The organism is Anaerococcus sp. Marseille-P3915, from assembly GCF_900258475.1.
Classification (GTDB): Bacteria; Bacillota; Clostridia; order Tissierellales; family Peptoniphilaceae; genus Anaerococcus; species Anaerococcus kampingae.
Window position 1 is genome coordinate 1 of sequence record NZ_LT984887.1, and the last position, 57,671, is coordinate 57,671.

A 57,671-nucleotide genomic window follows, 5' to 3' on the forward strand; every position below is an offset into this window, starting at 1 on the left:
AAAATAAGTTAGAAACTTATCAAGAACACCTAGAAATAATGGGAGATTACAGAAACTCCTACTCAAAAACAGACCATGACGCAACCTTCATGAGAATGAAAGAAGACCACATGAGAAATGGTCAACTTAAGCCAGCATACAATATCCAATTAGCAAGTGCCTCAGGTTTCATAATAGGAGAAAATGTATCACACCATCCAAATGACATGTACACCCTAAAACCATTCTTATCAAAACTCCAAACAACCTATCCAAATGAACTAGACAAAATAGTAGCAGATGCAGGATACGAAAGCGAAGAAAACTATGTATATCTAGCTGAGCATAATCTAACATCCTACATAAAACCATCAAACTACGAAAAATCAAAAACACGAAAATATAAAAAAGAACAAGAATTCAGGGAAAGCCTAGTCTATGATGAAACTCAAGATAAGTACATATCAAAAGAAGGCAAAGAATTCATAAGATGTAATGATAAATACAGAAAAAGAAAAAGTGGATATATAACAACCACAAAAGTCTATAGGTGTTTCGACCGGAACAAAGATGGTCAAAAAACTAAAGGCATTTACATAGCAGAAACGTTCCAAAAATATAGGAAAGAATCATTAGAAAACATAATATCAGACCAAGGAATAGAAGAAAGATTAAATAGATCAATCCAAGCTGAAGGAGCATTTTCCAAAATAAAGTCAGGACTAAACTACAACAGATTCCACCATAGAGGAAAAGAAAATATAATAAGTGAAATATGCCTCTTATCAATAGCACTAAACTTAAATAAACTGGCAACCAAAATAGAAAATAAGAACTTAGAAATCATAAAATACAAAGCTGCTTAAGAAAAAAATATTAATTTCATAAGCTTTATTAAGTGAGCCTATTTTTAAGGAAAATGTGGAAAAATTTATTCTCACCTTAAAAATCTCTATATAATTAAATTACTTAATACAAATATCCGAGAAAAAAAGTGATGTTGCAGAATAGATTTAACTATTCTGCAACATCACCTTTATGTGCTTATTTATTCTCGTAAATTTTTAAAAGTTCTTGCAAGAGCTTAATTTTTTCGGCATTTTTCTTGCCTTCATCTGTATCTTTTCTGAGCATTCTTGGATTCATGATCTCAACTTCCTTTATATTAGGAGTGTAGGATGAAACCTTGTCGGTAATTGATTCGTAGGTCTTATGCTCAGCAAGGGCCACGTGGTGGGAGTTAAAGACTAGGGTATAGCCAGCTATGCCCGTTTTGGCCTGGTAAGGTTTTGAAATGCCGCCATCTATGACATAAAGTTTACCGCCTGCCTTGATTGGACTTTCTCCAGCTTCGGTAATTACTGGAACGTGGCCATTTATTATCCTTCTTCTAGTCCCTGTAACTCCAAATTCATCCAGAATCATATCCACGATTTCTTCTTTTTCGTAAAGGTCGTAGTAAGGGTTGTAGTGCTCTTTCCTAAGGGCCTTGTCATCTACAAAGACATTTTCAAAATATGAATATTGGCTCTTGCCAAAAATTGGAGAATACCTGCCGCTTATTAAATACCACATCATATCCTTGGCAAAGAGGTCATTGGTAAAGTAGGCATCCCTGGCAAGTCTATCGAATTTATCCATGAGGTTTTTGCCCTTGTAGGTCACACCTTTTATTTCTACTTCTTGGAATTCTCCATCTTTTGTAAGTGGGATGCAGCCGTGGAAGAGTAAAGAGCCGTTTTCCACCTGGTACATTGCACCATTTTGGTAGAGGAATTTGACGTGGGCATTTAGCTTGTCATTTTTGATAAAATCTTGTTTTAGGACGTGGATTACATTTTTTTCTTCTTTAGTCAATTTGGATGGATTCTTTGGGTCAATAGTTGGGAAATTTTTATCCTTAAGAGCAGCACCCTTGTAGGTAAAATTATCGAAGTTGATGAATTTGATGACATTTCTATTGTCCATATTCATATCAGGATTTCTCTCTATTAGGGCATAGTCAAGTTTGTACCTAATTATCGAAATTGCCTTGTGCATCCTAGAAGCAGCTTCTAGGGTGATATTGTCATAAATATTATCGTCATAGATTCTTGGCTTAAAATATAGGCATGGGTCATCGCCATAAGTTTCCATTGCAAATTCAAAAAGGACTCTGAGGTTGATTCCATAGCCATCTTCTAGCATATCAAAGTTGTTATATTTGATGGCATCTGCAACGCAAGCTGCAATTAGGGCGGTATTTCCTGCGCAAGCTCCCATCCAGGCTATGTCGTGGTTGCCCCATTGGAAGTCCACATTTGGGAAGGTTAGAAGTTCATCCATGATTATATGTGGGGATGGACCCCTGTCATAGATATCGCCTACAATGTGGAGCTTATCTACAGATACTCTCTGGATTAGGGCGCAGAGGACTTTTATAAAGTCATAGGCTGTTTGGTAGGAGACGATATTTGATACTAAGGATTCATAGTAGGCGCGCTTGTTGTACTCGGAGTCGTTGGTGTAGAGGAGCTCGTCTAAGATTAGATTATATTTTTGAGGAAACTTGCTCTTTACATAATCTTTTGGATATTTGGTTGAGACGAATTTTAGGAGATTTATTAGCCTGTGAATGGTTATGGTGAGATAGTCAGCAGTAATCTTTTCTTCAGTCCTTAGTTCTTTTAGGACTAGGTCTGGGTCATAGATAAGCTTGGCTAGGTCATCTTGGTCATGTTTTTCTAAAGTGTCTCCGAAGAGCTTTTGAATCTTATCCCTAATGTTACCAGAGGCAGACCTTAGTAAATGCAAAAAGGCATCGCTTTCCCCGTGTATATCAGAGAAAAAATATTCAGTGCCCTTAGGTAGGTATTGCTGGCTGGTTAGTAAAATTAGCTCATCTTTGATGGCGCTTTTGTTAGGGTAGAGGGTTTTGATTAGTTCGTGGTAGGTCTTATCCATATTTTATCCTTTCTTGTAAATTAAAAGAGCAAAGGCCCGAAAATCGGGCTATTACTCCTTTGTTTCCTCTCTTACAAATGTTGATTTGTCATAGATTCTTTCATCTTCTGCCTTTTGAAAATCTTCCGCCAAATCTGGGTCATAGGTTATATCATCATTATCACTTACTATGACTTTGTTTGTTTTTAAATCTTCATGGGATTTTTTCTTTAGGTCATCAAGATTTGTCTCTGTGATTATAAGATCATCAGATTTATTCTTACTTTCCTTATGATTATTAGGGCTTGCTTCTTCTTCTTTTTTCAAATCAGCTAGGGTAAGTGGTTTTTCTTCTGATGACTTTTCGTAGGTTTTGTCAGTATCGCTGCTTGCTTCATCTAGGGTGATTTTATTTTCATCTTTTTTGTCAGAATCTTCACTTTCATTATCGGTGTTTTTATCAATAAGCTGACTGGTTTTAATTTTAGTCTTGCCATCAAGCTTCACTTCTTCGTTTTTAAGAAGTTTTACATCATCTGATTTTAACAAGTTTTCAGAATTATCAGTATTATTTTGGTTTATTTCGATGTATTCTGTCTTAGTTTGTTTGGATCCTTCTACTTGATAAATACCCCTTACTTTTCCTATTAATCCGATAAGTGAATTTAATAATAAAAGTCCATTTAGGCCTATGAGTATAAATAGAAGTTTCTCTCTAAAACTCATAAGCAAGAATCCGTCAATTGCCAAAAATATAAGGGCAAAGAAAATATTTGATGGGTGGCTTTTTCCATTTTCACCTGCTTTAAAGATATTTCTTGCGACAATTGTATTTATAATAAAGGCAATTAATACAAGAATAAGGCTAAGAGGCTTAAGGATTGACCTAGCTATATTTGTAATCCCTATTAGGTCAAAGGCAGCTAAGTAGAGGTTGTTATCGACAAATACGATAAAACCAATAGCAAAAAACAACAGGATGCTTATTATAGACCTAAAAAGGCCTGTTATTATTGAAAAAAATTTAATTAAGTCTTTCATATCTCCTCCATTACTTATATTATATCATAAATTTCTGATTGTTTATATATTTTATAAATGTATAATAGAAGAAAGATAAAAAAATCCTATTAGATAATTGACAAATATACATTATCTGATATCATAATTAGATAGTTTTATAAAATAGTTCCAAGAGAATATATAGAATATAAGGAGAAATCTCAATAAAAGACTTGAAGGTTGATTGTTTTGAAGTATAATATACAATTGCTAGAAATCTATTTATGGAGATTTTTTTTATCTTATAGACAAGTAGAATTTGTCATTTGAAGTTTGCAAACAGTAAGGAGTAACAATGGCCCAATATCACAAGAAGTTATATGGGAAAACCGAGAGAATGTCCTTCTCAAAGTTTCCTGAAGTCTTAGATTTACCAAATTTATTAAAAGTTCAAAAAGACTCATATGATTGGTTTATTAAAGAAGGTCTTGGAGAAATCCTAGAAGACATCTCACCAATTGAGGATTATAATGGCAAGCTCAGCCTTGAATTTACAGGATATGAGTTTGAAAAAGAACCAAAATATACCCTAAAAGAAGCTAAGTATAAAGACCTAACCTATGCCAGAGACCTAAAGGTTATGGCTATCTTATTTAATAAAGAAACTGGTGAAATCAAAAGACAAGAAGTTTTCATGGGTGATTTCCCAATGATGACTGACTCTGCAACATTTGTTATAAATGGTGCTGAAAGAGTTATAGTAAGCCAGCTTGTAAGAAGTCCAGGTGTATATTATGCAGAAGAGACTGACAAGAGCGGGGATAAGCAATATTCATCTACAGTTATACCAAACCGTGGTGCATGGATAGAATTTGATACTGACGCCAGCCATACTGTAAATGTCAGATTAGATAGAACAAGAAAATTACCAGCTACAACCCTTGTTCGTGCCCTTTTATTTGAGACAGATGAGGAAATTATTGAGGCTCTAGGTGATACTAAACACTTAAGAAATACCCTAGAGAAGGAAAATTCTGAAACTAGCGAAGAAGCTTTGATAGAAATCTATAGAAAGCTAAAACCAGGTGATCCTGCTTCCCTAGAATCATCCACAACCCTAATTAATAACCTCCTCTTTGATGATAGAAGATACGACCTTGCAAGAGTTGGTAGATATAAATACAACCTAAAACTTGCCATAGCTAACAGAATCGAAGGCGAAAAAGCTGCAAGAGATGTAGTTAATAACGAAACAGGCGAAATCTTTGTCAAAGAAGGCGAAGTAATTGATAGGGAAACTGCCCTAGCTATCGAAAATTCTGGAATAGTTACAGTTGATATAAATAAAATCAACTCAGATGGCAAGGAACAGACCCTAAGAATAGTTGGAAATAACTTTGTTGATGTTCACTCATTTGAAGAGCTAGAAGGCCTAGATATTGATTATGATGAACTAAGCGAAAAAGTTTATTATCCAGTAATGAGAGAAATAATCGATGAAGCTAGTGATGATGAAGAGCTTGTAAAACTCATCCAAAGAAGAAAGAAAGAACTTTCTCCTAAAAACATTACAAAAGCTGATATACTTGCAATAGTAAACTACCAATTCAACCTCTTTGAAGGTGTCGGCGAAACAGATGACATAGACCATCTTGGTAACCGTCGTGTAAGAGGTGTTGGAGAATTATTACAAAACCAATTTAGGGTTGGTCTTGCTCGTATGGAAAGAGTAGTTCGTGAAAGAATGACAACCCAAGACCCAGATATAGCAACACCACAAGGTTTAATCAATATCAAGCCTGTGACAGCTGTTATAAAGGAATTCTTCGGTTCATCCCAATTATCACAGTTCATGGACCAAACCAACCCAATGAGTGAGTTAACCCACAAGAGAAGACTATCAGCCCTAGGACCAGGCGGTCTATCAAGAGATAGGGCAGGAGTTGAAGTAAGAGACGTTCACGATTCCCACTACGGTAGAATCTGTCCGATAGAAACTCCAGAAGGACCAAACATCGGTCTAATCACATCTCTTACAACTTATGCTAGAGTAAATAAATATGGCTTCATAGAAACACCTTATAGAAAGGTAGAAGCTGGTGGCCATGTAACAGATGATATTGTATATCTAACAGGAGATATAGAAGATAATTTCATCATTGCTCAAGCCAACGAACCATTAGATGAAAACAATGTATTTATCAATGACAGAGTATCAGGCCGTGGTTATAAGGGTGAAAATGATATTTATCCAAGAGATGCCATTCAATACATGGACGTATCACCTCAACAGATAGTATCAGTCGGAGCATCCCTAATACCATTCCTTGAAAACGACGACTCTACCCGTGCCCTCATGGGTGCCAACATGCAACGTCAGGCAGTACCACTTATCAAGTCTCAAGCTCCAATAGTAGCTACAGGAATTGAGCATAGGGCTGCAAAGGACTCAGGTGTATGTGTAGTATCCAAAGAAGCAGGAAAAGTTGTCTATGTATCAGGTGATAAGATCAAAATTAAGTCAGACTCAGATGGTGAAGTAATCACCTATGACCTACTTAAATTTGAAAGAGCCAACCAAGGAACTACTATCAACCAAAGACCAATTGTAGAGCTTGGCGAAGAAGTAAAAGCTGACCAAGTAATCGCAGATGGTCCATCAACAGAACAAGGAGAGCTAGCCCTAGGTAAAAATATCCTTATAGCCTTTACAACATGGGAAGGTTACAACTTCGAGGATGCTATGCTCCTTAACGAAGAGCTAGTAATCAACGATGTCCTAACCTCAGTCCACATAGAAGAACACGAATGTGAAGCTAGAGAAACCAAGCTAGGCGCAGAAGAAATCACAAAAGATATACCAAATGTCGGCGATGATATGAAAAAAGACCTTGATGAAAATGGTGTGATAAGAATCGGAGCTGAAGTAACAAGTGGTGATATCCTTGTAGGTAAGGTATCTCCAAAGGGAGAAACTGAACTATCTCCAGAAGAAAGGCTACTTCGTGCTATCTTTGGTGAAAAGGCAAGAGAAGTTAGAGATACATCCCTAAAAGTACCACATGGTGAAAAGGGAATCGTAGTTGATGTCAAAGAATACAACAAAAAAGACGGAGATGAATTATCTCCAGGTGTAAATAAAGTTATAAGAGTCTATGTAGCTACCAAGAGAAAAATTATGGTAGGAGATAAGATGTGCGGTCGTCACGGTAACAAGGGTGTCGTTTCAAGAATTCTTCCAAGAGAAGACATGCCATTCTTACCAGATGGAACCCCAATTCAAATCTGCCTAAACCCATTAGGTATACCAAGCCGTATGAACCTTGGTCAGGTACTAGAAGTGCACATGGGTCTTGCAGCAAGAACCCTAGGATGGAAGATAGCAACTCCAGTATTTGATGGTGCTATGGATACAGAAATAGAAGAAGTCCTAGAAGAAGCAAAGAAAATTGCCCCATATGTAAATAAGACAGGCAAGATTAGACTACGTGATGGTAGGACAGGTTTAGAATTTGAAAACCCTGTAACAGTAGGAGTCATGTACATGCTCAAACTCCACCACATGGTAGAAGAAAAAATCCACGCCAGGTCAATCGGACCATACTCCCTAGTAACCCAACAACCACTAGGTGGTAAGGCACAATTTGGTGGCCAAAGATTTGGAGAGATGGAGGTTTGGGCCCTAGAAGCATATGGTGCAAGCCATACCCTCCAAGAGATCTTGACAGTCAAATCAGATGATGTAACTGGAAGAGTTAAGACCTACGAATCAATAGTAAAGGGTGAAAATATCCCAGAACCAGGCACACCAGAATCATTTAAGGTACTTGTAAAAGAATTACAATCACTTGCCCTAGACGTAGAGCTCTTAGATGATAAGGGTGAAGTCGTAGAACTTAAGGAAAACATAGACGAACAAGATAGATTTTCTCAAGTAGAAAAGATAGATGCATCAAAGATAAGAAACCAAAGCAAACTTTTATCCAATACCTCTGCAAAAGCTGAAGAAGTAAAGGCTGCAGAAGTAGAGGGTGAAGAGGCTTAAGTCATAGTTAGGAAGTTTGAATTGAGCGAATTAAAAGAATTTATCGGCATGAGGATGAAAGTCGCATCGCCAGAAAAAATAAGAAGTTGGTCTCATGGTGAAGTTAAAAAACCAGAAACAATAAACTATAGGACCCTAAAGCCTGAAAAAGATGGCCTTTTCTGCGAAAAAATATTTGGACCAACCAAGGACTATGAATGTTCTTGTGGTAAATACAAACGCATGAGATATAAGGGCGTAGTGTGCGAAAAATGTGGAGTAGAAGTCACAAAATCAAAAGTAAGACGTGAAAGAATGGGACACATAGAGCTAGCAGCTCCAGTAAGTCACATTTGGTTCTTCAAGGGGATCCCATCTAAAATGGGACTTCTCCTTGATATGAGCCCAAGAGTATTAGAGAAGATCCTCTACTTTGCATCCTATGTAGTAATCAACCCAGGTTCAACAGACCTAGCAGAAAAACAAGAAATCTCAGAAACAGAATACCAAGACATACTTGAACAATATCCAGACGATACAGAATTTAAGGCAGCAATGGGTGCAGAAGCAGTAAAAGAACTCCTTCAAAACATCGATCTTGAAAGAGAATACGAACTTCTTCTAAAAGAGCTTGATGAATCATCAAACCAAAAAAAGGTAAGAGTATCAAGAAGACTAGAAGTAGTAGATGCCTTCTTAACAAGTGGCAACAAACCAGAATGGATGATCTTAGATGTCCTTCCAGTAATGCCACCAGAATTAAGACCAATGGTCCAACTAGAAGGTGGAAGATTTGCAACATCTGACCTAAACGACCTATACAGAAGAGTAATTAACAGAAATAACAGACTAAAAAGACTCCTTGATATAGGTGCTCCAGAAATAATCGTCAGAAACGAAAAGAGAATGCTCCAAGAAGCAGTCGATGCCCTAATAGATAACGGTCGTAGGGGAAGAGCTGTAACAGGAGCCTCAAATAGAAACATGAAGTCCCTATCAGACCTTCTTAAGGGTAAATCTGGTAGATTTAGACAAAACCTTCTAGGTAAGAGGGTAGACTATTCAGGACGTTCAGTAATCGTAGTAGGTCCAGACCTTAAGTTCAACCAATGTGGTCTTCCACAAGAGATGGCCCTTGAGTTATTCAAGCCATTTATCATGAACAAGGTAGTAGAAAAAGACCTAGCCCACAACCTAAAGACAGCCAAGAAAATGGTAGAGAAAAAGGACCCAAGAGTGTATGAAGTCCTAGAAGAGGTTATAAAAGACCATCCAGTACTTCTAAACCGTGCTCCGACCCTCCATAGACTTGGTATCCAAGCTTTTGAACCAACTCTAGTAGAAGGAAAGGCAATCAAGCTTCATCCATTAGCATGTAACGCCTTCAACGCCGACTTCGATGGTGACCAGATGGCTATCCACCTTCCATTATCAAACGAAGCCCAAATTGAAGCAAGACTACTAATGATGTCAACAAACAACATCCTAGGCCTTAAAGATGGTAAGCCAATCACAACTCCATCTCAGGATATGGTATTAGGTGCTTATTACCTAACAACCATCAAAGAAGGAGCTAAGGGTGAGGGAATGGTATTTGAATCTACAAATGAAATGTACAAGGCTCTAGTAAATGGACTTGTAGAATACCAAAGTAAAATTGGCGTAAGAATCAAAAAAGATGAAATGGATCCAGGTAAGATTGTAACTTCATCAGTAGGTAGATTTATCTACAACGAAGGTATTCCACAAGATTTAGGCTATGTAAACAGAAAAGAAGATCCATATTCACTAGAAATAGACACAGTTGCAGATTCTGGAACCCTAAAAGATATAATCGATAGGTGCTTTAGAAAACATGGCAACATCAAAACAGCCGAAGTCCTTGACTACATCAAGCACACAGGCTACAAATACTCAACCTTATCAGGCCTAACAGTATCAATGGACGATGTAAAAATCCCAGCTGAAAAATGGCCACTAATAGATGAAGCTGATAAGGCAGTTGATAAGTACGACAAGCTTTACAGACGTGGTCTTATAACTGACCAAGAAAGATATGAAAAGGTAATTGAAATATGGCAAGATACAACCAACAAGGTTACAGATGCCCTACTTTCAGACCTAAGAGATGACAACAACATCAAAATCTTTGCTGATTCTGGTGCCCGTGGTTCAACCAATCAGATCAGACAGCTAGGCGGTATGCGTGGACTTATGAGTCAGGCCGATGGTAAAATCATCGAAATTCCTATCAAGGCTAACTTTAGGGAAGGTCTATCAGTACAAGAGTACTTTATTTCAACCCACGGTTCTCGTAAGGGTCTAACAGATACAGCCCTAAGAACAGCCGACTCAGGTTACCTAACCCGTAGGATGGTAGACATTTCTCAAGATGTCATAGTAACAGAAGATGACTGCCATTCAGATGGCTTTGTAGTAGCTCACGAATTTAAAGATGGCAACGAATTAATAGAAGATCTAAGAACAAGAATCGTAGGCCGTACATCTTTTGAAGATATAAAAGATGAATCAGGCGAGATAATTGTTCATAAAGATGAAGTAATAGATGAAGACTTGGCTGACAAAATCGTAGGAGCTGGCATCAAAGAAGTAAAACTTCGTTCAGTCCTAGAATGTAAGTCAAAACAAGGTGTATGTGCTAAATGCTACGGTAGAAACCTAGCAACAGGCAAGCACGTAAACATCGGTGAAGCTGTAGGAATTATAGCAGCCCAATCAATCGGTGAACCAGGTACCCAGTTAACCATGCGTACCTTCCACTCCGGTGGTATAGCAGGCGTTGGAATCACCCAAGGTCTTCCAAGGGTTGAGGAGCTTTTTGAAGCTCGTAAACCAAAGGGACTTGCCTTTATAGCAGCAAACTCAGGCCAGGTTCGTCTAATCCAAAACGAAAAGAAAACTGACGTAGAAATAGTTGGTGAAGATGGCCAAGCTAGAGAATACAAGATACCATTTGGTTCAAGAATCCTAGTAAGAGACGGAGATTATGTAGAAATAGGTGCCCAACTAACAGAAGGTTCCCTAGACCCACACGATGTCCTAGATGTACTAGGCAAGGTCGGAGTTCAAGACTACATCACCAAGGAAGTCCAAAAAGTATATAGGCAACAAGGTGTTGAAATCGACGACAGACACATCGAAGTAATAGCTCGTCAGATGCTAAAGAAAGTAAAAATCGTAGACTCAGGAGATACAGAATTCCTACCAGAAAGCTTGCAAGATAGACGTGAAGTAGATCTAGTAAACAAGGAAATGGAAGAAGCAGGCAAAAGACCAGCAATCTATGACCAAGAGCTTCTTGGTATAACCAAGGCATCTCTTGCCACAGACAGCTGGCTATCAGCAGCATCCTTCCAAGAAACAACCAGAGTTCTAACAGATGCTTCAATTAAGGGCAAGGTAGACGACCTAAGAGGTCTAAAAGAAAACATCATAATAGGTAAGCTAATACCAGCAGGTACAGGCCTAAAATACTACAATGATGTAGAAATCGACTACGAAACCAAAGAGCTAGAAGATGAACAAATCAGAGCAAACGTGGAATCAGTAGAACGAGCCATAGCCGAAGAAGAAATCGAAGAAGTATAAAAATAAGAGCGTTTAGCCAAAAGCTAGCGCTCTTTTTCCTTACAAAGATTGTAATTCTCATATTTTTTATTTTTGCTATAATCATAATATAGAAAAAATAAAGGAGAAAATATGAAAACAAATATTAAAAAACTATCTTCAATATTGTTAGTAGGTGGCCTTGCTCTTGGCCTTGCAGCTTGTGGAAAGGCAGATGCGGATGATTATTCTACAGGAATGATCAACCAGAAAGAAATCCAAGAAGAATTTACAAAAACTAAGGAAAGCCTAACTTGGCCAGAAGGTTATGTAGTCCCAGAAGAAATCGACTATAAGGATGATGATCTATATCAAAAAGGTTTTGGCTCTACAAGAGCAAGCATGTATTGGGAAGCAGCCTGGGAGAAGGAATGGCTAAATACTTATAAGACTGATCCAGCAAGAGCCCAAAAGGCACTAGATGAGCTTGAAAAAGCCAAGACCATGACCTATATGTCAGAAGCCAGATGTGATGATGCTACAAGAAAGTATTTTAATGATATCTTAGAAAAAGCCAAAAATGGAGACCCATCAGGCTTTGAAGAAAATATCAAACTCAATGCCCCAGAATAAAAATAAAGCTGATGGAAGAGGTAAATATCCTCCCATCAGCTTTTATTTTTATCTTAAATATTCATTAGCTTTCTTAAGTCCTTCAATTATTTCAAGACTTTGTGGGCAGATGCCTTCGCATTTGCCGCATTCTATGCACTCTTCAGGGCTTACTCCATCTTTTAGATATTCTATATAGGCCTTTTGAGATTTTTCTTTTTCATCATAAAGGTGGGCGTTATTCCAGAGGGCAAAGACCTTTGGTATATTGATATCAACTGTACAAGGCAAGCAATATTCGCAAGCTGTGCAGGCGATTTGCTCTCTTGACTTATAGATCGCTCTGGCCTTCCTGTAAAAATCCCTATCATCATCATCTAGACTTCCTGGCTCTATAGCATCTGCGATAGCAAGATTTTCCCTAACTTGGTCTATGTCATTCATACCAGAAAGTACAGTCATGACATTATCTAGATCTAGGACAAACTTAAGGGCCATTTGGGCTGGTGAAAGGTCTGAACCCCTCATGAGGTCTTTTACTTCACGAGGTGGATTTGCAAGTCTTCCGCCCTTTACAGGCTCCATTATCACAAGGGGAATGCCCATTTCCTTGGCAAGTGTATAGCCCTTCATACCTGCTTGAAGGTTGATATCCAGATAATTTAATTGGATTTGGCAGAAATCCCATGGATAGGATTTGATAATTTCTTCAAAAACTGGATATTCATCGTGGAAGGAAAAGCCAATGTTTTTTACAAGTCCTTTTTCCTTTATAACTTTTATAAAGTCAAAAAGTCCATTTTCTACAGCTTGGTCAAATTTTTTCTTATCCAATGAATGGATTAGGTAAAAATCAAAATAATCTATGCGAAGATTTGCCAGCTGTTCCTTAAAAATCCTTTCATAATCTTCATAAGAATTTACCAGCCAAACTGGCATCTTGGTTGCAATTGTGACCTTATCCCTAAGGTCATTTTCTTCTATGAATTCTCCAATAAATTTCTCGCTCATCTGATTATGGTAAGGGTAGGCTGTGTCTATGTATGTAAGTCCCTTATCTATAGCCTCTTTTATAATCTCACTTGAGTATTCTTTGTCAATCTTACCATTATCATCATCAAGGGTCTTAAATCTCATGCAGCCAAAGCCAAGTCTTGAGACTTTCTTCCCCTTATAGTCAAAATATTTCATAAATTCCTCCTTAACTACATTTCTACCCAAATTTAAAATTGTTAATAAGTAAAATTTCTGTATAGTAAATACGAGGTGAATTATGGAAAAATTATATAAAAAGTTATATTTATTTGTTATCTTAGGAATTTTTGTAGGTCTTTTGATTGGGATTTTCAAAAAAGCAATAGGCTTAGTTGCAAGTTTCATGGAAGAATTCCTAAGCAAGACTTCTGGCAATTTAACAAATTCCTTCTTATTTATTTTATTTTTAATTCTTATAGGACTTATTACTTTTTATATCCTAAAAAAGGATAAAGATACCAAGGGATCTGGCATTCCAGTGATAATGGGTATGATGGATGGGGAATTTGAAGTTAATTCTAAAAAAACCATCATTAATAAATTTATAGCATCCTTTCTAACTATTGGTTCAGGTCTAACAGTAGGCAGGGAAGGCCCATCAGTTCAGCTTGGTGGCCTGGCTGGAGATATTGTGGCAGGCTTTGACCAAACTTTTGAGAGGAAATATTTTATAGGATCTGCGGCAGCAGCAGGTTTTGCAGTAGCCTTTAATGCTCCCGTAGCAGCAATAATCTTTGGGGTAGAAGAAGTCTTTAGAAAGCACGATATAAAGACCTTCCTTACATCAGCTACAACTACAATAGCAGCGACAATCACATCTGGCCTTATTTTTGGAGACTTCCCAAGCTTAAAAGACATACCAGTTTTTGATAATATAAGTCAGGAAAGACTTTGGATAATCCTTATCCTGGGAATAGTCACAGGTCTTTCAGGAGTCTTATTTAATAAGCTGGTAATAGGGGCAAAATCATTTTACAAAAAAATCCCCCTTCCAGAGCTTGTAAAATATCTGGCCCCATTTGTCATAACAGGCCTAGTTTTACTATTAGACCCAAGGCTTTTTGCATCAGGTGAAGAATTAATATATTTGCCAGCAAGTGGGGGAGAAACTTTAGGAACCCTTATTTATATGTATCTTGCAAAAATCATTCTCCTTGCCCTAGCCTTTGGTATTGGCCTATCGGGAGGATCACTTGTTCCTCTTCTAGCAATCGGAGAAATTTTGGGTAATATCTACGCCACAGCCCTCTTTGATATGGGAATAATCCCAGCAGAAAGAATCTTTGCCATAAGTTTAATAGCCATGGCAGGCCACTTCTCAGCCATAGTAAGAACTCCAATTGCAGCCATAATCCTAATTGTGGAAATGACAGGCGGAGCCTTCTCAAACATCCTAGGCCTAGCCCTAGTATCCTTTATAGCCTACCTAGTAGCAGAAATATTTAAATCAAAACCATTCTACGAAGACCTCTATGAAAGGCTTCTAAAAACAGAAAAATCTTACTTTAAACATTAATTATTTGCAAACTACAAAATAAATGCCTATATATGTTTAATTAATCGGCTATCTAAATCTTGACAAGTGTTAAAAATATATAAAGATTATATTGACAAGGTGATATAAATGTTTTATAATTGATTAGTGGTACTGAAAATCATTATCACAATTTTATATTTTGTACATTAATATGAATTAATATTTAACATGTTAAATAAATAATTAATAGAGGATATGGAGAATAAATGAATAATAAAAAAATTATTAAGGCGACATTTATTGCCGCCTTATCTATTTCATTCTTATTTAATGAGCCTTCCTTCGCAAGTGGCGAAGAAGAAAAACCGCTAGAGGCAAATAGCCAAAGCCTTGCTAGTGAAAATGAAGCAACTACAGAAAAAAAAGAAGAAGCAAAGAGTGAAGAATCTTTTGATAAAGAAAATGAACAAAAGAAAGAAGATGAAAACAAAGACAAAGCTCCTGCTTTAGAAACTTCCCTCAAAGAAGATAAGTCTGATGAAAAAGAAGGTAAATCAACAGAAGATACACATAAAGCTGACCTTAATAAGGATTCATCTATTGAAGAAAAGAAAGATGATAAGGCTGTAGATAATAAAGATGATAAGTCTGTAGGTAATAAAGATGATAAGTCTGTAGGTAATAAAGATGATAAGGATGTAGAAAAAAAAGATGATAAGGCTGTAGAAAAGAAAGATGATAAAGTTTTAGATAATAAAGATAAGGGTAGAGTCATCTACATAGCCGAATTTAAAGATAAAGAGGCTGCTGAAAGGGCAATGAAGGAAATATCAAAATTTTCTTCTACAAAAGTTTTGTATGCCTATAATACAATTTTCAATGGTTGTGCAATTGAAACAAAACAAGATAATCTTGATTTGATTAAACATATCGAAGGAATATCATCTGTAGACAGAGCTCAAAAAGTTGAGCCAATGATGAATCACGCAAGAGAAGAAATCGGTGTCAATGAAGCTATCGACTACCTAAAAGCCATTAACAAAGACATGGTAATGAAGTTTGACGGTAGGGGCATGGTAATTGCAAATATCGATACTGGAACTGATTATAGGCACAAGGCTATGAGAATTGACGATGAAGCTAAGCCTTATATGAAATATAAAAAAGAGGACATGAAGGGAACTGACAAGGACTTTTGGTTGAGTGATAAAATTCCTCATGCCTTTAACTATTATAATGGTGGCAAAATCACTGTCGAAAAATATGACGATGGTTCCGACTATCATGATCCACATGGTATGCATATAGCGGGAATCCTTGCTGGTAATGATACTGATAAGGATATAGCTAAGTATAATGGTATAGACGGAATAGCACCAAATGCTCAAATCTTTTCTTACAAGATGTACTCAGATTCAGGTGATGGCTTTGCTGGTGATGAAACAATGTTTCACGCTATCGAAGATGCAATCAAACATAAGGTTGATGTAGTATCTGTATCTTCTGGATTTACAGGAACAGGTCTTATTGGTGAGAAATATTGGCAAGCAATTAGGGCTTTAAGAAAGGCAGGTATTCCTATGGTAGTTGCTACTGGTAACTATGCAACATCTGCTTCAAGCTCATCATGGGACTTGGCTGTTAATAACCAACTAAAGATGACCGATACAGGAAATGTAACTAGAACTGCTGCCCACGAAGATGCCATAGCTGTTGCATCAGCTAAAAATCAAATAGTAGAGTTTGATAAGGTAAATATTGGTGGCGAAAGCTTCAAGTATAGAAATATCGGTACCTTCTTCGATAAAAATAAGATTATTAGTAATGAAGATGGAAGCAAAGCATCTGACAAAATGAAATTCGTTTATATAGGCAAGGGTCAAGATGAAGATCTAGTTGGGCTTAATCTTAAAGGCAAAATTGCTGTTATGGATAGAATATATACAAAGGATTTAAAATATGCCTTCAAAAGAGCTGCCGATAAGGGTGCTCGCGCAATCATGGTTGTAAATACTGTTAACTACTATAACAGGGATAACTGGACAGAGCTTCCAGCCATGGGCTACGAAGAAGATGAAGGAACAACTTGCCAAGTATTTTCAGTATCTGGTGATGATGGACTTAAAATTTGGAATATGATTGATCCAGCCAATAAAACTGAGGTTAAGAGAAACAAGAAAGAAGACTTCAAAGATAAGCTTGACCAATACTATCCAATTGATATGGAAAGCTTCAACAAAAACCGTCCAAAGCTTGGTGATGAGAAAGAGCTAGACTTTAACTTTGCTCCTGATACAGACAAGGAACTTTATAAAGAAGAAGTAATCGTGCCAGCAGCCTCTACATCATGGGGTCCAAGGGGTGACCTCCTACTAAAACCAGATGTATCAGCACCAGGAAAGAACATAAAATCAACTCTAAATGTAATTGATGGCAAATCAACTTATGGTTATATGTCAGGAACAAGTATGGCAACACCAGTGGTCGCAGCATCAACAGTATTGATTAGACCAAAACTAAAAGAGATGCTCGAAAAACCTGTCCTCAAAAACCTAGAAGGTGAGGATAAAATCGACTTAACTACTCTTACAAAGATTGCCCTACAAAACACAGCAAGACCTATGATGGATCCAACATCTTGGAAGGAAAAATCACTATATTATGCTTCGCCAAGACAACAAGGTGCAGGTCTAATTAACGTTGCTAATGCACTAAGAAGTGATGTTATAGCAAGCTTTAAAAATGTTGACTCCGAAGGTCTAGTAAACTCATATGGATCTATATCACTTAGAGAAATTAAGGGAGAAAAGAAATATTTCACAATCAAGTTGATTAATACATCAGATAGGCCTCTCACATTTAAGGCTTCATCATCTGCAATAACCACAGATTCCCTTACCGACAGGCTAAAACTTGATGAAACTTACAAGGATGAGAAATCATCAGATGGTAAACAAATTGTTCCAGAAATTCATCCAGCAAGTATTAAGGGTGCAAATATTAGCTTTGAACACGATGTATTTACAATTGCTCCAAACTCTTCATATGAATTGAAGGCTGTAATAAATGTAGGAGATGCAAAAGATAAAGACCAATTTGTAGAATCCTTCATTAGACTTGAATCTAAAGAAGAACTTGAGGCAATGTGTGGCAAGGAAAACAAGACAGTATTCCAACCATCTCTATCAATGCCACTTATGGGCTTTGCTGGAAATTGGAACAAGGAGCCAATCCTTGACAAGTGGGCTTGGGAAGAAGGCTCTAAATCAAAAACCATGGAAGGTTATGACGATGATGGTAAACCAAAAATACCTGGAACCTTGAACAAGGGTATAGGTGGAGAACATGACATCGATAAATTCAATCCAGCAGCCGTTATCCAAAACAGAAAAGATGGAAATACAAAATCACTTGATCAAGATCCTGATTTATTTGCACTAAATAACAACCACGGATTATATGATCCATCACAAAGCGAATCAAAAGTCGCAAGAATTTATCCACTTGATAATAAGGGACAACCACAAGAAGTTCAAATCGAAACAGGGCTAACACCTTCCCCACTCGTTCTAAGAAGTGCAAGAGAAGGCTTAATCTCAATTGTAAATACTGACAAAGAGGGCGAAGGACAAAAAGACCTCAAGGTTGTATCTAGAGAGCACTTCATCAGAGGAATCCTAAACTCAAAGAGAAACGATGCTAAGGGGATTAAGTCATCCAAGTTAAAAGTTTTGGGAGATTTGAAATGGGATGGCCTTATTTACAATCCTAGAGGAAGAGAAGAAGGCGCTAATGATGATAATAATAACCAAGACTTTGAAACAAAACTTAGGGGTCAATTTGAACCGATAGCTGAGGGTCAATACTTCTACAAGTTCAAATATAGATTAACTAAGGATTATTCATGGCAAGTTTCTTATATACCAGTAAAAATTGACAATACAGCTCCAAAGATTGTCGATGTTGATTTCTCTAATCCAGACAAAATCAAATTAATAGCAAAAGATACCTACCACAAGGCAAAAGATGAGTACAAAAATGAAACCTTGTTTGTAAGAGATCAAAAAGACCATCCAGAGAAATTTGAAGAAGTAGCCAACGAAGTATGGTATGCAGGTGCAGCTATAGTTGACGAATACGGTGATGTTGAAAGAAACCTCAATGTAAAATATGCTGGAGAAGGCGAAGGTAGACATAGAAAGCTTGATGATAAAGGAAATACTATCTACGAAATTAGCGGTGCAGGAGATTTAAGAGGAAAAATCATAGAAGTAATCGCCCTAGATGGTGCAAGCAACTTCACCAAAATCCATAGGATAAAATTTGATAAGCAAGCTGATGCAAACGGAATGATTTCTTATTACCTAGTAGATCCTGACCAAGATTCTTCTTCTTACAAAAAACTTGGAGAAATTTCTGAAGAAAAACTCAAAAATGCAAAGAGCTCAGAGGAAAATACCAATAATAATCAAGTTAAGGATGAAGACTCAAAACCAGCTGAAGAAAGTTCAGTTGAGGGAGAAGCTAGCCTTGAAATAAATAAAAATATTTCAACAATTAGAGACTTTGAAAATAAAGACCTAAAGAAACTAATTAAAAAGAAATATAAGGAAATATATGACTTTGTAAGTGGTGAAATGAAAACAGTAGAGTGTGATTACGAATATGATGAAAAAGGAAATATAAAAGCCTACGATGATGGAAGTGCTCTAGAATATGAAACTGAGGAACTTGATGATGTTAAATCAAAGCTTGGTGGAGTGTTAAGTCCATCAAAGGATGGCCATTTTGAAATTCTTGGAAAAGTAAATAATGTATCAAAAGATGCTAAGGCCTACTATGGTAATGACTATAAAATAATAGAAATCAAGGCAAGTAAATACGACCCACAAACAAAAACTCTAACATTTGACTTATTTGCAAACACAAATGATGTAGTCAATGGTCTATCCTTTACTGGAGATATGAATATTATCGTAAAAGATAAGGGTCAAACAAAAGCTAAAACTATAATAAGGATGCCAGAAAAAAAGGATGAAGCCGCGGAAGCTGCACCATATGCTTCAAGCTATGGAAATATTATCGAACTAGGTGAAGGTGAACTAACTAAACAAAAACCAAAAGATCCAAGCAAGATGGATACAAACAAGATGTTCTTCGATAAAGAAAAGGGTCAATATGTATTAAATGATAAAATGATTGTAAGAAAGGGATATGCCCTAAGAGTTACGACATTTAACCCAGGAAAAACTGATATGCTTGATGGTAATGGAGTTTATAGCATGGAAGATATAGAAAAAATCCAAAAGACTGCCCCTAACATCAAGGCTTTATCACAAAAAACAATCTACTGTGATAGTAGAAATGTTGAAGATGGTAGAAGCACTCAATCGGTTCTCATGTCAGCCTTGGACGGATTTAATATAGTTAGATATCAAGTCTTTACATTCAAAACTAATGACAAGGGAGAAGCTATAGATAAGGATGGAAATCTTGTAGATGATCCTTCTAAACTAGTTCTTCTTGGCAAAGATGGCAAGGAATACCTTGGAGATGATAAATCCAACGTAGAAGCCATCAAAGAAGATGGAGGAATGCTATTTATAGATGCAAAATCAGTAGATTTGACTATGGATAGAAACTATTTCAATCCAACAAAGGACAATAAAATCTATGTAAGAAAACCAGAATTCTATTTAAGAGGAAAAATAGGAGATAAGGGTGGTTTCAACTGGGAAATGAGAGTTAACGAGTCAGTTGTAGACAACTACCTAATTTACGGTGATTTACACATAGATAATACAAGAGACTTTAACATTAAGCTTGATGTAAAAGATGGGGATATCATGGACTGGGGAATGAAGGACTACAAGGCTAATGGATTCCCAGACAAGGTCAAAGATATGGATGGCAATGTATACCTACAAACTGGTTATAGTAAACTTAATGCCAAGGCTGTTGGAGTTCACTATCAATTCCTCTATGATACTGTAAAACCTGAAATCGAACAAAAGGATGATGGTAACACAGCTATTGAATATGAAAAAGATAAATTTATCAAATTCAATGTTACAGACAAGAGAGATGGCGATAAAGCTGGAGAAATCCAAGACAAACAAATCTTTGTAAATGGTATAGCATACGAGTCCTTAGATGATATAAAAGATATAAAGGAAAATACGCTAACAATCAAGTTTGTTGTAAAAGACTTTGCAAACAATACTAGGGTAAAGGAATTTAGCTTTGACAAAGAAAGTGGCACATTAACTCCTATAGATCCAGAAAAAGTCAAGATTACAATAGATAATAAGGAAAATGAACTTGTAAAGGGAGAGGATTTCCAATTACCAGAATACAAGGGAGAAGTTCCAGAAGGTAAAGGCTTCAAGGGTTGGAAAGTCAAAGATAAAGACGGAAAAGAAGAAATTAAAGCACAAGGTGCCTTCTTATTTGCTATGGCAGATCTAAGTGTTCAACCAGACTTCTACGATCTTCCTAAAGAAGTTAAAGAAGAAAATAAACAAACTTTTGATGAAACAAAGAAAAAAGATGAGGATTATTCAAAGATTTGGAATATAACTTGCCCAAGTGATACAGAAAATCCTTCAGAAGACCCTTCTGTAATTCCTTCAGAAGATCCTTCTGAAATTCCTTCAGAAGATCATTCTGTAATTCCTTCAGATAATCCTTCTGAAATTCCTTCTGAAAATCCACAAATTCCAGAAATAAATCTAGCTCATAAGAGTGAAAATTCAAAAGATAATCAAGGATTAGTAGTGGAGGCAAGCTTAGAAACTAAAGAGCTTAAAGGAGATCCTTCAAAAGACAATACCTTAGTTCAAAATGCTAAGGAAGATAAGGATAAAGAAGAAGCAAAGGAAAATAAGAGCCAAAGAAGTGAAGAAAAATCACAAGAAAAGAATGAGAAAGCTCCAAAAAGCACAAATGTTAAAACAGGAGTAGAGAGCCTATCATCAGTAGTGATGGGATTATTTGCAGCAAGCCTTGCCTTATTCAAGACTAAAAAAAGAAAATAAAAAGACCTAATATAAACTAAGTAAATATTAGATCTGATACCAGAGTTAGCATAAAGCTTGCTCTGGTATTTTTTTGTCTTAGAATTTTTAGATTGGAAAATCATCTCTAGGATTTTAATAAAATCACAAGCATAAAGATTTTCAAATTAAAAGCCCTCAATAAAGTTGAGTACTTTAAGTTCTATTTTTTGTTATCCATATCAGCTTTGATGGCCTTAGCAAGGGCTTCAATTTCTTCTACTTGTTCCATCTTCACACCAGAATTGATTTTAACATCTTATCCTACATAGTCAAGCTTAGTTTGAGATAGGATTTCCTTTGAAATCTCGAGACTTCTTCCGCCCCAAGACCAGTTGTTTAGGAAAGAAACAGTTTTATTGCTAAAGCCTGTTCCAACAAGTTCTCTTAGGAAGGCATCTATCTTTTAGTAAAGACCAGAGTTGTAGTTGATTGGTGCAAATACTGAGTGAAAGAATCTGTGGCAGTGGCTATTTTGATAAGAAACATAAAAAGCAGCCAGATCATAAATCTTGATATTTTCAACCCCTAACTCAGCTAGCTTTGTTACAAGAATGTCGGCTACTTCTTCGGTATCTCCATACATTAATGCGTAAACTATAACGACACCTTTTTTTCGCTGTGAAGGTTGACCACTTGTTATACTTATCAATTATGAAATTGATAGGTTGTTCGTCCTTATAAACAGGACCATGGAGAGGAAGAATGGCAAGGTCGTTGATGTTCATGAAGGCATTTTGTACCATTTTCCGAACTTACCAACTATATTGATTTAATATCTTATAGCTTGATATAGCCAATCAACCTTGTGGATAACATTCTTAGCATCTGCATGACCTTCAATTACATTAAAGGCACCAAAAGCATCTGCTGAGAAGAGAAGACCTTCAGTTGTTTCGTAAGTCATCATAACTTCTGGCCAGTGAACCATTGGAGTGAAAACAAATTTGAGATTTCTCTTACCGATATTTACTTCATCTCCATCTTTTACTTCCACATATCTATCCTTTAATTCATCATTGTAGAATTGTTCATAGAACTTGAAGGTCGTGGCATTGCCAACAAACTTAGCATTTGGGCATTCTTTTAAACAAAAATCAATATTTCTACAGTGGCCTGGCTCCATGTGCTCAACAATTAAATAATCTAAGTCTTCTCCGTTATGAGCTGCCTTAACATTTTCTATATATCTTCTAGTAAAGGCTGCATCTACTGAATCACACAAAACGTTCTTTTCGTCTTTATTAAGGTAAGAGTTGTAGGAAACACCATTTGTCAATTCGAACATATTTTCGAATCGGTCAATCTTTCTGTCGTTAACTCCAACTCAATAGATATTATCTAATATTTCTACTATATTGTGTATCTTATCTTCTTTGAAACTCCTTTTATTTGTTTTGTTACATTGTTAACTATACTAGATATTTAGTAAAATTTAATTATATATTAATGATTATTATTATCGGTAATAATCTAAAAAAATTAAATATATATTTTGACAAGAAATTATGGTAGAAATAATTTATATTGGCATAAATAAGGTAAAAATAATTGCAAAAACTTGCCAAACATTCAGGTTTAGTTGATAAAGATGGGGATGTTATTAATTTAAAGCAAACGCTTATGAGTGATGCGATTTCAACAGCTGCTAGTGCCTTGGTAGGGAAATCAACCGTAACAACAGTTGTAGAATCATAAGCTGGTATAGCAGAGGGTTGAAGGACAGGACTTACATCGCTTACAACAGCGGCCCTATTTTTGTTCTCTTTAATCTTCGTTCCACTAATTGCGATAATTCCAGCCCAAGTTACAGCTCCAGCTCTAATTTTTGTTGGCGTATTGATGTTATCAGGTGTTAAGGATATAGACTTTGATGATTTGACAAATGCCCTTCCAGCTATTTGTACTATCGTCTTTATGCCTTTTACTTATTCCATAGCAAATGGTATAGCCCTCGGTCTGATAACTTTCTGTATAGTAAAAGCATGCACAGGTCAAAGCTAGGAAATACAACTACTAACCCTAATTATAGCTCTAACTTTTGTCTTTAGATATGCCTTTATAACCTAGGATAGGAGAATAAATGACAAATTTTGTTTTAATTGGGGAGATTTTTTATTTTTATTTTGATAATACTTGTTATTTTATAAAAAACTTGTATTTCCTAGAGAAATCAGATGAAAAGTGTAGAATATAAGCCAGGAGATTATATGAAGAAGAATTATTCTAATTTTTTATGGGCCCTTGCCTTTATTTTACTATTTGTTTTTCTCTATAAGAATGATAGGCTTACTCAAGAAAAGATTGCTTATTATCAAGAGGAAAATATGAGAAAATTTTATTCTAGCAAGAGAATCGATATGGCAAGGGAAGAGGAAATAAATAATATTGTAAAGAAGGCTGATGAAGGAAGACTTCTGGCTTTTCTTAAAAATAAAATAAAAGAAGAATCCGCGGCAGAAGCAACAGCTGGAGTCAATCATGTAAAGGATCTTCAGAAAAAGTATCCCCAAGTCAAGGGTAGGATTATTGTCGATGGTACCTCAATAGATTTCCCTGTTGTTCAGGGGGAAGATAATGAATTTTACCTCGACCACGATTATGATGGGTCTTATTATATAAACGGGGGAGTTTTTATCGACCACGTCCACCAGGGAGATTTTTCTGATCAAAATACAGTAATTTATGGTCATAATGTAAGGATTGGCTATATTTTCCATGATTTGGATAAGTTTAGGGATAAGAATTTTATAAAAAAGCACTCGGAGATAATTATTGACACTCCAGTGGCCAGGAGGACCTTTGAGGTGGTTTGTGCCATGGATGTGAATGTGGATGCAGATTATAGGTTTAACTATTACGATGATGATGAGTTTGAAGACTATCTTAAACTTATTAGAGAAAATAATATCCTTGAAAATAGGCCTCTGCCAAAAAAAGATGATAAGCTAATAACTTTGTCGACCTGTTCAGATATCAAAGATAGGTACGCAATTGTGGCTGTGGAGAAAAAAGAAGCCTATGTGAATAAAAAGAATTTTAATTATTGGCAAGGTGTCCATTTGCTCGCAAAAAGACTGGGTCAAGATATTTCTATTTATTAAAACTTTTTAAAAATCTTCCTGAATTTGGGAAGATTTTTTGTGCCTATTTTCTTTGATTTTTTATCCATTTATCATATATTAGTATAAATTAAAAAGATTGGAAATTTTATGGATCATTATTTAACAAATGAGTCGCCATCTAAGGCAATTAGCAAGTTTGCCCTGCCAATGGCGGTGGGCTCTCTTTTTCAACAAATTTATACCTTGGTCGATTCGGCTGTGGTTGGCAAATATGTAGGTGAGGCCGCGCTTGCTTCAATTGGGGCCAGCTTTGCTCTCACTACGATTTTTATATGTATAGGAATTGGTGGAGGTGCTGGGGCATCTGTCCTTATAGCTAGATATTTTGGAGCCAAGGATTATAAGAGGATGAAGACTGCGATTTTCACTTCGATTATAGGTTTTTTAGTCCTTGCCCTTGGCCTTTCGGCCTTTGGTTTGTTTTTTGCAAAAAACCTCATGGCTTTACTTAGGACACCTGATGAAATTCTCGATATGGCTGTTCTCTACTTAAATATTTATTTTTATGGTCTGCCATTTTTATTTATGTATAATATCATCTCAGCCCTTTATCAGGCTTTGGGAGAATCTAAGATTCCTCTATATTTTTTGATTTTCTCTTCGATTTTGAATGTAAGCTTGGATGTATATTTTGTAAGAGATTTGGGATTTGGACTGGCTGGAGCAGCCTACGCAACTCTCCTTGCCCAGGGTTTGTCTGCTGTCCTATCCTTTGGGGTTTTTATAAGAAAGCTTAGTAAAATTAAGACAGAAAAGACAAAGATTTTTGATAAAAAAGAGCTAGGCCGCATTTCTTACCTAGCCATCCCATCTATTATCCAGCAATCAACCATCACAATTGGTCAACTTTTAGTCCAATCTGTGGTAAATTCCTTTGGGGTAGGTATGCTGGCAGGATTTTCTGCAGCCATTAGGGTAGAAAGCCTCATTATTGTACCGATAACTAGTCTTGGCAATGCCATATCTTCCTACACTTCTCAAAATGTGGGGGCAAAAAAGCTTGAAAGACTAGAAAAGGGCCTTAGGGCATCCATAGCCATGGTTGGGATTTATTCTGTCGTGATTTTAATATGTTTGAAATTTAATTCAGCAAATATAATCGCTTATTTCATGAACGAATCATCATCAAACTTAGCTAAAGATACAGGCGTGGCCTACCTAGACTTTATTGGATATTTCTTTCTTCTTGTAGGGTCTAAACACTGCGTGGACGGTATACTAAGAGGAGTTGGAGATGTAAAGATTTTTACCCTAGCTAATATAGTCAACCTGACCATAAGGGTAAGCTTATCGATGGCCCTAGCCCATAAAGTCGGAATAGCCATGGTCTGGTATGCAGTACCTCTTGGTTGGCTAGCTAATCTTGTGATTTCTACTAGTTATTATTTAAAGATAAAGAAGCAAAATTATAGCTTGGATTCTAATGGGTGAACAGAGAACAATTGTAAATAGTCATAAATATTTGAATTTTAATTATCAATTATTTACAATGGTATTAATATGAATTTTAAGGGACTTGTAAAATTTAAATTTGCTCCGGGAAATAAATTAACGGAGAAATATTTATAATTTTGCAAGCCCCTTTTTATTAGGGGAGAAATTTATGATTAAAAATGGGAAAAATTATAATCCAATAAGTAAAAAAGAATCTATAATACAGGGAGATAAGTATAGGATTTCAATTCTCACTTCTAGACTAATTAGGCTAGAATATAGCGAGGATGGAATTTTTGAAGATAGGATGACCAAAGGGATTATAAATAGGGATTTTCCTCCTGTAAATTTCAAGGTTTATGATAGGAAAGATTGGCTAAAAATTGTTACTGATCATGTAACTATTTTATATGATAAAAAACCATTTTCTACCTATGGTCTAAGCGTAGAGCTTAGGGGCAAGGTCAACCATCCATATTATTGCATTTGGCATTATGGAGATAAGATAGAAAACCTAGGCGGAACAGCAAGAACTCTTGATTTTGCAGAATCTAAGGTAGAAATAGGAGATGGTATCCTTTCTAGATATGGTATAAGTGTGATAGATGACTCATCATCACCAATAATAAGCGATGATGGTTGGACTTATGATAGAAATAATGATAATCAAGACCTATATGTATTTGCTTACAAAGATAAGTATTTAGATGCCCTAGATGATTTTTATAAGCTTTCTGGAAGTCAACCACTTTTACCAAGGTATGCTCTGGGTAATTGGTGGTCCAGATTTTATAATTACTCTAAAGAAGACTACCTAGACTTGGTGGATAAGTTTGAAAAGTTTAAGGCACCTTTTTCTGTTATGGTACTAGATATGCTTTGGCATACTACAGGAATTGATGAAAAATACGGAAGCGACTGGACGGGTTATACATGGAATTATGACCTCTTGGGTGAACCACTAAACTTATTTTCAAGTCTTCATAATAACAATTACAAGCTAACTTTAAACCTACATCCATCATCAGGAATTAGGCCAAGTGAAGATTTTTATGAAGATATGGCAAAGGAGCTTGGTTATGATTATGAAAATGAAGAGACTATAGATTTTTCCTATAAAGATAGGGCCTATGCTGATTGCCTAAATAAGTATTTTTATAAGCCTTTTGAAGAAAAGGGAGTAGATTTTTGGTGGATGGATTGGCAACAAAGCCCAAGAAAGCTTGACGAAAACAAAGATGCCTTGTGGGTTATAAATCGTACTAGATTTTTAGATATGGAAAAATCTGGCAAGAGAGCTCTCACCTTTTCAAGGTTTGCAGGTCTTGGGTCTCAAAGATATCCTATAGGATTTTCAGGTGATACATCTATAAATTGGGATACATTAGATTTTCAACCATATTTCACAGCCACATCTTCAAATATTGGCTTTGGATGGTGGTCTCATGATATAGGTGGTCATATGAAAGGGGCAACTGACCCAGAGCTTATGCTAAGGTGGCTACAATTTGGAGTTTTTTCGCCTATAAATAGGCTTCATAGCTCAAATACACCTTTTGTATCAAAGGAGCCATGGTCTTTTGATGAAAAATATTCAAAGCTTATGGTCGACTACCTACAAATCCGCCATAAACTTATTCCCTATATCCATACCATGAATTATAGGGCCCACGAAGAAAATATCCCTTTAATAAGGCCAATCTATTACTATTATCCAAATGATGAAAGAGCTTATGCGAACAAAAACCAATACTATTTTGGTGAAAGTCTTTTAGTCACACCGATGACTAAAAAAATAGATTCTAGGCTCCAAATGGCTGAATTTAAGGCGTTTTTGCCAGATGATGGTTATTATGATTTGCAGACTGGCCTTTTCTACGCTGGTCAAACAATGATTGAAATCTATAGGCCAATTGACAAAATGGGCTTATTCATCAAAAAAGGTGGGATTATTCCATTAGCTGACCTAGATAAGGATTACACAAACTCTATAGAAAACCCAAAGGCCTTAAAAGTTTTAATAGGCGCTGGTAAAGATGGAATATTTAATTTGATTGAAGATAGCGAAGAAAACTTAGAAGCTAAATCTATAACTCAGATTTGCTATGAAGATAAGAGGGCTATAAGGCTAGATCAATCTAAAACTAAAATAGATATAATTTCGACTAAGAGAGATTGGACTTTTGAAATTTATGGAATAAAAGTAAATGAAGTTGAAATAGTAGCTAATAAAGATAATAGGCTTGAAGGCAAGATTTCTTATAATCAAGAAAAAAATATAAGCCAAATAATCATTGAAGAAATCCCAAGCAATGAAGATATTGAAATTTTAATTAAATCATATGAAGAAATAGACCAAAAAACAAATAAGCTTGAACTTATCTTATCAAGAATAAATAGCTCAAGAATTGAAACTTTAAAGAAGGAAAGTATTTTTGATATACTTAAAAATGCACAAAGTATTTCTAATCTTGTATCAGCCCTGATGGCCTTTGATATAGAAGAAAAAGTCAAAAAAGCTATATTTGAAATAATTTTTGCAAACGAAGAGTTTTAAATAATAAAGGTGATGAATTAGAAGAGATTCTATTCATCACCTTTTATATCTTTTATAATAATAGATTTATATTTGTTTTAAAAAGTAATTAAGTTAACTACTATTTCATATGAGAAAGTTAAGGTAAGCTTGTAAAAATAACAAACTATCCCAAGCTTAAAATTTAAATACTTAGATTAATTCTTTAACTTTTTCTAAAGCAGCATCAAAGTTTACTTCGTGAGTTACTTCTGGAACATATTCTACATAGGCTACCTTACCATCTTTATCGATTATTATGATACCTCTTGTAAGAAGCTTAAGCTCATCGATTAAGAAGCCATATTTTTCACCAAATTCTCTATTCTTATAGTCTGAAACTGTTATTGTATTGCCTATTTCATAAGCGTCGCAGAATCTTTTTTGAGCAAATGGTAGGTCTACTGTTATATTCACTATAGCCACATCATCAGAAAGATCGCTTGCTTCTTTATTAAATCTTTGAGCTTGGAAGGCACAAACGCTAGTATCAAGTGATGGAGCAGCCGAAATTATAACTACTTTTCCCTTTAGTTCATCAAGGTTAAAATCAGAAAGGTCAGCCTTTGTAGCTGTAAAGTTAACTGCTTCATCGCCAACTTTTACTTCTTTTCCAACAAGTGTAACCTTATCTCCTGCAAATGTAATATCCATAATTAATTTCCTCCTAATAATTTATATTGACCTATAAGCAAGGTATAAACAATGCTTAAGTCAAGTTTCAGATAATATATCTTACATTCTAATTATACCCAAAATATTTTTATTTTTATAAATTTATTAAAAATTTTTTGATAATTTTAATAGAAAATAGATGAGCTAAATAAAGATTGGGAAAAAATGTTTCCATATATGTTTTTTTATAGAAAATTTATATAGATATAAGCAAATTACTTGACAATGAGTAAGTAAGCGTGTAAGATAGTTAAGGATTGGCAGGATTTGCCAATTTATTAGATTTTAAAAGAAAAGGAGGTGCATTATGCCAACAATTAATCAACTTGTTAGAAAAGGTAGAAAGAGCGAGAAATCAAAATCAGATACTCCAGCTTTAGGTTACAACTTCAATACTCTTAAGAGTAGAATGACTCCTAACCAATCACCACAAAAACGTGGGGTTTGTACATCAGTTAGAACAGTAACACCTAAAAAGCCTAACTCAGCTTTAAGAAAAATTGCCAGAGTAAGACTTACAAACGGAGCTGAAGTACTTTCTTACATTCCAGGAATTGGACACAACCTTCAAGAACACAGTGTTGTACTAATCAGAGGTGGTAGGGTAAAAGACCTTCCAGGTGTTAGATACCACATCATCAGAGGTACACTTGATACAGCAGGTGTTGACGGAAGAAAACAAGGTAGATCTAAATACGGAGCAAAAAGAGGCTAGTAATTAGTTAAGGTAAGTGCATAATGTGCCTATTAATATAAAGGTATGTCACGCACTTTACGATTAAGATCGAGTACTCAAGATATTACACATAATTGGTAAAGGAGGGAAGAAAAGTGTCAAGAAAAGGACATATACCAAAAAGAGAGGTAATGCCTGATGCCAAGTATAACGACAGAGTTGTAACAAAACTTATCAACAATGTTATGCTAGATGGTAAAAAAGGCCTTGCTACAAAAATAGTTTATGAAGCTTTTGATAAAGTTGAAGAAACTACTGGAACAAACGCTTTAGAAGTGTTCCAACAAGCTATGGAAAATATAATGCCTACTCTAGAAGTTAAGGCAAGAAGAATCGGTGGTGCAAACTACCAAGTACCAATGGAAGTTAGACCAGAAAGAAGACAAACACTAGCCCTAAGATGGTTAGTAAATTTCTCTCGTGCTAGAGGCGAAAGAACAATGGTTGAAAGACTTTCTAAAGAAATTATCGATGCATCAAACAATGCGGGTGCCGCAGTTAAGAGAAAAGAAGAGATGCATAGGGCAGCAGAAGCTAATAAGGCTTTCGCGCACTTTAGATATTAGTTAGGGGGATAGATGCCTAGACAGGTTGCACTTAAAGATACCAGAAATATAGGAATTATGGCCCACATAGATGCAGGTAAAACTACTTGTACAGAAAGAATCCTATACTACACTGGTAAAATTTATAAAATCGGAGATACCCACGATGGAACAGCAGTAATGGATTCCATGGAACAAGAAAAAGAACGTGGTATCACAATAGGATCTGCTGCAACAACAGCATTTTGGAAAAACCATAGAATTAATATTATCGATACACCAGGCCACGTTGACTTTACTGTAGAGGTTGAAAGATCACTAAGAGTACTAGACTCAGCAGTAGCCCTATTCGATGCTAAAAGTGGTGTAGAACCACAATCTGAAACTGTATGGAGACAAGCTGACAAGTACAACATCCCAAGAATTTGTTTCATTAACAAAATGGATGCTACAGGTGCAGACTTCTTCATGGCAGTAGATACAATAAAAGATAAACTAAAAGCAAATGCAGTTCCATTAGAAATTCCTATAGGAAGCGAACAATCTTTTGAAGGTGCTGTAGACCTTGTAACTATGCAAGCAGTCACATATTCATCTGAAGACCTTGGAGCTCATCCAAAATATTCTGAAATCCCAGCTGAATTAAAAGATCAAGCTGAAGAATACAGAAACAACCTTCTTGAAGAATTATCAGAAGTTGATGATACAATCATGATGAAATACCTAGAAGGTGAAGAAGTAACTGAAGATGAAATCAAATCAGCCATCAGAAAAGCAACTATAGCACAAAAAATATTCCCATGTCTACTAGGTTCAGCCTACAAAAACAAGGGAGTACAACCACTACTAGATGCAATTATAGACTACATGCCAAGCCCAGTAGACGTTCCATCAATCGAAGGTGTTGATCCTAAAGATCCAGAAAAAGTTCTAGAAAGACACCCAGGAGATGATGAACCTACAGCTGCTCTTGCATTTAAGGTAGTAACAGATCCATACGTAGGTAAATTAATCTATGTTAGAATCTACTCAGGTACAATAGAATCTGGCTCATATATCTACAACGCAACAAAAGGCAAGAGAGAAAGAGTTGGACGTATCATGCAAATGCACTCTAATAAGCAAGAAGAAATCGAAAAAGGTTATGCTGGCGATATCGTAGCTCTATTAGGTCTAAAAGATACAACAACAGGGGACTCCCTATGTGACCAAGATAATCAAATTATCCTAGAACAAATGGAATTCCCAGACCCAGTAATCTCAGTAGCTATAGAACCAAAGACAAGAGCATCTCAAGATAAGATGATCATCGGTCTTCAAAAACTTGCAGAAGAAGATCCAACCTTCCAAACAAAATCAGATGAAGAAACCGGACAAACAATCATCTCAGGTATGGGTGAGCTTCACCTTGAAATCATCGTAGACAGACTTCTAAGAGAATTCAAAGTAGAAGCAAACATCGGTAACCCACAAGTAGCTTACAGAGAATCAATTACTAAAGAAGCAGAAGCTCAAGGTAAGTTTGTAAGACAATCAGGTGGTTCTGGACAATACGGTGATGTTATGCTTAGAGTTGAACCAGGTGAAGAAGGATCAGGAATCACATTCGAATCTAAAATCGTCGGTGGTGCAGTTCCAAAAGAATACATCAGACCAGTTGAAGAAGGTGTTAGAGAAGCTGCAGCAGCAGGTGTACTTGGCGGTTACCCAATGGTAGACGTTCATGTAACCCTATTTGACGGATCTTACCACGAAGTCGACTCATCAGAAGTAGCCTTCCACGTAGCAGGATCAATCGGATTTAAGAATGCAGTACAAAAAGCAGGCCCAGTCCTACTAGAACCAATCGAAAAAGTTGAAATTACTACTCCAGACGAGTATCTTGGAGATGTAATGGGTGATGTATCATCAAGAAGAGGAAAGATAGACGGCATGAATCCAAAAGACGGAATCCACGTACTAGATGCCTTCATCCCACTATCAGAAATGTTCGGATATGCTACAGACCTAAGAAGTAAGACCCAAGGTAGAGCAACCTACTCAATGGGCTTTGACCACTATGCTGAAGTTCCAGCATCAGTAAGAGATGAAGTAATTAATAAATAATTAATATAGGAGAGAAAAATGAGTAAACAAACATTTGAAAGAAGCAAACCACATATTAATATTGGTACAATCGGCCACGTAGACCACGGTAAAACAACAACAACAGCAGCAATCACCCAAGCCCTAAACAAAAAATACGGTACAGGTGAATACATCGATTATGAACACATCGATAAGGCTCCAGAAGAAAGAGAACGTGGAATCACAATCAACACATCAGTAGTAGAATATGAAACAGAAAAAAGACACTACGCACACATCGACGCTCCAGGCCACGCTGACTACGTTAAAAACATGATCACAGGTGCAGCACAAATGGACGGTGCAATCATCGTAGTATCTGCAGCAGATGGTCCAATGCCACAAACAAGAGAACACATCCTACTAGCAAGACAGGTAGGTATACCAAAAATCGCAGTATTCCTAAACAAAGAAGACCAAGTAGATGACCCAGAACTAATCGAACTAGTAGAAATGGAAGTAAGAGACCTACTAAACGAATATGACTTCGACGGCGACAACTGCCCAGTAGTAGTAGGATCAGCTCTAAAATCACTAGAAGAAGGTGGAGAAGGTCCATGGTCAGATAAGATTCTTGAACTAATGGACGATGTAGATGAATACTTCGACATCCCTGAAAGAGACAACGACCAACCATTCCTAATGCCAGTAGAAGACGTAATGACAATCTCAGGCCGTGGAACAGTAGCAACAGGTAGAGTAGAAAAAGGAACACTAAAAGTAGGCGATACAGTAGAAATCGTAGGTCTAACAGAGAAAACATCTCAAGCAGTAGTAACAGGTGTAGAAATGTTCCATAAATCACTAGACCAAGCAGAATCAGGAGATAACGTAGGAGTACTTCTAAGAGGTGTTCAAAGAGACGAAATCTCAAGAGGCCAAGTACTAGCAAAACCAGGTTCAGTACACCCACACACAGAATTCGAAGGTCAAGTATACGTACTAACCAAAGAAGAAGGTGGACGTCACACACCATTCTTCTCAGGCTACAGACCACAATTCTTCTTCAGAACAACAGATGTTACAGGTGACATCCAACTAGAAGACGGAGTAGAAATGGTAATGCCAGGAGACAACGCAACATTCAAGATCACACTTCAAAAGCCAATCGCTCTAGAAGAAGGTCTAAGATTCGCTGTTCGTGAAGGTGGTAGAACAGTAGCATCAGGAGTTGTTTCTAAGATAGTTAAATAATCCCATTTGGTGATTAATTTACAACAATTTCAATAAATTTTAAAAGACAAGCTTCAGGGCTTGTCTTTTTTTGTATGACGGGCATGTCCTAAGGCTGGGGTGAAATTCCCTACAGAGCGTAGTTACCAACGAATCTAATAGCGACCCCGAAGTTTTAGGTGGCGACATCTAGGAGAGAAGAACGGGTAGCGAAATCGTGGCTTGACGAACAGAAACAGAATATAAGGCGTAACAGGTGGGCAAGCTAGCAAGAGATAGCAAAGACCCAAAAGGTAACCGTAAACCCAAAGCGTAAATTCTGCAAGTAAACGATGAAAGTATTAGGACTTATCCCGTGAGGTCTCATAGACGACGCAGTAGTAACAACGAACTATGAGAAGTCAGCAGAAGTCATAGTAGGTGGAAACACCGAAGGACCGAACAATTTAACAGCATAAGCAAAATGTATGTAGCATAACAAATCTGACAGAGAAAGTAGAAGAAACGTAAATGAACTCAAAATCTCACACCTAAGAAAAAGTTATGTAAGCGGAAAGGAGCAAGTGCACACATGGAAGATAATTTAATAAATCAAATCCTAAACCCAGAAAATATGCACCAAGCCAAAGTAAAAGTTATCTCCAATAAAGGAGCAGCTGGAACAGACGGAATAAGTGTAGAAGAAATAGATGAATACATCAAAGAAAATTGGGCAAGGATAAGACAAGAAATAATCGAAAGACGCTACAAACCACAACCAGTACTCCGAGTAGAAATCCCAAAACCAAACGGAGGAAAAAGAAAACTCGGAATACCAACAGTAATGGACAGAATAATCCAACAAGCAATCGTACAAGTACTAACCCCAATAATAGATAAAAGATTTTCTGAAACAAGCTATGGCTTCAGACCAGGAAGAAACTGTCAAATGGCAATAACCAAAAGCCTAGAATACTTAAATGATGGATTTGGATGGGTAGTAGACATAGACCTAGAAAAATTCTTCGACAAAGTGCCACAAGATAAACTAATGAGCATAGTCCATGAGCATATCAAAGCACCAGACACAGAGTCACTAATCAGAAAATACTTAAAAGTGGGAATAATGAACAAAGGTATATACGAAAAAAGTGAAATAGGAACGCCTCAGGGAGGAAACCTATCACCACTCCTAAGCAACATCATGCTAGACAAACTAGACAAAGAGCTAGAAGCAAGAAAGCTTAGATACACAAGATATGCAGATGATTGTCTAATATTTGTAGGAAGTAAAGCAGCAGCAACAAGAGTAATGCATTCAGTAACAAGATTCATAGAAAACAAACTTGGCTTAAAAGTAAATGCAGAAAAAAGCAAAATAACAAGACCAAACAAAATAAAATATCTTGGATTTGGCTACTGGAAAGACAACAAAACAAATCAATGGAAAGCACGAGTCCATGAAACATCATTTAAAAGATTCAAGGATAAAATAAAGAAACTAACCACAAGAAAATGGCCAGTATCCCTAGAATACAGAATCAAAAAGATAAATGAAGTAATAAGAGGCTGGATAAACTACTTTAAAATAGCAAGCATGAAAAGCAAACTAAAAAGTTTTAGCGAGCACCTAAGAACCAGACTCAGAATAATATGCTGGAAAATGTGGAAAGTACCAAAGAAAAGACAATGGGCGTTAAGAAAAATGGGAATAGTAAAAGACCTAGCAAGATTAACATCCTATTGTGGAAACAGATACTACTTTGTAGCAACAAAAACCTGCTTAGTAAGAGCAATCACAAAAGAAAGATTAAGTAAAACAGGCTTAATTGACCCTTATGATTACTACATAAGCAGGTCATGTGTAAATTAAATTGAACCGCCGTATGCCGAACGGCACGTACGGTGGTGTGAAAGGGGCTAGATCTTAGCCCCTATTCGATTGGTCAAGTGACCAAGGTCACATACAAGAAAACTTTTTCCATATATAATATAGACAGAAAATAAAAAAGCATTGCTTTTAAAAAATATATTAGGAGGAAGTATGGAAAAATTAGCATACGATGGATTTAAAGGACAAAAGTGGAAGGATGAAATTAACGTTCGTGATTTTATCCAAGAAAACTACACACCTTATGAGGGAAGTGATGAGTTTTTAGCTCCAAAGAGTGAGAGAACAAGGAAACTGTTTGACCAAGTAGAAGAATTAATTAATAAAGAAATAAGAGATTCTTACAGAAATGCAGATACAAGCAGGTTTTCTTCTATAGATGGGTTTGACGCAGGCTATATTGACAAGGAAAACGAAGTTATAGTTGGTCTGCAAACTGATGAAGTCCTTAAAAGAATAGTTAACCCTTATGGTGGCTACAGGATGGTTGAGCAGTCTCTTGAAGCTTATGGTCAAGAGATGGATCCTGTTCAAGCTAAGTATTTTAAAGAATTTAGAAAAACTCATAATGAGGGTGTTTTCGATGCCTATACAAAAGATATGAGAAAGGCAAGAACTGTGGGACTTTTGACAGGTTTACCAGATGCCTATGGTCGTGGTAGGATAATCGGCGATTACAGGAGAGTTGCCCTTTATGGTATCGACAGGCTAGTTGAAGAGAAGAAAAAAGACTTAGATAAGATTGAAATTGACGAAAATAACCTAGAAGCAAGTATAAGACTTAGGGAAGAAGTTAGTGAGCAAATAAGAGCCCTTGGCAAGATCAAAAATATGGCGGCTAAATATGGTATTGATATTTCAAATCCAGCTACAGATGCTAGGGAAGCTGCACAATTTTTATACTTTGGCTACCTAGCAGCTGTTAAAGAAAACAATGGGGCTGCCATGTCAATTGGTAGAAATGCAGGTTTCTTAGATATTTATATCAAAAGAGATATGGACAGGGGAATCCTAGATGAACTTGGTGCCCAAGAAATAATTGACCAACTTGTTATCAAACTAAGACTTGTTCGCCACCTTAGAACTCCAGACTATGATGAAGTTTTCGGAGGAGACCCAACTTGGGTAACAGAATCAATTGGTGGTATGGGTCTAGATGGAAGGACTCTTGTTACAAAGACAGCCTTCAGATACCTAAATACCCTTATTAACCTAGGATCTGCACCAGAACCAAACATGACGATTCTTTGGGCTGAAAAACTTCCTGAAGGTTGGAAGAAGTTTTGTTCTAAGGTTTCAATTCTTACAGATTCTATCCAATACGAAAATGATGACTTAATGAGAAATATGTATGGGGATGACTATGCCATAGCTTGCTGTGTATCAGCCATGGAAGTGGGCAAGGAAATGCAATTTTTCGGAGCCCGTGCTAACCTTGCAAAATCATTGCTATATTCAATAAATGGAGCAGTTGATGAAAAGAAAAGGAATAAGGATGGCAGCCTAATAAGAGTATTTGAAGATATTGAGCCAATAACAAGTGAATATCTAGACTATGATCAAGTCCTCACAAATTATAAGAAAGTCTTATCAGAATTAGCAGGACTTTATGTTAAAACCCTAAATGTTATCCACTTTATGCATGACAAATACGCTTATGAAGCTGGACAAATGGCCCTTCATGATACCTATGTAAAGAGGAATCTTGCGACAGGAGTGGCTGGACTTTCAATAGTAGCTGATTCCCTATCTGCAATAAAATATGCCAAAGTTAAAGCAGTAAGGGATGAAAATGGAATAGCTGTAGACTTTGAAACTGAGGGAGACTTCCCTAAATATGGCAATGATGATGATAGGGTAGATGAAATAGCTGTAGAAATATTAACCTACTTTAGCAATGAGCTTAAAAAACACGCAACCTATAAAAATTCTAAGATAACCCTGTCAGCCTTAACCATAACATCAAATGTAATGTATGGTAAGAAAACTGGATCAACACCAGATGGAAGAAAGGCAGGAGAAGCCTTTGCACCAGGTGCAAACCCAATGCATGGTAGGGATGAGTCAGGTGCACTAGCAAGTCTAAACTCAGTAGCTAAGCTTCCTTACGAATGTGTATGTGAAGATGGCATTTCAAATACCTTCTCTATAGTGCCAGATGCCCTAGGTAAGGAAGAAGAGGTAAGGATAGAAAATCTAGTAAATATAATGGATGGCTACTTCGGCCAAGACGCCTTCCACCTAAATGTAAACGTCCTACAAAGGGAAAAATTACTAGATGCCTACCATAACCCAGATAAATATCCAAACTTAACAATCAGAGTGTCAGGATATGCTGTTCACTTTAACAGGCTCACAGATGAGCAAAAGAGAGAAGTCCTAGAAAGAACCTTCCATCAAACAAGATAGGAAAATATTTTAAAAATAAATGTAAGGGGGACTCAGTAGAGTCCCTTGGACTTTTCTTTTATAAGATAAGTAGATTTTACTATATACAAGAGAAATAATTTTAAATAAGGATAATTTTAAGGAGTTTATATGAAAGTTCATTCTATAGAAACAATGGGACTAGTTGATGGACCTGGGATTAGGACTGTATTTTTCCTATCAGGTTGCCCTTTAAGATGTGCTTTTTGTCACAATCCCGACACCCAATCTCCTACTTTTGGTAGGGAATTTAGCCTGGATGAATTGGTAAAGATGGCCCTTAGGATGAAACCTTATTATAAAAATGGAGGCGGCGTTACCTTATCAGGTGGTGAGCCTCTTTTTAGTGGAGAATTTGTCCTTGATGCCATAAGAGCTCTTCATAAGGAAGGAATCCATGTGGCAATTGACACTTCAGGTATAGGAAATCCAAAATATAATAGGGATATAGTAAGGGAAGCTGACCTCATTATCCTTGATATAAAACACTATGACCCTTACTTTTTTAAGGCCCTTACAGGAATTGACCAAAAGCCTCTTCGCGAATTTATGAAACTAATAGAAGACTCTTCTACCAGGATTTGGATTAGGCATGTAATGATGCCTTTTGTGACAGATACAAAAGATGATATGGAAAAACTTATCGAATTTATATCTCCCCTCAAGAAGAATATTGATAAGTTTGAAATCTTGCCTTACCATACCATGGGTGTCGATAAATACAAACTTTTGGGGAGAGATTATAGGCTTAAAAATATGGAGCCTATGGATAAGGATAAGGCTAAGGACCTTGAAAAATATGCTAGAGATATGATAAAATCCTTATAGGAGTATTTTATGGATAGAAATGAAATAAAAATTTTATCATATCTTGATGAAAAAGAATTAAATAGCTTTCGAATAAGGCCTCAGATTTTAGAATATAGGAAGGGAGATATCATATTTTCCTTTGGTGATGAGCCTAATTTTATGTATGTCATAATAGAGGGTTTTGTAAAAATTTCTATGTATCTTACAGATGGAAGGGAGCAGATTTTATATACTTACAAGAAGGATGATTTTGTAGGGGCCCACAATCTGTTGACTGATGAGAATTATTTATATGAGGCCACAGCCCTTGATAAGACAAGGGTTCTTCTTATATCAAAAATGGATTTTGATAATATTTTAAAAAAGAACAATGACATCCTCCTTAAGATTTTGGACCAATCCTTTAGGAGGATTAGGAGGAGTGAGGAGCTTATTGATAGGCTGGTTGGCCTAAATGCTGATATGAAGGTGGCCAAGCTCTTGCTTGATCTGGCCTATGATATAGGAGTTGTCAAAAAGGATGGGGTTTTGATTAGATCTCACCTAAGCCGTGAGGAACTTGGCTCTTATTCGGGAGTTGTGAGGGAGACCTTATCTAGGAAGCTTTCTAGCTTTGAAGATAGGGGTCTTATCAAGATTATTGCTAGGGGTAAGATTTTAATTACAAATATAGAAGCTCTAGAAAAGATGACTTCATAATTTGTATAAATGAGGGGAGATGATTTTATGAATTATTACATAGGATATTTTTTTGTCTATGCCTTTATCGGTTGGATAATGGAGGTGGCCTTTCAAGGAGTCCACAGGGGTAGGTTTATCAATAGGGGTTTTTTGAATGGCCCTCTTTGCCCAATTTATGGCTTTGGGGCGTTGGGAGTTATTTATTTTCTGACAGATATAGCAAAGACTAATAAGTTAATCTTATTTCTGGGTTCAGTCTTTATTGCCACAGCCCTAGAACTTGTGGGAGGTTTTTTGCTTGAAAAAATCTTTCATAAGAAGTGGTGGGACTATTCTGGGATGCGTTTTAACCTTGGTGGCTACATATGCCTTGAGTTTTCAATACTTTGGGGCCTAGCTTGTTTTGTCTTATATGAGGCAGTCCATCCTATGGTTGTAAGGTTTTTTACATTCTTGCATCCTAAATTTATTTTTTACACCAATCTCATCTTACTTATAATTTTTGCTATAGACCTTGCCCAAACTATCCTCACCCTTGTCGGCTTAAATAAGAAGTTTAAGAAGCTAGAAGCAGCTAGTAAGGATATTAGGGAAGTTTCTGATGATATTGGTAAGCGTGTCTATGATAGGACTATGGCTATAAAAGAAAAGGGCGAAGAGATTTCTGAAAGACCTGAAATCAAAGAACTTGAAGGAAGGCGTGCTAAGGTTCGCTCTGACCTTAAGGACATAGAAGCAAGGAGAGCTAAGCTTCGTGCTGACCTTATTGATAAATTTGATAAGATGGGTGAGAGAAGAATTATTAAGGCCTTCCCTAACTTACTAGATGATTTGCTTGATAAGATAGATAAGAAATAAACTTAAATATATAATATCTTTGAAATATAGGCAAAAACAAGTATTATCGTTAAGTGGAGGAATTATGAATAAGAAAACAATAACGATAATGCTTGCCTATGTGGGAGTCTTGACCGGAGCAGGACTTGCATCTGGCCAAGAACTCATGCAATATTTTGTATCCTTAGGGATTTCAGGCATGGTCGGCATATCTATAGTAGCAGTTTTACATATGCTCATAGGTGGCGTCCTACTTATACTAGGAAGTCATTATCTAGCAACAGACCATTCAGATGTTTTTAGCAAAATAACTAACCAAGTTATTTCGAAATTTATGGACTTTTCTCTTATATTTACCTGTTTTGTAATAGGTTTTGTAATGATAGCAGGGGCAGGTTCTAACCTTAACCAGGCCTTTGGAGTAAATATAAATGTCGGTAGGGTAATATGTGCCTTAATGATTGTAATAATAGGCATGATGGACTTTGATAAGGTTAGTAAGATAATCGGATCCTTTACACCTTTTATTGTCGTGCTTAGCCTAATTGGAGGAATTTATACCTTTACAACAGCTGATATCAATTGGCAAGAACTTGATAATTTCGCAAGGACCCTACCATCAAATTTCAACTCACTTAGCCTTACAGTTTTAAACTATTTTGGTATGTGCCTGATGACAGCGGTATCAATGGGCTTTGTCCTAGGTGGAGATGAACTTGCAAGCGAAGATGCAGGTAGGGGCGGCCTTTTAGGAGGAGCCATAGCTGGAATCATGGGTATAATCATTGCCTTTACCTTATTTATCAGGATAGAAGATGTTTATAGTCTTGATATACCAATGCTTGAAATAATCAAGGAAATCAATCCATATCTTGGAATCTTCATGGCCCTTATAATTTTTGGCATGATTTTTAATACAGGAATTTCTTTGTTTTATGCCCTTGCCAGAAGATTTTCAAAGGGAGAAGAAAAGAGATTTAGGCTAATGCTTATAGGCCTTACCTTAGTAGGCTTTATCCTATCTTTTGCAGGCTTTAAGAAGTTGGTTTCTATATTTTATCCAATAATCGGCTATGTGGGAATCTTTATGATAGGCCTTTTAGTCTATGCCTACTTTAAGGAAAGACAAGAAATCAAAAAAGAATCCCTAAAAAGAGTCGGAATTAAGCACTATATGAGAAAGAAGCTTGATGAAGATGTAGAATTTACAGAAAATGATGAGTTTAGGCTAAAGAAGCTTATAAACTCTTCTCATATTGATAATAAGGAAATCCTCGAAAAGGCAGAAGAAACTGTACAAGAAGAAATCGACGCTGAAAATGAAGATTATGATATAGAAGATGCCAAAGAAGAAATTTCAGATCTTAAAGAAGAGATTAGTAAACTAAAAGAAGAAATTGACCTTCTTAAAGAAGGCAAATAAAAAGAAGCTTAAGCTAGTGGCCCAACCCTTATTTGGATTGGGACCACCGGTTTGGCTTCTTTTTTATTCAGCAGATAAGGCTTCCACTGGGTCCTTGTTTGCAGCTATCCTTGATGGGATGAGCCCTGCTATTAGGCTTAAGGCTACCGAGATTAGGATTAAGATAAGGGCTGCTTCTAGAGGAAGTTTTGCTCCGATATCAGCAAATCCTGACATTTTTACCATTATCCTTGTTATAAAGATATTTAATATATAGGATAGGCCGACTCCTATGAGACCTGATAAGAGGCCTATTATCATGGTTTCTGCCATAAAGACCTTGTAGATATCTTTTTTGCTAGCACCGATTGCCCTTAGAATTCCAATTTCTTTGGTTCTTTCAAAGACTGAGATATAGGTGATAATTCCAATCATGATTGATGAAACTATTAGGGAAACTCCCACAAAGGCTATGAGTATATAGGAAATTGCTCCAATTATATCTGTGATAGACTTTGAAATTATCCCGATTAGGTCGGTAAAGGAGATTTGATTTTCAATATCTTTTCCTTGGTTATATTCGTCGATAAAGACTTTGACCTTGTCCCTATTTTCAAAATTGTCTACATAGATTGAAATCTTTGATGGATTTTTTTCTTCTATATATCCTAGGTTTTCCAGGTTTTTCTTGTAGGAAAAGTCTTTTAGAAACTCATCGTAAATTTCAAGGAAGGTATTTTTATCATCTTCTTTTAAAAGATAATCTACCATTTGCTTGTTATTTTGAGACTCGTTTGTACTAGCAAGACCCTTGCCTGCCATGGCAAGTTTTTTGCTTTCCTCTTGCATTTTCTTCACCAAATCTTCCTTATTTTGAAGAATCCATCCATTGACTCTTGCAAGGTCAGTTTCGGTTAAATTATTTAGGTAGTCCTTACTTTGCTTTATTTTTTCATCGTCATTTGCTGCCCTAAATTTTAGGCCGTTTAGGACATTGGTATCTTGGTTTTCTATTTGTTTTTTGATAATCTCCTGATTATTTACATAGGCAATCATATCCTTGGTAAAGCCCTCCGTATAGGCTAGGGGAGTTTGAATTATCCTATTGTCATCGTCCTTTGTCTTTTTTGCTATGCCTACGATTTTAAGGGTCTTGGCGTCTTTGATTTTCTCATCTACTTTTGCCTGATTCTCCTTGATAGATACAAAGTTATTGCCTTCTTTTTCGTAATAATCGGAAGGGCTTAGGATTTTATATTCCTTGCCGAGGATTTCTTTTGAATCTAGACTGACCTTTTTGATGTCAACTTTTTTCTTATCATCCAAATCTCTTAGTATATCTTCATATTCTTTTTTTGGAAGAAAGCCTAATTCATAAAATTTGGACCTTAGGATCTGATTGTTGTAGTCGGTGAAAAGGATTAGTTCATTAGGATTTTCTGGCCAATGACCTGCTACAATCTCGTATTCATCCTTGACCATAGGGGAGATTTGTCCATCCTTAGTAGTAATTAGTTGGGATATATTTGGGTTTTGCTTAGAAGCTCCAAAGGCAAATGGAAAATTAAAACCAGCAGGTCTTGAATTTTCAAAATCAGACCCATCTGTATTTACAAGCTCTCCCTTAGGGTCCTTTGTGAAGATGTCAAATTTGCCATCGTAGGTGTAGGAGATAAAGTGGTTTCCGACTTCATTAGATAATTTTTGGTCATTAGCCTCTAAATATGACTTGAATTTCTCAAGGTCATTTTCTAAGCCGCTGCCAGAAAGCTTGGACCTATTTTTAAGGCCTATGTCATTTGATGCGACCTTACTTTGATCTGTGTTTTTATTTTCATCTTCTCCCATTTGGCCGAGGGAAGCTAAGTCGACTGAGCTCTTCTCAATTTCTATAGGATAGGATTTGAGGGCATTTTTCTGGTTTTCTTCGATAAAGTCGCTTGCCCCATTTGATATAGATAAGATTAGAGCAATGCCTATTATCCCGATTGATCCAGCAAAGGCTGTAAGGAGGGTCCTGGCTTTTTTGTTTAGAAGATTGTTAAAAGAAAGGCCTAGGGCTGTCTTAAGCTTTAGGGCAATCTTAGAAATCTTGAAATTATCGGATGTATCAGTATCCTCGTAAGGATTTGAATCTGATATAATTTGACCATCTTTGATACCGATTATTCTTGTTGAATACTCTTCGGCAAGGGACTGGTTGTGGGTTACCATGATTACAAGCTTATCCTTAGCAATTTCCTTTAAAAGGTCCATGATGGCAAGGGATGTTTCGCTATCAAGGGCACCTGTAGGCTCATCAGCCAGAAGGATTTGTGGGTCATTTACTAGGGCCCTGGCAATGGCGACACGTTGCATCTGTCCACCGGAAAGCTCTGAGGGCTTCTTATAAATATGGTCTTTTAAGCCAACTCTTTCTAGGGCTTTGATGGCCTTATCCTTCATATTACCCGTATCCTTATTAGATAGGGTAAGGGAAAGAATTACATTATCAAGGACCGTTTGGTGGGAAATAAGGTTATAGGATTGGAAAATAAAACCTATTCTAACATTCCTATAAAAATCCCAATCCTTGTCGGTAAATTTCTTAGTTGATCTTCCGTCTATAATAAGATCACCTTCATCATAACGCATAAGACCGCCAATTATATTAAGGAGGGTAGTCTTGCCGCCTCCAGACTGGCCTAAGATTGAAACAAATTCATTTTCTCTAAAAGAAATAGATACACCATCAAGGGCCTTTTGTGAAAAGCCTTGAGTGTGATAAATTTTTGATATATTTTTAAGTTTTAACATATTTTTCCTTTCTGGTCTATTATACATTTTTTCAAACTTATGCAAAGGAGTATAATCTAAGCAAAAAGTACTTATAATAAGTGAGTTTTAATCTTGGAGGAGACAATGCTAGATAATAAAGGCTTTGACTTATGGGCAGGAACTTATGATCAGACAGTAGAAGAAACTGATGATGAAAAGTCCTATCCCTTTGCCGGTTATAAGGAAATTATAAATGAGATTTATAAGAGGATTTTAAATTCTAAAGTTCATAGAGTATTAGACCTGGGCTTTGGCACAGGAAGGTTAGCTAAGGCCCTATATGACCAGGGTCTTGAAATTTTCGGTCAAGATTTTTCAGAAGAGATGTTAAAGCTAGCTAAAGAAAAGATGCCAAAGGGAAATTTATACCTAGGAAATCTTGCTGATGGCCTAGCTAGTGATTTGATTGATAAAAAATATGATGCCATTGTTGGAACATATTCCCTCCACCATTTGGATGATAAGGAGAAAGTAGTCCTCATAAAGTTTTTACTTACTCTCCTTAATGATGGCGGAAAAATATATATTGGTGATGTGACCTTTGAAAGCCGTAGGGATTTGGACGCTTGCAAGAGAGAAGCGGAAAAATATTGGGATGATGATGAGATTTATTTTGTATATGATGAAATAAAAAAATCCTTTCCTGATATAAACTTTGAAAAATTTTCCTTTTGCGCAGGTCTTTTGACTCTTGCTAAATAAATTTAAGAAAAATAGAAAGATGATATGGGCGATATAATAATTATAGGGACTGATCTAAAAGATTTTAAGAAATTACAAGTAAATACAAGGTTTTATAAGTCTTTGGGTGCTGATTATATAATTTTAAGGCTCTCTGATAAGCTTAATGAGGCAGGGATAAAAGAACTTTTTAATCTTAATGATTATTATAATAAGCAAGGTCTGGGGCTCGGCCTAGGCTTCGACCTTAGGGATTTGATGGCAGCTTTACTTTCTAAACCTGCTTCAGCCATTGATTTTTCTGATCCGAAAATTAGAAAAAGCCTTTATCATTTTATTGAATATTTAATTAAGCATGGGATTTCATTTTTAAATTTAGAAGGTCTGGAAAATTTAAAAAGTTCTAGTTTGGGACTTTTTGAAGCTATAAGAGAGCTTAACAAAAATACCTTTTTTAATAAGGAAATTACAAGCCTTGGAACCTTTAAAAATCAGAATCTAAGTATGAGGTCCCTATCAAATCCCAAGCTTCCTGGCCTAAGCCTAATTGGCTATGATGGGCAGGTAAGAGATTTACTTAAGCTTAGTTTAAATTTTAGGGAAACTGGGTCTGGACTTTGTTTGACTTATTCAAATTTTTGGCAGGATGGAATTAATTACCGAAATTATCCAATCTATGCTAAGAGGATGATTTACATGACCTTATTTTTCCTGAAATCTAGCCTTTATGTAAATGAGAGTGATTTAGATTTTGATGATGTGATATTTTTACGAAAGCTATTTGATCTTAAAAGCAAAATCGCTAGGGTAAGAGGCCTTAGGAAAATTCTCCCAAAAGAATCTGAAATTATAGCCTTTATTAGGCAGCAAGATGACGAAAAGATTTTATTCTTAGCAAATAGGGGCCAAAATGAAGTCTTAATTGATATAGGCTACCAGGTTATGGATTACAAAGAATATAAATATTTGCTAGGTTCTTATACATCAAGGAGTCTTTATAGAAATATCCTCTTAAGACCCTACGAAGCTGTCGCTTTTATAAGGTCTAAATAATTGTAAAAGTCGCTAAATATTGTAAAATCTAATATAGATAAGTCAGAAGACATCAGGAGGAAATATGAAAATTGTTGTACTTGGCATGGGCTATGTGGGCCTTTCAAATGCTATTTTGCTAGCTCAATCAGAAGAGGTGGTTGGGGTAGATATAAGTAAAGAAAAAGTTGACCTTATCAATAACAATATATCACCAATTAAGGATGATTACATAGAAAACTATCTTAAGAACAAAGAATTAAATCTAGTGGCAAAGACTAGTGGAGTAGATGATTTTAAGGACAGCGACCTAGTAATCCTTGCTCTTCCTACAAATTATGATGAGGAGGAATCTTATTTTGACACATCTTTCTTAGACGATGCTATAAAGGAGATTAAGGCTATAAGGAAAGACTTGCCAATTCTTATAAAATCAACTATACCAATAGGCTACACCAAAAAAATAAATGACTTATATGGATGTGACAATATAATATTTTCGCCAGAATTTTTAAGAGAGGGCAGGGCACTTTACGATTCTTTGAATCCTTCTAGGATTATTGTCTCAAATGAAGGGGGATTTGGGGAGAAAATCGGAAGTCTTTATAAGAAAGAAGCCCTAAATGACCCAGAACTTATCCTTATGGGCTCAAGCGAGGCTGAGGCTGTAAAGCTCTTTGCCAATACTTACCTTGCCCTAAGGGTGGCCTTTTTTAATGAGCTAGACTCCTTTAGCTTGGCCAAGGGACTTGACTCTAAAAATATTATAAGGGGTGTGTCAGCTGATCCAAGGATTGGCGACCATTACAATAACCCATCATTTGGTTATGGCGGTTATTGCTTGCCAAAGGACACCAAGCAGCTTTATGCCAACTTTGCCGGCATACCAAATGCCTTATTTAAGGCAATTATTGATTCCAATGATATCAGAAAAGATTATCTAAGCAAGGACATTATGGATAAGAAGCCAAACTTAATCGGCATCTATAGGTTGGTTATGAAAAAGGGTTCAGATAATTTTAGAAAGTCTGCTATCTTTGATGTGATTGAAAATCTCAAAAAAGAGGGAGCAAATTTAATTATATATGAGCCAAATATTGACGGCGATGATTTTGAAGGCATGAAGGTCGTTAATAATTTAGAAGATTTTAAAAAGGCAGACCTAATCTTAGCAAATAGGCTTGAAGACGAGCTTATAGATGTAAGAGAAAGGGTCTACACTAGAGATTTATTTAACAGGGATTAATATTATGACAGATAAAAAATTCGTACCCGAGGTACATTCCAAACTTAGAAAATCATTTATATCAGTACCAGAAGAAATTTATAAGGCAAGCGGGATCAAGATTTTTGATAAGAGAATTAAGTCTCTGCTCTTTACGACAGACCTTGCAATAATTAGAAATTCAAATGCCGACTCAATTATGGCAGTATATCCATACACACCCCTTAATTCTATAACAGAATCTATAATTTCAATTGCAAGCGTGCCTTGCTTTATAGGAGTGGGTGGGGGAACAACTCAAGGACCAAGGTCAAGGGCGATAGCCTATTATGCTGAGCTTGCAGGAGCCTATGGAGTGGTAGTAAATGGGCCAATTCCTCACGAAGATATAGAAGAGATTTCTAAATTTGTAGACATACCAGTCATAGCCACTGTGACCTCGCTTAAGGATGATTACAAGGCAAAAATTGCGGCAGGAGCTGAGATTTTAAATGTATCAGGGGGCAAGTATACAGCAGATTTAGTTGCCCACATTAGGGCTGATATTGGAGATAAGTTTCCTATAATTGCCACTGGTGGTAAGGACGGCAAATCCATCCTAGAGACCATCGAAGCTGGGGCAAATGCCATCTCCTACACTCCACCTTCATCATCAGATGTCTTTGGTTCAATGATGGATAAGTATAGAAACGAGGATATCTGATGTATGGTGGACATTTTACTGATGTTGGAAATATCAAATTAGGTCACGCCCAAGACTTAGATGGAGGAACAGGCCTAAGCATAATCCTTCCAGATCCAGGTAATACTGCAGGAGTCGATGTAAGGGGAGGGGCGCCAGGTACAAGGGAGACTGACCTATTAAATCCTCTAAACCAAGTTTCAGAGCTAAGCGGCCTTATCCTTTCAGGAGGGTCTGCCTATGGACTTGAGGCTTCCTCGGCTTTGATGAAAATCCTTGAAAAGGAAGGGATTGGTTTTAATGTAGGTGTGGGAGTCGTGCCAATAATTAGCCAGGCGGTTTTATTTGACCTAGCCTATAAAAGTTCTAAGGCAAGACCAAATGCAGCCATAACCCAAGAGGCTTATGATAAGGCGACCAATGAAGATAAGAGCCAAGGTCTAGTTGGGGCAGGGTGTGGTGCGACAGTTGCCAAGGGCCTTGGGCCAGAACATTTGATGAAATCAGGACTTGGCCAAGCTTCAATAAAAAAGGGAGACCTAGTTGTATCTGCAATCGTTGCTGTAAATGCCTTTGGAGATATTTATGATTACCATAAGGGCCTTCAAATCGCAGGACCAATTATAGATGGCAAGATGGTCAAAACCATGGATTACCTAGACCAAATCCTAGGCTCTTTTGCTGATATCAAGCCAACTAACACAACAATTGGGGCAGTAGCAACCAATGCGACCTTTACTAAGACTGAGCTTACAAAAATTGCCGGCATGGCCCATGATGGCTATGCTAGATCGATTAATCCAGTCCACACATTGATGGATGGGGATACAATATTCTCCTTAGCTACCAATAAAATCAAGGCAGATATTAACCTGGTTGGCGCCTTGGCAGCTGATGTCATGAGCAAAGCCATTGCCAATGCTATTTATAGCTTAGGAGAAATTGAAAATTAATGCTGATATTCAAGAGGCTAGGAAATCCTAGTCTTTTTCTTTGCCTATAAATTGACAAGATTAGCTTATATTTACTTAAATAGTATAATATATATGTATTATAATATATCTTATAAAATTATGAAATAAGGATGGAGGAGGATTTTATTGGATATTCAGATTAAATTAGCCCTGATGATTTTTTTGGGAATTATTGGAGGCAAGATTTCACGAAGGTTTAAATTGCCAAATGTCACAGGTTATATAGTGGCTGGTTTGTTATTAGGACCTTCATTTTTAAATGTTTTAAGTGAGGCTAACCAGCCTATGGTCGACTTTGTAAATGAGTTTGCCCTAGGAATTATTGCCTTTTCGATTGGAAGTGAGTTTAGGCTAGAAGATTTGAAAAAGCTTGGCAAGGACGTCTTTGTAATCACTGTTTTCGAGGTCCTTGGAGTCTTGATTTTAGTATTTTCTGTCATGTATTTTATTTTGGACAAGTCTTTTGTATTTTCAATTATCATAGCTTCTATGTCAGCAGCTACTGCTCCAGCAGGGACAATGATGGTTATTAGACAATTTAGGGCCTATGGGCCACTTACCAAGACAATTTTACCAGTTGCAGCCCTTGATGATGTCCTTGGAATTATAAGCTTTGGAGTTTCTATGTCCTTGGCCAAATTTGCCATCGGGGAAAAGAGCCTGTCAATACCGATGATGATACTTAGTCCTCTGATAGAAATTGCCCTGTCATTTTTATTAGGACTTTTAATTGGCTTAGTATTTACCTATTTAATTAAGAAAGTTAGGTCAAAGGATGATGAGCTTTCGTCAATTATTACAGTAATTTTATTATCAACTGGTCTTGCAAACTTCTTCAAGCTTTCACCACTTTTGGTGGCGTTTTAAGGTCGGTTATGGATAATAATAGACCTTATAATAAGACAATTTTTACACTAGTAGATGACGAAGACTTAAGGGCGACCAAGGATGCTGTTAAGGAAGTCCTAGGTGATATGAACCAGCCTGGAGTAGGCCTGATGTTTTCTATAGATGTGGGAGATGTCGTTGGAATATAAAGATTAAGAGGCCTGGACCTCTTTTTTCTTGCCCAAATAAAAAATTCCTAATCCGAGAATGGATTTAGGAATTTTTTATATATACTTTACATAAAGGTTGCCCCGTCACAGTAGAGGATTTCTCCTGATACATAGGAAGCCATATCGCTTGCTAAAAATAAGACTGCATTTGCCACATCTTCTGGTTCGCCAATCCTTTTTAGTGGAATCATTTGTTTGACAGGTTCGATTTGCTCTTTTGGAAGGACTTTTACCATGTCTGTGTTTGTAACACCAGGAGCAACTGCATTTACCCTAATTCCATAAGGACCAAGCTCTCTAGCAAGTGATATGGTTAGGCCATTTATAGCAAATTTACTTGCCGGATAGGCAACTCCAAGTTGTTGGCCATTTTTACTTACCATTGATGAGAAGTTTACAATTACCCCGCCCTTCTTCTCTATAAAATGAGGCAGAATCTTGTGGATCATATTGTAGGTGCCATTTACATTTATATTCATTACATTGGCAAAATGAGCAAGGTCAGCATCAATGCTTGGTATATTATCTGAAACTCCTGCACAGTTTACTAGGATATCAATCTTGCCGAAGTAACTTAGGACTTTTTCTACAAATTCTTTTACACTTTCTTCATCTGTAAGCTTTGGCCAGTAACCCTTAAAATTTTCCTGATCATATTTTTCACTTAAGCTTGCAAGAGCCTTGTTAGCAGATTCTTCTCTTGAACCAAGAACAGCAACTTTTGCTCCATTATCTAAAAATTTTTCTGCAACGGCATAACCAATACCTCTTGATGAGCCAGTTATGATTGCAACTTTTCCTTCTAATAATTTCATATTTGCCTCCTTTATTTCTTAATTAATACTTACCCCTTTTAGAAAATAAATATCCCTAAAGATATTATTTGACATAAGGATGCTAAAGGAGTATTATTACTAGGAATTCTCTACTCCGTAGTATAAACGGGGTCAATAGTCCATAGGGAGGTGAAAATATGAATATATATGAAGCAGTATTGATTTTCAAAACTGACTTAGCTGATGCTGACAGAGTAGCTCTTCTTGATAGATTTAAAGGTCATATCGAAGAAAATGGCGAAGTTGTATCAGTTGATGATTGGGGAAAGAGAAGACTAGCATATGAGATTAACGATCTTAAAGATGGTTACTACTATATCGTAGACTTCAAAGCTGAACCAGATCACATCAAAGAATTCGAAAGAAGATTAAGACTATCTGATTCAATTCTTAGATACATGGTTATAAGAAAAGAGGACTAATTTGAATAAGGTTATACTGATAGGTCGCCTAACAAGGGACCCAGAGTTAAGGTACACACAATCAAACCAAGCGGTTTGTACATTCAATTTAGCTATTGATAGAAGATTAAGCAGAGAAAGAAGAGAAGAAGCGGAAGCATCTAATCGTCAAACAGCGGATTTTCCAAGAATCACAGTTTGGGGTAGACAAGGCGAAAATGCCTCTAAATACCTCAGCAAAGGAAGTCAATGTGCAGTAGAAGGTAGGATCCAAACAGGAAGCTACCAAGATAGAGAAACAGGTAAGACTGTTTATACAACAGATGTTGTTGCTGATAATGTTGAGTTTTTAGGCTCAAGAAATGACGGTCAAAGATCAGCTAATAGCGGATCTTTCCCAGGTGACAACCAAGATACCTATAATAACAATTATTCTCAAACTAACAACTACCAAAATCAAAATTATAATCAACAAAACCAAGGCTCAAATAACTTTGGCGGCAATGATGACTTTTTTGATGATGACTTTACTGAAATCCAAGACGATGGTAGAATTCCCTTCTAGATTATAAGGAAAGGAATAACAATGGCAGTAAGAAGATTTAAACCAAGAAAAAAGGTTGATCCATTTGTTAAAGACCCATCTAAAGTAATAGATTATAAAGATATTGAAACTCTAAAAAGATTTATTACTGACAGAGGTAAGATTCTTCCAAGAAGAGTTACAGGTCTTAACGCTAAACACCAAAGAGAAATAACAAGAGCAATCAAAAGAGCTAGACAAGTAGCTTTATTGCCTTACGAAGAACAATAAGAATAATAAAAAATATATAAATTTCAATAAGCAATTAGAAGGGGTGCGCCGGCATCCTTTTTTATTTGTGACATTTAGTTTTTTTAAGAAAAATCTTAAATTTATCAAAAACTTTCACTTTTATGATAGTTTTTGGTTAAAAAATAAGTATAATTAAGTATATAATATGAGGCAGTATGATTTTAAGGATTTTTCTTTTTGGAATATTATTAAGAAATTTCTTTTTGGAAACTTTTATATTTATAATTTGAATAATACAGCCCATAAAAATTTAATAACATTAGGAGGAAATATGTTTATAGAAATTTTATCCCTCTTTGTAGCTATTTTGGCTTTAGTCCTAATGGCTTTCAACATAAGAGAGAGGATATTACCTGTTTCTAAAGGCTCAGAAAGAATGAGCGAGATATCAGGTTATATCAAAAATGGAGCTATGACTTTTATTTCAAGTGAGTATAAGTTTATCGCTATTTTTGTAGTTGTAGTTTCAATCCTTATAGCTATTTTCCTAGATTATAGGATTATGATTTGCTATATAGTAGGTTCAGCTTTTTCAATGCTAACAGGCTTTATAGGAATGCTTACAGCGACAGAATCTAACGCAAGATGCACTAACGAAGCTATGGAGGGTGGTAGATCTAGAGCCCTAAAGCTTGCCTTTACAGGTGGTTCAGTAATGGGTCTTGCTGTAACAGGACTTGGATTTTTAGGTCTTGTAGTAAGCTTTATGATCTTTAGAGATCCAGCAATTGTAATGGGTTATTCCCTAGGTGCCTCATCTGTAGCTCTATTTGCTAGAGTTGGTGGTGGTATTTATACAAAGGCTGCTGACCTTGGTGCAGACCTTGTAGGTAAGGTTGAAGCAGGAATTCCAGAAGATGACCCAAGAAACCCAGCAGTAATTGCAGATAACGTTGGAGATAACGTAGGTGATGTTGCAGGTATGGGAGCAGACTTATTTGAATCCTATGCAGGAGCAATCATCTCAGCCATAACCCTAGGTCTTGTATCTTATGGTGAAGTAGGACTTAAATTTACCCTACTATTAGTATCAATCGGAATCCTTGCATCAATTGCATCAACAATTCTTTTCCTAGGAAAGAAACACAAGAGTCCACAATCAGCTTTAATGCAAACAATCTACTTATCAGGATCTATAGTTATTGTAGCAGCCCTTATCCTTTCCTTATCATATTTTGGAAACTTAAGAGCAGCCCTAGCTATAATTACAGGCATCATAGTAGGTATTTTGATAGGACTATTGACAGAAATTTATACATCAGACCATTATAAATTTGTAAAAAATATAGCAGAAGAATCAAAAACAGGTGTTGCAACAAACATCATAGCAGGTCTTTCAACAGGAATGCTTTCAACAGTTTATCCAATAATCCTTATAGGACTTGGAATAATCGTAGCCTTCTGGGCAGATGGAGTCTTTGGTATAGCCCTATCAGCAGTAGGAATGCTTTCAACAACAGCAACAACTGTAACAGTAGATGCTTACGGACCAATCACAGATAATGCTGGAGGAATCGCCGAAATGGCCAAACTTCCAAGTCATGTTAGAGATATAACAGACGAATTAGACTCAATTGGTAACACAACAGCAGCTATTGGTAAGGGTTTTGCCATAGGATCAGCAGCCCTAACAGCCCTATCACTTTTTGTAACATATTCTGAAACTCTAAAGCTAGAAACAATCTCAATCCTAGATTCTAAGGTAGTAGCAGGAATGTTTGTAGGTGGTATGCTACCATTCTTATTCTCAGCCCTAACCATGAACTCAGTAGGTAAGGCTGCAACAGAAATGATTGAAGAAGTAAGAAGACAATTTAAAAACGACCCAGGTCTACTAGAAGGAACAAGCGAACCAGATTATCAAAAATGTATTGAAATCTCAACAGCAGCATCCCTAAAAGAAATGATTATACCAGGCGTACTTGCTATAGTAGTGCCAATATTTGTAGGCAAGGTCTTTGGACCAGAAACCCTAGGCGGCCTTCTTGCAGGAGCTTTAGTAACAGGAGTATTACTTGCAATATTCATGTCAAATGCAGGTGGTGCTTGGGACAATGCTAAAAAACACATCGAAACACTTGATGGAGAATTTGGTAAAGGTTCAGAAGCTCACAAAGCAAGCGTAGTGGGAGATACAGTAGGTGATCCATTCAAAGACACCTCAGGCCCATCACTAAACATCCTAATCAAGCTAATGACAGTAGTATCAGTAGTTTGTGCAGGCTTATTTATTTAAAACATCAAACGGCGGTTTAAAAACTGCCGTTTTTTTGATATAATCAAATAAAGGAGCAAGTCATGAGCATATATTTATTTGAATACCTAGTCCAAATCCTAGGTGGCCTTGGCCTAAGCTATTTTAGGGGCTATAGAGACCTAGAATTCATATTTTTTATCATTTACATAGCAGGCATCATAATGATGGTCTATCACAACTACAAAATCATGGACAAAAGCTGGATGGCCTATATAAACTTTGATCTAATCTTTGTAATAATAGTAATAGGAATCCCCAAATTATTTGACCTAAACGGATTTGAAATCCCAATCATGGTAATTGTGGGCCTAATCTATGCCTATTTGATGGATAAGAAGAAGCATAAAGAAGTTGAAGATAAGGGTGATATTTAAATTAGATATAGATTAATTTTATGTAAAATATTGTAAATAGGAAAAACTTTATCTAGGTTTAAAATATGGCGAATTAAAAAATGTAAATACATTAGCAAATTATAAAATTAGAAATATAACTACAAAAAAAGAAGGTCAACGCCTTCTTTTTTTATGTTAATTAAGTTTGGTGCGGGATAGAAGATTTGAACTTCCACGACCTAAAATCGGTCACAAGATCCTTAGTCTTGCGCGTCTGCCAATTCCGCCAATCCCGCTTAGTATCACTATTAAATGATACTATGATTTTTATATTTTGTCAAATTATTTTTCCTAAGAAATCTTTGGCCCTGTCTGTTTTTGGATTTGCAAAGAAGTCTTTTGGGTCCTTACTTTCTTCGACAATGATCCCACCATCCATAAAGATTAGCCTATTTGATACTTCTCTTGCAAAGGCCATTTCGTGGGTTACTACAAGCATTGTCATGGCATCATTTGCAAGATCTGCCATTAGATTTAGGACTTCTCCTACCATTTCTGGGTCTAGGGCGCTGGTTGGTTCATCAAAGAGCATGATTTTTGGATTCATCATGAGAGCTCTTATTATTGCTATCCTTTGTTTTTGACCACCTGAAAGCTCATCTGGATAGGAGTTTTTCTTATCTGATAGACCGATTCTTTCTAGGAGCTCTTTTGCCTTTAATTGGGCTTGCTCCTTATCTAGCTTGCCCCTTAGGACTGGAGCTAGGGTTAGGTTGTCTATTATTGTCAAGTGAGAGAAGAGGTTGAAATTTTGAAATACCATACCTATTTCTTCTCTAAGACTATTTATATTTATATCTTTTACATTTTCTCCTAAAAATAATATCTCGCCGCTATCTATCTCTTCTAGGAGGTTTAGGCTTCTTAAGAAGGTTGATTTTCCCGAGCCTGATGGGCCAATTATTGAGATAACATCACCTTTATTCACTTTTAAATCTATTCCTTTTAGAACTTCGTTGTTGGCAAAGGACTTGTGGAGATTTTTAACTTCTAACATGTTTTACCTTCCTTTCCATAGCTTTGAAGGCTTGCTCTATTAGAATTACTATAATTAGATAGATTAGAGCTGCCGCAAGATAAGGGACGCTTGCCTTAAAGGTTTTGGATATTATTATTGATGCCCCACGAGTTAGGTCAGCTAGGCCTATGAAGCCAGATATTGAGGTCTCCTTTAGGAGGGTTATGACTTCATTGCCGAGGGCTGGGAGGGCATTTCTTAGAGCTTGGGGAAGGCTTATCTTAAAAAGGGCTTGCTTATATGATAAGCCAAGGCTTCTTGCTGCTTCTACTTCTCCTTTAGCCACTGAATTTAGGCCGCTTCTTATAACTTCTGACATATAAGCTGCTGAGTTTAAGGTGAAGGTTGCTATGGCAATGATTACAAGGTTATCAAGTCCTACTAGGATTACGTTAAACATAATTAGTAGTTGGATGGTTGATGGAGTACCTCTTATTATTGTTATGAATAGACCTGCTAGTTTATCTAGGAGATTTAGGGCAAAACCTTTTGGATTATTCCATTTAGGATTTAAGTCTAGCTTGGCTTTTTTGATTATAGCAAGGATTAGACCTAGGATAAAGGACAATATCAGGGATACTATACTCACTAGAAGGGTTATTTTAAGCCCTTCTAGCAGGTAAACATATAGGTTATCATCTAAGAGATTTGTCTTAATTAAGTCAAACATTAGGGCCTACTTATATTTTTTGACAATTTCTTCGATTGTGCCATCGTCTTGTAGTTCTTTGATAGCTTTATTTATTATCTCTTTTGCTTCATCTTCTTCCTTACCAATAGCAAAGGCATAGTCTTCAGATTCGTAGTCAGCTTCCATGATTTCTAGGTCATCGTTGGCAGCTAGGAATTTTTCTGCTGAAGTTTTGTCCATTAAGATTGCATCGACTTTTCCATTTTGAAGGGCAAGAACTGCATCAGGATATTTGGCAAAGGCGGATACTTTATCAAATTCTTCTTCAGCTATCTCATTTCCTACTGTACCAAGTTGGCTACCAATTGTTTTATCTTTTAGGTCATCTTTTGATTTGATTCCGCTATCTTTCTTTATTAAGAATATTTGAGTACTAGATGCGTAAGTATCTGTAAAGTTAACATTTTCAAGCCTTTTTGGATCTACAGTCATACCAGCAGCACCTATATCGGCCCTGCCCGAACCAATTGATGCTATGATGTTGTTAAAGTCCATATCTTTAATTTCTACGTCAACTTTCAATTTTTCGCCAATGGCCTTTACAATTTCTGGGTCGATACCAACAATATCTTCACCCTCATAAAATTCATATGGGGCAAAGTCCGCACTTGTTGCTACAGTTAATTTTCCATCTGCAAGGATACCTGGTAATTTATCTGCGCTTTCTGCTTCCTTAGCA

The 57,671-nt window shown here is 36.4% G+C and carries 43 protein-coding genes, 1 tRNA gene and 1 pseudogene (1 of these 45 running past the window's edge); 33 read left to right on the plus strand and 12 right to left on the minus strand.

What is annotated here, in order from left to right; translation table 11 throughout:
* A partial coding sequence (locus C8269_RS00005) for a transposase (RefSeq protein ID WP_158698360.1) occupies positions 1-845 on the plus strand: 845 nt, incomplete at its 5' end.
* Positions 846-1,023: 178 nt separating this feature from the next.
* Here C8269_RS00005 and C8269_RS00010 read toward each other — a convergent pair.
* Both C8269_RS00010 and C8269_RS00015 read right to left on the minus strand, forming a co-directional pair.
* Complete coding sequence (locus C8269_RS00010; RefSeq protein WP_106459845.1) at positions 1,024-2,922, minus strand: fructose-1,6-bisphosphatase; 1,899 nt, start codon at positions 2,920-2,922, stop codon at positions 1,024-1,026.
* 51 nt (positions 2,923-2,973) lie between these two features.
* A complete protein-coding gene (locus C8269_RS00015; protein ID WP_106459846.1) occupies positions 2,974-3,942 on the minus strand; it encodes a hypothetical protein in 969 nt (322 codons plus the stop codon).
* A 316-nt stretch (positions 3,943-4,258) separates the two neighbouring features.
* Between C8269_RS00015 and rpoB the strand changes: the two genes are divergently transcribed.
* From rpoB to C8269_RS00030, 3 genes are all read left to right on the plus strand, one after another.
* Positions 4,259-7,948, plus strand: a complete 3,690-nt coding sequence (rpoB, locus tag C8269_RS00020) for a DNA-directed RNA polymerase subunit beta (RefSeq protein ID WP_106459847.1) — start codon at positions 4,259-4,261, stop codon at positions 7,946-7,948.
* 21 nt (positions 7,949-7,969) lie between these two features.
* A complete protein-coding gene (gene rpoC / locus C8269_RS00025; RefSeq protein ID WP_106459848.1) occupies positions 7,970-11,536 on the plus strand; it encodes a DNA-directed RNA polymerase subunit beta' in 3,567 nt (1,188 codons plus the stop codon).
* A 111-nt stretch (positions 11,537-11,647) separates the two neighbouring features.
* Positions 11,648-12,127 (plus strand): hypothetical protein, encoded by a 480-nt coding sequence (locus tag C8269_RS00030; protein ID WP_106459849.1) that lies wholly within the window; start codon positions 11,648-11,650, stop codon positions 12,125-12,127.
* Positions 12,128-12,175: 48 nt separating this feature from the next.
* On the opposite strand, the gene C8269_RS00035 is transcribed toward C8269_RS00030, so the two are convergent.
* Positions 12,176-13,297: an aldo/keto reductase gene (locus tag C8269_RS00035; protein ID WP_106459850.1), complete on the minus strand. Its 1,122-nt coding sequence runs from the start codon at positions 13,295-13,297 to the stop codon at positions 12,176-12,178.
* Positions 13,298-13,379: 82 nt separating this feature from the next.
* Between C8269_RS00035 and C8269_RS00040 the strand changes: the two genes are divergently transcribed.
* Both C8269_RS00040 and C8269_RS00045 read left to right on the plus strand, forming a co-directional pair.
* Positions 13,380-14,657, plus strand: a complete 1,278-nt coding sequence (locus C8269_RS00040; RefSeq protein WP_106459851.1) for a chloride channel protein — start codon at positions 13,380-13,382, stop codon at positions 14,655-14,657.
* 227 nt (positions 14,658-14,884) lie between these two features.
* Positions 14,885-21,655, plus strand: a complete 6,771-nt coding sequence (locus C8269_RS00045; protein ID WP_106459852.1) for a S8 family serine peptidase — start codon at positions 14,885-14,887, stop codon at positions 21,653-21,655.
* Between the two features lie 424 nt (positions 21,656-22,079).
* Here C8269_RS00045 and C8269_RS10935 read toward each other — a convergent pair whose 3' ends face one another.
* The gene (locus C8269_RS10935) at positions 22,080-22,259 is read right to left on the minus strand and encodes a hypothetical protein (protein WP_234025809.1); all 180 of its coding nucleotides are present in this window, start codon (positions 22,257-22,259) and stop codon (positions 22,080-22,082) included.
* A gap of 186 nt (positions 22,260-22,445) precedes the next feature.
* Positions 22,446-22,961 (minus strand): FprA family A-type flavoprotein, encoded by a 516-nt coding sequence (locus C8269_RS10940; protein ID WP_265212571.1) that lies wholly within the window; start codon positions 22,959-22,961, stop codon positions 22,446-22,448.
* A 263-nt stretch (positions 22,962-23,224) separates the two neighbouring features.
* Here C8269_RS10940 and C8269_RS10945 point away from each other — a divergent pair, with 263 nt between their 5' ends.
* The 5 genes and pseudogenes from C8269_RS10945 (at position 23,225) to C8269_RS00070 (ending at position 28,789) form a co-directional block, all read left to right on the plus strand.
* The gene (locus C8269_RS10945) at positions 23,225-23,371 is read left to right on the plus strand and encodes a hypothetical protein (RefSeq protein ID WP_234025811.1); all 147 of its coding nucleotides are present in this window, start codon (positions 23,225-23,227) and stop codon (positions 23,369-23,371) included.
* 33 nt (positions 23,372-23,404) lie between these two features.
* Positions 23,405-23,677 (plus strand): annotated as a pseudogene (locus C8269_RS10950) (solute carrier family 23 protein); the annotation flags it as partial.
* A 206-nt stretch (positions 23,678-23,883) separates the two neighbouring features.
* Positions 23,884-24,777 (plus strand): class B sortase, encoded by an 894-nt coding sequence (locus C8269_RS00060; RefSeq protein ID WP_158698361.1) that lies wholly within the window; start codon positions 23,884-23,886, stop codon positions 24,775-24,777.
* A 108-nt stretch (positions 24,778-24,885) separates the two neighbouring features.
* Positions 24,886-26,229, plus strand: a complete 1,344-nt coding sequence (locus C8269_RS00065) for an MATE family efflux transporter (RefSeq protein ID WP_106459854.1) — start codon at positions 24,886-24,888, stop codon at positions 26,227-26,229.
* Between the two features lie 172 nt (positions 26,230-26,401).
* Positions 26,402-28,789 (plus strand): glycoside hydrolase family 31 protein, encoded by a 2,388-nt coding sequence (locus tag C8269_RS00070; RefSeq protein WP_106459855.1) that lies wholly within the window; start codon positions 26,402-26,404, stop codon positions 28,787-28,789.
* A gap of 171 nt (positions 28,790-28,960) precedes the next feature.
* On the opposite strand, the gene tpx is transcribed toward C8269_RS00070, so the two are convergent.
* Positions 28,961-29,461: a thiol peroxidase gene (gene tpx / locus C8269_RS00075; protein WP_106459856.1), complete on the minus strand. Its 501-nt coding sequence runs from the start codon at positions 29,459-29,461 to the stop codon at positions 28,961-28,963.
* Between the two features lie 328 nt (positions 29,462-29,789).
* Between tpx and rpsL the strand changes: the two genes are divergently transcribed.
* The 10 genes from rpsL to C8269_RS00125 all read left to right on the plus strand — a co-directional run bounded on the left by rpsL (position 29,790) and on the right by C8269_RS00125 (position 42,111).
* Positions 29,790-30,197 carry a 30S ribosomal protein S12 gene (gene rpsL, locus C8269_RS00080; protein ID WP_106459857.1) on the plus strand — a complete coding sequence of 136 codons (408 nt, stop codon included), beginning with the start codon at positions 29,790-29,792 and terminating at the stop codon, positions 30,195-30,197.
* A 116-nt stretch (positions 30,198-30,313) separates the two neighbouring features.
* Positions 30,314-30,784 carry a 30S ribosomal protein S7 gene (gene rpsG, locus C8269_RS00085; RefSeq protein WP_106459858.1) on the plus strand — a complete coding sequence of 157 codons (471 nt, stop codon included), beginning with the start codon at positions 30,314-30,316 and terminating at the stop codon, positions 30,782-30,784.
* Between the two features lie 12 nt (positions 30,785-30,796).
* Positions 30,797-32,869, plus strand: a complete 2,073-nt coding sequence (gene fusA, locus C8269_RS00090; protein WP_106459859.1) for an elongation factor G — start codon at positions 30,797-30,799, stop codon at positions 32,867-32,869.
* Positions 32,870-32,887: 18 nt separating this feature from the next.
* On the plus strand, positions 32,888-34,084 hold the full coding sequence (gene tuf, locus C8269_RS00095; protein WP_106459860.1) for an elongation factor Tu: 1,197 nt from the start codon (positions 32,888-32,890) through the stop codon (positions 34,082-34,084).
* 550 nt (positions 34,085-34,634) lie between these two features.
* Positions 34,635-35,915 (plus strand): group II intron reverse transcriptase/maturase, encoded by a 1,281-nt coding sequence (gene ltrA / locus C8269_RS00100; RefSeq protein WP_106459861.1) that lies wholly within the window; start codon positions 34,635-34,637, stop codon positions 35,913-35,915.
* Positions 35,916-36,086: 171 nt separating this feature from the next.
* The gene (pflB, locus tag C8269_RS00105; RefSeq protein WP_106459862.1) at positions 36,087-38,342 is read left to right on the plus strand and encodes a formate C-acetyltransferase; all 2,256 of its coding nucleotides are present in this window, start codon (positions 36,087-36,089) and stop codon (positions 38,340-38,342) included.
* Between the two features lie 129 nt (positions 38,343-38,471).
* The gene (pflA, locus tag C8269_RS00110; protein WP_106459863.1) at positions 38,472-39,188 is read left to right on the plus strand and encodes a pyruvate formate-lyase-activating protein; all 717 of its coding nucleotides are present in this window, start codon (positions 38,472-38,474) and stop codon (positions 39,186-39,188) included.
* Positions 39,189-39,197: 9 nt separating this feature from the next.
* Positions 39,198-39,869 (plus strand): Crp/Fnr family transcriptional regulator, encoded by a 672-nt coding sequence (locus C8269_RS00115; protein WP_106459864.1) that lies wholly within the window; start codon positions 39,198-39,200, stop codon positions 39,867-39,869.
* 27 nt (positions 39,870-39,896) lie between these two features.
* Positions 39,897-40,709 (plus strand): putative ABC transporter permease, encoded by an 813-nt coding sequence (locus tag C8269_RS00120; RefSeq protein ID WP_106459865.1) that lies wholly within the window; start codon positions 39,897-39,899, stop codon positions 40,707-40,709.
* 64 nt (positions 40,710-40,773) lie between these two features.
* Positions 40,774-42,111: a hypothetical protein gene (locus C8269_RS00125; protein ID WP_234025813.1), complete on the plus strand. Its 1,338-nt coding sequence runs from the start codon at positions 40,774-40,776 to the stop codon at positions 42,109-42,111.
* A 63-nt stretch (positions 42,112-42,174) separates the two neighbouring features.
* On the opposite strand, the gene C8269_RS00130 is transcribed toward C8269_RS00125, so the two are convergent.
* Complete coding sequence (locus C8269_RS00130) at positions 42,175-44,886, minus strand: ABC transporter ATP-binding protein/permease (protein WP_106459866.1); 2,712 nt, start codon at positions 44,884-44,886, stop codon at positions 42,175-42,177.
* Between the two features lie 105 nt (positions 44,887-44,991).
* On the opposite strand from C8269_RS00130, the gene C8269_RS00135 reads away from it, so the two are divergent.
* The 7 genes from C8269_RS00135 to C8269_RS10735 all read left to right on the plus strand — a co-directional run bounded on the left by C8269_RS00135 (position 44,992) and on the right by C8269_RS10735 (position 50,538).
* Positions 44,992-45,609, plus strand: coding sequence for a class I SAM-dependent methyltransferase (locus C8269_RS00135; protein WP_106459867.1), 618 nt, complete (start codon positions 44,992-44,994; stop codon positions 45,607-45,609).
* Between the two features lie 24 nt (positions 45,610-45,633).
* Complete coding sequence (locus tag C8269_RS00140; RefSeq protein ID WP_106459868.1) at positions 45,634-46,641, plus strand: hypothetical protein; 1,008 nt, start codon at positions 45,634-45,636, stop codon at positions 46,639-46,641.
* A gap of 64 nt (positions 46,642-46,705) precedes the next feature.
* Entirely contained in the window at positions 46,706-47,866 is a 1,161-nt protein-coding gene (locus C8269_RS00145; protein WP_106459869.1) for a nucleotide sugar dehydrogenase, read from the plus strand.
* 4 nt (positions 47,867-47,870) lie between these two features.
* On the plus strand, positions 47,871-48,548 hold the full coding sequence (locus C8269_RS00150) for a hydrolase (RefSeq protein WP_106459870.1): 678 nt from the start codon (positions 47,871-47,873) through the stop codon (positions 48,546-48,548).
* Complete coding sequence (locus C8269_RS00155; RefSeq protein WP_106459871.1) at positions 48,548-49,480, plus strand: P1 family peptidase; 933 nt, start codon at positions 48,548-48,550, stop codon at positions 49,478-49,480. The genes C8269_RS00150 and C8269_RS00155 overlap by 1 nt, the downstream gene beginning before the upstream one ends.
* Positions 49,481-49,627: 147 nt before the next feature.
* The gene (locus C8269_RS00160; protein WP_106459872.1) at positions 49,628-50,368 is read left to right on the plus strand and encodes a cation:proton antiporter; all 741 of its coding nucleotides are present in this window, start codon (positions 49,628-49,630) and stop codon (positions 50,366-50,368) included.
* Positions 50,369-50,376: 8 nt separating this feature from the next.
* Positions 50,377-50,538 carry a hypothetical protein gene (locus tag C8269_RS10735; RefSeq protein WP_158698362.1) on the plus strand — a complete coding sequence of 54 codons (162 nt, stop codon included), beginning with the start codon at positions 50,377-50,379 and terminating at the stop codon, positions 50,536-50,538.
* Positions 50,539-50,624: 86 nt separating this feature from the next.
* Here C8269_RS10735 and C8269_RS00165 read toward each other — a convergent pair whose 3' ends face one another.
* Positions 50,625-51,374 carry an SDR family NAD(P)-dependent oxidoreductase gene (locus C8269_RS00165; protein WP_106459873.1) on the minus strand — a complete coding sequence of 250 codons (750 nt, stop codon included), beginning with the start codon at positions 51,372-51,374 and terminating at the stop codon, positions 50,625-50,627.
* A 158-nt stretch (positions 51,375-51,532) separates the two neighbouring features.
* Here C8269_RS00165 and rpsF point away from each other — a divergent pair, with 158 nt between their 5' ends.
* The 5 genes from rpsF (at position 51,533) to C8269_RS00190 (ending at position 55,262) form a co-directional block, all read left to right on the plus strand.
* Complete coding sequence (gene rpsF, locus C8269_RS00170; RefSeq protein ID WP_106459874.1) at positions 51,533-51,817, plus strand: 30S ribosomal protein S6; 285 nt, start codon at positions 51,533-51,535, stop codon at positions 51,815-51,817.
* 1 nt (position 51,818) lies between these two features.
* On the plus strand, positions 51,819-52,361 hold the full coding sequence (locus tag C8269_RS00175) for a single-stranded DNA-binding protein (protein ID WP_106459875.1): 543 nt from the start codon (positions 51,819-51,821) through the stop codon (positions 52,359-52,361).
* A gap of 21 nt (positions 52,362-52,382) precedes the next feature.
* Complete coding sequence (rpsR, locus tag C8269_RS00180) at positions 52,383-52,610, plus strand: 30S ribosomal protein S18 (RefSeq protein ID WP_106459876.1); 228 nt, start codon at positions 52,383-52,385, stop codon at positions 52,608-52,610.
* A gap of 292 nt (positions 52,611-52,902) precedes the next feature.
* The gene (locus C8269_RS00185) at positions 52,903-54,867 is read left to right on the plus strand and encodes a sodium-translocating pyrophosphatase (protein WP_106459877.1); all 1,965 of its coding nucleotides are present in this window, start codon (positions 52,903-52,905) and stop codon (positions 54,865-54,867) included.
* Between the two features lie 62 nt (positions 54,868-54,929).
* Positions 54,930-55,262: a hypothetical protein gene (locus C8269_RS00190; protein ID WP_106459878.1), complete on the plus strand. Its 333-nt coding sequence runs from the start codon at positions 54,930-54,932 to the stop codon at positions 55,260-55,262.
* A 167-nt stretch (positions 55,263-55,429) separates the two neighbouring features.
* On the opposite strand, the gene C8269_RS00195 is transcribed toward C8269_RS00190, so the two are convergent.
* From C8269_RS00195 to C8269_RS00210, 4 genes are all read right to left on the minus strand, one after another.
* Positions 55,430-55,519 (minus strand) — tRNA-Leu (locus C8269_RS00195).
* 41 nt (positions 55,520-55,560) lie between these two features.
* The gene (locus tag C8269_RS00200) at positions 55,561-56,280 is read right to left on the minus strand and encodes an amino acid ABC transporter ATP-binding protein (protein WP_106459879.1); all 720 of its coding nucleotides are present in this window, start codon (positions 56,278-56,280) and stop codon (positions 55,561-55,563) included.
* Positions 56,267-56,971, minus strand: coding sequence for an amino acid ABC transporter permease (locus C8269_RS00205; RefSeq protein ID WP_106459880.1), 705 nt, complete (start codon positions 56,969-56,971; stop codon positions 56,267-56,269). Before C8269_RS00205 ends, C8269_RS00200 begins: the two co-directional genes overlap by 14 nt.
* A gap of 6 nt (positions 56,972-56,977) precedes the next feature.
* Positions 56,978-57,671 carry the 3' portion of a transporter substrate-binding domain-containing protein gene (locus C8269_RS00210; RefSeq protein WP_106459881.1) on the minus strand. The gene runs 74 nt beyond the window's last position, so 694 of the gene's 768 nt are visible here — the last part of the coding sequence; the start codon falls outside the window, past its right edge — the gene reads right to left on this strand; the stop codon is at positions 56,978-56,980.

Bases quoted from the DNA above. Each gene is read 5' to 3' on its own strand.
- C8269_RS00185 (WP_106459877.1), top strand. From the start codon at position 52,903: ATGTTTATAGAAATTTTATCCCTCTTTGTAGCTATTTTGGCTTTAGTC.
- C8269_RS00030 (WP_106459849.1), top strand. From the start codon at position 11,648: ATGAAAACAAATATTAAAAAACTATCTTCAATATTGTTAGTAGGTGGC.
- ltrA (WP_106459861.1), top strand. From the start codon at position 34,635: ATGGAAGATAATTTAATAAATCAAATCCTAAACCCAGAAAATATGCAC.
- C8269_RS00135 (WP_106459867.1), top strand. From the start codon at position 44,992: ATGCTAGATAATAAAGGCTTTGACTTATGGGCAGGAACTTATGATCAG.
- C8269_RS00015 (WP_106459846.1), bottom strand. From the start codon at position 3,942: ATGAAAGACTTAATTAAATTTTTTTCAATAATAACAGGCCTTTTTAGG.
- C8269_RS00010 (WP_106459845.1), bottom strand. From the start codon at position 2,922: ATGGATAAGACCTACCACGAACTAATCAAAACCCTCTACCCTAACAAA.
- C8269_RS00065 (WP_106459854.1), top strand. From the start codon at position 24,886: ATGGATCATTATTTAACAAATGAGTCGCCATCTAAGGCAATTAGCAAG.
- rpsL (WP_106459857.1), top strand. From the start codon at position 29,790: ATGCCAACAATTAATCAACTTGTTAGAAAAGGTAGAAAGAGCGAGAAA.
- C8269_RS00190 (WP_106459878.1), top strand. From the start codon at position 54,930: ATGAGCATATATTTATTTGAATACCTAGTCCAAATCCTAGGTGGCCTT.
- C8269_RS00035 (WP_106459850.1), bottom strand. From the start codon at position 13,297: ATGAAATATTTTGACTATAAGGGGAAGAAAGTCTCAAGACTTGGCTTT.
- C8269_RS00070 (WP_106459855.1), top strand. From the start codon at position 26,402: ATGATTAAAAATGGGAAAAATTATAATCCAATAAGTAAAAAAGAATCT.
- C8269_RS10940 (WP_265212571.1), bottom strand. From the start codon at position 22,961: ATGTTCGAATTGACAAATGGTGTTTCCTACAACTCTTACCTTAATAAA.
- C8269_RS00045 (WP_106459852.1), top strand. From the start codon at position 14,885: ATGAATAATAAAAAAATTATTAAGGCGACATTTATTGCCGCCTTATCT.
- tuf (WP_106459860.1), top strand. From the start codon at position 32,888: ATGAGTAAACAAACATTTGAAAGAAGCAAACCACATATTAATATTGGT.
- C8269_RS00140 (WP_106459868.1), top strand. From the start codon at position 45,634: ATGGGCGATATAATAATTATAGGGACTGATCTAAAAGATTTTAAGAAA.
- rpsR (WP_106459876.1), top strand. From the start codon at position 52,383: ATGGCAGTAAGAAGATTTAAACCAAGAAAAAAGGTTGATCCATTTGTT.
- rpoB (WP_106459847.1), top strand. From the start codon at position 4,259: ATGGCCCAATATCACAAGAAGTTATATGGGAAAACCGAGAGAATGTCC.
- C8269_RS10735 (WP_158698362.1), top strand. From the start codon at position 50,377: ATGGATAATAATAGACCTTATAATAAGACAATTTTTACACTAGTAGAT.
- rpsF (WP_106459874.1), top strand. From the start codon at position 51,533: ATGAATATATATGAAGCAGTATTGATTTTCAAAACTGACTTAGCTGAT.
- C8269_RS00130 (WP_106459866.1), bottom strand. From the start codon at position 44,886: ATGTTAAAACTTAAAAATATATCAAAAATTTATCACACTCAAGGCTTT.
- C8269_RS00155 (WP_106459871.1), top strand. From the start codon at position 48,548: ATGTATGGTGGACATTTTACTGATGTTGGAAATATCAAATTAGGTCAC.
- tpx (WP_106459856.1), bottom strand. From the start codon at position 29,461: ATGGATATTACATTTGCAGGAGATAAGGTTACACTTGTTGGAAAAGAA.
- fusA (WP_106459859.1), top strand. From the start codon at position 30,797: ATGCCTAGACAGGTTGCACTTAAAGATACCAGAAATATAGGAATTATG.
- C8269_RS00125 (WP_234025813.1), top strand. From the start codon at position 40,774: ATGAATAAGAAAACAATAACGATAATGCTTGCCTATGTGGGAGTCTTG.
- C8269_RS00060 (WP_158698361.1), top strand. From the start codon at position 23,884: ATGAAGAAGAATTATTCTAATTTTTTATGGGCCCTTGCCTTTATTTTA.
- C8269_RS00200 (WP_106459879.1), bottom strand. From the start codon at position 56,280: ATGTTAGAAGTTAAAAATCTCCACAAGTCCTTTGCCAACAACGAAGTT.
- C8269_RS00205 (WP_106459880.1), bottom strand. From the start codon at position 56,971: ATGTTTGACTTAATTAAGACAAATCTCTTAGATGATAACCTATATGTT.
- C8269_RS00150 (WP_106459870.1), top strand. From the start codon at position 47,871: ATGACAGATAAAAAATTCGTACCCGAGGTACATTCCAAACTTAGAAAA.
- pflA (WP_106459863.1), top strand. From the start codon at position 38,472: ATGAAAGTTCATTCTATAGAAACAATGGGACTAGTTGATGGACCTGGG.
- C8269_RS00165 (WP_106459873.1), bottom strand. From the start codon at position 51,374: ATGAAATTATTAGAAGGAAAAGTTGCAATCATAACTGGCTCATCAAGA.
- pflB (WP_106459862.1), top strand. From the start codon at position 36,087: ATGGAAAAATTAGCATACGATGGATTTAAAGGACAAAAGTGGAAGGAT.
- C8269_RS00120 (WP_106459865.1), top strand. From the start codon at position 39,897: ATGAATTATTACATAGGATATTTTTTTGTCTATGCCTTTATCGGTTGG.
- C8269_RS00040 (WP_106459851.1), top strand. From the start codon at position 13,380: ATGGAAAAATTATATAAAAAGTTATATTTATTTGTTATCTTAGGAATT.
- C8269_RS00145 (WP_106459869.1), top strand. From the start codon at position 46,706: ATGAAAATTGTTGTACTTGGCATGGGCTATGTGGGCCTTTCAAATGCT.
- C8269_RS10935 (WP_234025809.1), bottom strand. From the start codon at position 22,259: ATGTATGGAGATACCGAAGAAGTAGCCGACATTCTTGTAACAAAGCTA.
- C8269_RS00115 (WP_106459864.1), top strand. From the start codon at position 39,198: ATGGATAGAAATGAAATAAAAATTTTATCATATCTTGATGAAAAAGAA.